The organism is Kribbella sp. NPDC002412, from assembly GCF_053592935.1.
In genome coordinates, this window is sequence record NZ_JBSFBL010000028.1 from 55,488 (window position 1) to 106,941 (window position 51,454).

At 69.7% G+C, this 51,454-nt stretch carries 48 protein-coding genes (1 of these 48 running past the window's edge); 25 read left to right on the top strand and 23 right to left on the bottom strand.

The window, feature by feature from the left end; genetic code table 11:
* Positions 1-466, top strand: the 3' portion of a protein-coding gene (locus ACWCOV_RS22630) for a TetR/AcrR family transcriptional regulator (RefSeq protein ID WP_449831271.1). The gene continues 227 nt to the left of window position 1, outside the view; 466 of the gene's 693 nt are visible here — the last part of the coding sequence; its start codon lies off the left edge, out of view; the stop codon is at positions 464-466.
* Here the strand turns inward: ACWCOV_RS22630 and aat are convergent.
* A complete protein-coding gene (aat, locus tag ACWCOV_RS22635) occupies positions 459-1,124 on the bottom strand; it encodes a leucyl/phenylalanyl-tRNA--protein transferase (RefSeq protein WP_449831272.1) in 666 nt (221 codons plus the stop codon). The genes ACWCOV_RS22630 and aat overlap by 8 nt on opposite strands.
* Positions 1,125-1,264: 140 nt before the next feature.
* Here aat and ACWCOV_RS22640 point away from each other — a divergent pair, with 140 nt between their 5' ends.
* The gene (locus tag ACWCOV_RS22640; protein WP_449831273.1) at positions 1,265-1,960 is read left to right on the top strand and encodes an EcsC family protein; all 696 of its coding nucleotides are present in this window, start codon (positions 1,265-1,267) and stop codon (positions 1,958-1,960) included.
* A gap of 77 nt (positions 1,961-2,037) precedes the next feature.
* Positions 2,038-2,874, top strand: a complete 837-nt coding sequence (locus ACWCOV_RS22645) for a helix-turn-helix transcriptional regulator (RefSeq protein ID WP_449831274.1) — start codon at positions 2,038-2,040, stop codon at positions 2,872-2,874.
* Here ACWCOV_RS22645 and ACWCOV_RS22650 read toward each other — a convergent pair.
* The 3 genes from ACWCOV_RS22650 to ACWCOV_RS22660 form a co-directional block, all read right to left on the bottom strand.
* On the bottom strand, positions 2,857-3,348 hold the full coding sequence (locus ACWCOV_RS22650; RefSeq protein ID WP_449831275.1) for a DUF1269 domain-containing protein: 492 nt from the start codon (positions 3,346-3,348) through the stop codon (positions 2,857-2,859). The two genes, ACWCOV_RS22645 and ACWCOV_RS22650, sit on opposite strands and share 18 nt — an antisense overlap.
* A complete protein-coding gene (locus ACWCOV_RS22655; RefSeq protein ID WP_449831276.1) occupies positions 3,345-4,445 on the bottom strand; it encodes a hypothetical protein in 1,101 nt (366 codons plus the stop codon). The genes ACWCOV_RS22650 and ACWCOV_RS22655 overlap by 4 nt, the downstream gene beginning before the upstream one ends.
* 125 nt (positions 4,446-4,570) lie before the next feature.
* Complete coding sequence (locus ACWCOV_RS22660; RefSeq protein ID WP_449831277.1) at positions 4,571-5,497, bottom strand: hydroxymethylglutaryl-CoA lyase; 927 nt, start codon at positions 5,495-5,497, stop codon at positions 4,571-4,573.
* A 67-nt stretch (positions 5,498-5,564) separates the two neighbouring features.
* Between ACWCOV_RS22660 and ACWCOV_RS22665 the strand changes: the two genes are divergently transcribed.
* The gene (locus tag ACWCOV_RS22665; protein WP_449831278.1) at positions 5,565-6,209 is read left to right on the top strand and encodes a GNAT family N-acetyltransferase; all 645 of its coding nucleotides are present in this window, start codon (positions 5,565-5,567) and stop codon (positions 6,207-6,209) included.
* 124 nt (positions 6,210-6,333) lie between these two features.
* Here the strand turns inward: ACWCOV_RS22665 and ACWCOV_RS22670 are convergent, their stop codons facing one another.
* From ACWCOV_RS22670 to ACWCOV_RS22680, 3 genes are all read right to left on the bottom strand, one after another.
* Positions 6,334-7,119: a metallophosphoesterase family protein gene (locus ACWCOV_RS22670; protein ID WP_449831279.1), complete on the bottom strand. Its 786-nt coding sequence runs from the start codon at positions 7,117-7,119 to the stop codon at positions 6,334-6,336.
* A 94-nt stretch (positions 7,120-7,213) separates the two neighbouring features.
* Positions 7,214-8,500, bottom strand: coding sequence for a hypothetical protein (locus ACWCOV_RS22675; protein ID WP_449831280.1), 1,287 nt, complete (start codon positions 8,498-8,500; stop codon positions 7,214-7,216).
* The gene (locus tag ACWCOV_RS22680; RefSeq protein WP_449831281.1) at positions 8,500-9,300 is read right to left on the bottom strand and encodes a hypothetical protein; all 801 of its coding nucleotides are present in this window, start codon (positions 9,298-9,300) and stop codon (positions 8,500-8,502) included. The genes ACWCOV_RS22675 and ACWCOV_RS22680 overlap by 1 nt, the downstream gene beginning before the upstream one ends.
* A 183-nt stretch (positions 9,301-9,483) precedes the next feature.
* Between ACWCOV_RS22680 and ACWCOV_RS22685 the strand changes: the two genes are divergently transcribed.
* Together ACWCOV_RS22685 and ACWCOV_RS22690 are read left to right on the top strand one after the other, a co-directional pair.
* Complete coding sequence (locus ACWCOV_RS22685; protein ID WP_449831282.1) at positions 9,484-10,035, top strand: MarR family winged helix-turn-helix transcriptional regulator; 552 nt, start codon at positions 9,484-9,486, stop codon at positions 10,033-10,035.
* Positions 10,036-10,287: 252 nt separating this feature from the next.
* The gene (locus tag ACWCOV_RS22690; RefSeq protein WP_449831283.1) at positions 10,288-11,754 is read left to right on the top strand and encodes a molybdopterin-dependent oxidoreductase; all 1,467 of its coding nucleotides are present in this window, start codon (positions 10,288-10,290) and stop codon (positions 11,752-11,754) included.
* A gap of 20 nt (positions 11,755-11,774) precedes the next feature.
* On the opposite strand, the gene ACWCOV_RS22695 is transcribed toward ACWCOV_RS22690, so the two are convergent.
* The gene (locus ACWCOV_RS22695; protein WP_449831284.1) at positions 11,775-12,377 is read right to left on the bottom strand and encodes a TetR/AcrR family transcriptional regulator; all 603 of its coding nucleotides are present in this window, start codon (positions 12,375-12,377) and stop codon (positions 11,775-11,777) included.
* A gap of 56 nt (positions 12,378-12,433) precedes the next feature.
* On the opposite strand from ACWCOV_RS22695, the gene ACWCOV_RS22700 reads away from it, so the two are divergent.
* Both ACWCOV_RS22700 and ACWCOV_RS22705 read left to right on the top strand, forming a co-directional pair.
* A complete protein-coding gene (locus ACWCOV_RS22700; protein WP_449831285.1) occupies positions 12,434-13,117 on the top strand; it encodes a hypothetical protein in 684 nt (227 codons plus the stop codon).
* Positions 13,114-15,177, top strand: a complete 2,064-nt coding sequence (locus ACWCOV_RS22705; RefSeq protein WP_449831286.1) for a YhgE/Pip family protein — start codon at positions 13,114-13,116, stop codon at positions 15,175-15,177. Before ACWCOV_RS22700 ends, ACWCOV_RS22705 begins: the two co-directional genes overlap by 4 nt.
* Here the strand turns inward: ACWCOV_RS22705 and ACWCOV_RS22710 are convergent.
* From ACWCOV_RS22710 to ACWCOV_RS22730, 5 genes are all read right to left on the bottom strand, one after another.
* Entirely contained in the window at positions 15,174-16,418 is a 1,245-nt protein-coding gene (locus ACWCOV_RS22710; RefSeq protein WP_449831287.1) for a hypothetical protein, read from the bottom strand. The two genes, ACWCOV_RS22705 and ACWCOV_RS22710, sit on opposite strands and share 4 nt — an antisense overlap.
* 103 nt (positions 16,419-16,521) lie before the next feature.
* Positions 16,522-17,211, bottom strand: a complete 690-nt coding sequence (locus tag ACWCOV_RS22715) for an N-acetylmannosamine-6-phosphate 2-epimerase (RefSeq protein WP_449831288.1) — start codon at positions 17,209-17,211, stop codon at positions 16,522-16,524.
* 115 nt (positions 17,212-17,326) lie between these two features.
* Positions 17,327-18,214, bottom strand: coding sequence for an N-acetylglucosamine kinase (locus ACWCOV_RS22720; protein WP_449831289.1), 888 nt, complete (start codon positions 18,212-18,214; stop codon positions 17,327-17,329).
* Between the two features lie 80 nt (positions 18,215-18,294).
* Entirely contained in the window at positions 18,295-19,722 is a 1,428-nt protein-coding gene (locus ACWCOV_RS22725) for a gamma-aminobutyraldehyde dehydrogenase (RefSeq protein ID WP_449831290.1), read from the bottom strand.
* 8 nt (positions 19,723-19,730) lie between these two features.
* Positions 19,731-21,356, bottom strand: coding sequence for an amidohydrolase (locus ACWCOV_RS22730; RefSeq protein ID WP_449831291.1), 1,626 nt, complete (start codon positions 21,354-21,356; stop codon positions 19,731-19,733).
* A 157-nt stretch (positions 21,357-21,513) separates the two neighbouring features.
* Here ACWCOV_RS22730 and ACWCOV_RS22735 point away from each other — a divergent pair, with 157 nt between their 5' ends.
* Positions 21,514-22,902, top strand: coding sequence for an aspartate aminotransferase family protein (locus tag ACWCOV_RS22735; protein ID WP_449831292.1), 1,389 nt, complete (start codon positions 21,514-21,516; stop codon positions 22,900-22,902).
* 34 nt (positions 22,903-22,936) lie between these two features.
* Here the strand turns inward: ACWCOV_RS22735 and ACWCOV_RS22740 are convergent, their stop codons facing one another.
* The 5 genes from ACWCOV_RS22740 to ACWCOV_RS22760 are packed head-to-tail and all read right to left on the bottom strand — an operon-like array spanning position 22,937 to position 28,323.
* Positions 22,937-24,301: an NAD(P)/FAD-dependent oxidoreductase gene (locus ACWCOV_RS22740; protein ID WP_449831293.1), complete on the bottom strand. Its 1,365-nt coding sequence runs from the start codon at positions 24,299-24,301 to the stop codon at positions 22,937-22,939.
* A complete protein-coding gene (locus tag ACWCOV_RS22745; protein ID WP_449831294.1) occupies positions 24,298-25,098 on the bottom strand; it encodes an ABC transporter permease in 801 nt (266 codons plus the stop codon). The genes ACWCOV_RS22740 and ACWCOV_RS22745 overlap by 4 nt, the downstream gene beginning before the upstream one ends.
* On the bottom strand, positions 25,095-25,997 hold the full coding sequence (locus ACWCOV_RS22750; RefSeq protein ID WP_449831295.1) for an ABC transporter permease: 903 nt from the start codon (positions 25,995-25,997) through the stop codon (positions 25,095-25,097). The genes ACWCOV_RS22745 and ACWCOV_RS22750 overlap by 4 nt, the downstream gene beginning before the upstream one ends.
* The gene (locus tag ACWCOV_RS22755; protein ID WP_449831296.1) at positions 25,994-27,127 is read right to left on the bottom strand and encodes an ABC transporter ATP-binding protein; all 1,134 of its coding nucleotides are present in this window, start codon (positions 27,125-27,127) and stop codon (positions 25,994-25,996) included. Before ACWCOV_RS22755 ends, ACWCOV_RS22750 begins: the two co-directional genes overlap by 4 nt.
* A 5-nt stretch (positions 27,128-27,132) precedes the next feature.
* Complete coding sequence (locus ACWCOV_RS22760) at positions 27,133-28,323, bottom strand: polyamine ABC transporter substrate-binding protein (protein WP_449831297.1); 1,191 nt, start codon at positions 28,321-28,323, stop codon at positions 27,133-27,135.
* Between the two features lie 145 nt (positions 28,324-28,468).
* Between ACWCOV_RS22760 and ACWCOV_RS22765 the strand changes: the two genes are divergently transcribed.
* Together ACWCOV_RS22765 and ACWCOV_RS22770 are read left to right on the top strand one after the other, a co-directional pair.
* Entirely contained in the window at positions 28,469-28,951 is a 483-nt protein-coding gene (locus ACWCOV_RS22765) for an Lrp/AsnC family transcriptional regulator (RefSeq protein ID WP_449831298.1), read from the top strand.
* A gap of 77 nt (positions 28,952-29,028) precedes the next feature.
* Positions 29,029-30,312 carry an NAD(P)/FAD-dependent oxidoreductase gene (locus tag ACWCOV_RS22770; RefSeq protein ID WP_449831299.1) on the top strand — a complete coding sequence of 428 codons (1,284 nt, stop codon included), beginning with the start codon at positions 29,029-29,031 and terminating at the stop codon, positions 30,310-30,312.
* Here ACWCOV_RS22770 and ACWCOV_RS22775 read toward each other — a convergent pair.
* Positions 30,309-30,944, bottom strand: a complete 636-nt coding sequence (locus tag ACWCOV_RS22775) for a hypothetical protein (protein ID WP_449831300.1) — start codon at positions 30,942-30,944, stop codon at positions 30,309-30,311. The two genes, ACWCOV_RS22770 and ACWCOV_RS22775, sit on opposite strands and share 4 nt — an antisense overlap.
* A gap of 77 nt (positions 30,945-31,021) precedes the next feature.
* On the bottom strand, positions 31,022-31,762 hold the full coding sequence (locus ACWCOV_RS22780; protein ID WP_449831301.1) for a GntR family transcriptional regulator: 741 nt from the start codon (positions 31,760-31,762) through the stop codon (positions 31,022-31,024).
* A gap of 129 nt (positions 31,763-31,891) precedes the next feature.
* On the opposite strand from ACWCOV_RS22780, the gene ACWCOV_RS22785 reads away from it, so the two are divergent.
* The 9 genes from ACWCOV_RS22785 (at position 31,892) to ACWCOV_RS22825 (ending at position 43,776) form a co-directional block, all read left to right on the top strand.
* Complete coding sequence (locus ACWCOV_RS22785) at positions 31,892-33,025, top strand: FAD-dependent monooxygenase (RefSeq protein ID WP_449831302.1); 1,134 nt, start codon at positions 31,892-31,894, stop codon at positions 33,023-33,025.
* A gap of 77 nt (positions 33,026-33,102) precedes the next feature.
* Positions 33,103-33,891: a TIGR03084 family metal-binding protein gene (locus tag ACWCOV_RS22790; RefSeq protein ID WP_449831303.1), complete on the top strand. Its 789-nt coding sequence runs from the start codon at positions 33,103-33,105 to the stop codon at positions 33,889-33,891.
* A complete protein-coding gene (locus ACWCOV_RS22795) occupies positions 33,888-35,600 on the top strand; it encodes an acyclic terpene utilization AtuA family protein (RefSeq protein WP_449831304.1) in 1,713 nt (570 codons plus the stop codon). The genes ACWCOV_RS22790 and ACWCOV_RS22795 overlap by 4 nt, the downstream gene beginning before the upstream one ends.
* Positions 35,597-36,715, top strand: a complete 1,119-nt coding sequence (locus ACWCOV_RS22800; RefSeq protein WP_449831305.1) for an acyl-CoA dehydrogenase family protein — start codon at positions 35,597-35,599, stop codon at positions 36,713-36,715. The genes ACWCOV_RS22795 and ACWCOV_RS22800 overlap by 4 nt, the downstream gene beginning before the upstream one ends.
* A 115-nt stretch (positions 36,716-36,830) precedes the next feature.
* Positions 36,831-38,396 (top strand): acyl-CoA carboxylase subunit beta, encoded by a 1,566-nt coding sequence (locus ACWCOV_RS22805; protein WP_449831306.1) that lies wholly within the window; start codon positions 36,831-36,833, stop codon positions 38,394-38,396.
* A gap of 5 nt (positions 38,397-38,401) precedes the next feature.
* A complete protein-coding gene (locus tag ACWCOV_RS22810) occupies positions 38,402-40,450 on the top strand; it encodes an acetyl/propionyl/methylcrotonyl-CoA carboxylase subunit alpha (protein ID WP_449831307.1) in 2,049 nt (682 codons plus the stop codon).
* Complete coding sequence (locus tag ACWCOV_RS22815; protein ID WP_449831308.1) at positions 40,447-41,604, top strand: acyl-CoA dehydrogenase family protein; 1,158 nt, start codon at positions 40,447-40,449, stop codon at positions 41,602-41,604. The genes ACWCOV_RS22810 and ACWCOV_RS22815 overlap by 4 nt, the downstream gene beginning before the upstream one ends.
* Positions 41,605-41,615: 11 nt before the next feature.
* A complete protein-coding gene (locus tag ACWCOV_RS22820) occupies positions 41,616-43,172 on the top strand; it encodes an AMP-binding protein (RefSeq protein WP_449831309.1) in 1,557 nt (518 codons plus the stop codon).
* Positions 43,165-43,776 carry a TetR/AcrR family transcriptional regulator gene (locus tag ACWCOV_RS22825; RefSeq protein WP_449831310.1) on the top strand — a complete coding sequence of 204 codons (612 nt, stop codon included), beginning with the start codon at positions 43,165-43,167 and terminating at the stop codon, positions 43,774-43,776. Before ACWCOV_RS22820 ends, ACWCOV_RS22825 begins: the two co-directional genes overlap by 8 nt.
* Here the strand turns inward: ACWCOV_RS22825 and ACWCOV_RS22830 are convergent.
* On the bottom strand, positions 43,749-44,480 hold the full coding sequence (locus tag ACWCOV_RS22830; protein ID WP_449831311.1) for an AraC family transcriptional regulator: 732 nt from the start codon (positions 44,478-44,480) through the stop codon (positions 43,749-43,751). The two genes, ACWCOV_RS22825 and ACWCOV_RS22830, sit on opposite strands and share 28 nt — an antisense overlap.
* Before the next feature lie 55 nt (positions 44,481-44,535).
* Here ACWCOV_RS22830 and ACWCOV_RS22835 point away from each other — a divergent pair, with 55 nt between their 5' ends.
* Both ACWCOV_RS22835 and ACWCOV_RS22840 read left to right on the top strand, forming a co-directional pair.
* Positions 44,536-44,718: a hypothetical protein gene (locus ACWCOV_RS22835; protein WP_449831312.1), complete on the top strand. Its 183-nt coding sequence runs from the start codon at positions 44,536-44,538 to the stop codon at positions 44,716-44,718.
* Between the two features lie 26 nt (positions 44,719-44,744).
* The gene (locus ACWCOV_RS22840; protein WP_449831318.1) at positions 44,745-45,662 is read left to right on the top strand and encodes an MFS transporter; all 918 of its coding nucleotides are present in this window, start codon (positions 44,745-44,747) and stop codon (positions 45,660-45,662) included.
* A 1-nt stretch (position 45,663) separates the two neighbouring features.
* Here the strand turns inward: ACWCOV_RS22840 and ACWCOV_RS22845 are convergent, their stop codons facing one another.
* Positions 45,664-47,898 (bottom strand): NACHT domain-containing protein, encoded by a 2,235-nt coding sequence (locus ACWCOV_RS22845; RefSeq protein WP_449831313.1) that lies wholly within the window; start codon positions 47,896-47,898, stop codon positions 45,664-45,666.
* A 128-nt stretch (positions 47,899-48,026) separates the two neighbouring features.
* Here ACWCOV_RS22845 and ACWCOV_RS22850 point away from each other — a divergent pair, with 128 nt between their 5' ends.
* Together ACWCOV_RS22850 and ACWCOV_RS22855 are read left to right on the top strand one after the other, a co-directional pair.
* Positions 48,027-49,490, top strand: coding sequence for an MDR family MFS transporter (locus ACWCOV_RS22850; protein ID WP_449831314.1), 1,464 nt, complete (start codon positions 48,027-48,029; stop codon positions 49,488-49,490).
* A 25-nt stretch (positions 49,491-49,515) separates the two neighbouring features.
* Positions 49,516-50,535 carry a GNAT family N-acetyltransferase gene (locus tag ACWCOV_RS22855; RefSeq protein WP_449831315.1) on the top strand — a complete coding sequence of 340 codons (1,020 nt, stop codon included), beginning with the start codon at positions 49,516-49,518 and terminating at the stop codon, positions 50,533-50,535.
* On the opposite strand, the gene ACWCOV_RS22860 is transcribed toward ACWCOV_RS22855, so the two are convergent.
* Complete coding sequence (locus ACWCOV_RS22860; RefSeq protein ID WP_449831316.1) at positions 50,532-50,981, bottom strand: MarR family winged helix-turn-helix transcriptional regulator; 450 nt, start codon at positions 50,979-50,981, stop codon at positions 50,532-50,534. The genes ACWCOV_RS22855 and ACWCOV_RS22860 overlap by 4 nt on opposite strands.
* Before the next feature lie 47 nt (positions 50,982-51,028).
* On the opposite strand from ACWCOV_RS22860, the gene ACWCOV_RS22865 reads away from it, so the two are divergent.
* Entirely contained in the window at positions 51,029-51,433 is a 405-nt protein-coding gene (locus tag ACWCOV_RS22865) for a MarR family winged helix-turn-helix transcriptional regulator (protein ID WP_449831317.1), read from the top strand.
* Positions 51,434-51,454: the final 21 nt, after the last annotated feature.

Consider the following 51,454-nt stretch of genomic DNA (forward strand, 5'->3'; position numbering starts at 1 on the left):
GGCCGAAGCCGCTGCTGAAGCGCCTCATGAGCGGCCGGTCGACGCGTGGCTGGCGATCTGCGCGGCGGTCCGGGACTGGGCGCGGGCCAACCCGCACGAGTACGCGCTGATCTACGGCTCACCGATCAGCGGGTACCAGGCGCCGCAGACGACGGTGCAGCCGGCCAGCCGGGTCCCGATCGTTCTGCTCGGGCTGCTGGAGCGCGCCCAGGGCGATGGGCTGCTCGTCGTACCAGAGGACGCTCCGGAGCCGGACGGCGTACTCGCGGAGCAGGTGCAGGTGCTGGTCGCGTTGGCGCCTGGGGTTCCGCCGCCGGTGCTGGTGCGGACGGTGATCGTGTGGACACAACTGTTCGGGATGATCAGCTTCGAGCTGTTCGGTCAGCTGGTCGGGTCGATGGATCCGGCGGACGCGTTCTTCGCCTCGACGACGCGGCAGATGGCAGCCTTCGTCGGCCTCAGCTGAAGGCCTTCGGAAGCGGCAGGTGTACGGCGTTCGCCACCCGGCGGACGTAGGTCTCGCGCGGGATGGAGACGGCTCCGAGCGTCGCCAGGTGGTCGGTGACCCACTGGATGTCGAACACGCGCTGGTCGGCGTAGTCGTCGTCGAGCAGCTCGATCAGCCCGGCCACGGCTGCCTTCGAGCCGTCGGTCTTGTGGTGGAACATCGACTCGCCGGCGAACAGTCCGCCGATCGCGACGCCGTACAGGCCGCCGGCCAACTCGTCGCCGTCCCAGGCCTCGACGGAGTGCACCCAGCCGAGGCGGTGCAACTCGGTGTACGACGCGATGATGCCGCGGTCGATCCAGGACCCGGGCCGGCGCGGGTCGGCGCAGGCGCGGATCACCTGGTCGAAGGCGGTGTTCACCCGGATCTCGAACTTGTTCCGCGCCCGCCGTACCGAGCGTGACGGCCGGTAACCCGCGACCTCGATCACACCGCGGTCGACCGGCGACCACCACAGCAGCGAGCCCCGGTGGTCGGGCATCGGGAACAACCCCCGCCGGTACGCCGCCAGGACGGTCCCCGGCTGCAGATCCGCCCCACCGGCGACGATGTCACTCGCCCCGGCGACCGCCACCGGCGGAAAGTCCCACACAGAAGCAGCAGGCTCGACAGGCACACCCCAATCCTGGACCACCCGCACGCCCGCCGTGGGGTCGGGGGACACCGGGGGTTTCTCCCGAGTGGCGGGGATGGCGGGGGCACGTAGAGTTGAAGCACGCCCAGGTCTCGGACGCGGGGAGGGCGGGAAGGAGCACCGTGGCCGGAGTAGCCAGGTTCGTCGCCAGCAGTCTCGCGCCCGCCGCGCAGCGATTCGCACCTCAGGCAGCGGCGGGTGTGCTGCGTCAGATCCTCGAGATCGCCATCGACGGGTACCAGCGGTTCCCGGGCGCCGAGCAGATCGCCGACGCGAAGCTGTCCCGGTCCGGTGGTGACGCGCAGTTCGCGATCGACGCGGTGATCGACCAGCACATCCGGCTGGCCGGTTTCCAGGGGTTCGTCACCAGCATCGGCGGGCTCGTCACGCTCCCGGTCGCGCTGCCCGCGAACCTGACCGGCCTGGCGATCGTGCAGGCCCGGATGGTGGCCGCGATCGCGCACCTGCGCGGGTACGACCTGGACGATCCGCGGGTTCGTACGGCGGTGATCACGTGCATGCTCGGCGAGGACGGCGTACTGGACCGGCTGAAGAAGGCGAGCCTGCCGACGTCGCCGCTGGCGATCGCGACCGCGCCGGTGTTCGACCCGGAGCTGGACCGTCAGGTCGCGGGTGAGGTGGTCGCCGAGCTGATCGCCCGGATCAGCGGCAAGCGGATGGCGCTCACCGTCACCCGCCGGATCCCGCTGCTCGGCGGCGCGGTCGGGGCCGGCGTCGACGGCTTCGCGACGTGGCGGATCGCGGAGTACGCCGACAAGAGCCTGGTCCGCCGCATCCGCCGCCCGATCGAGCCGTGATCGGGTAGCGCACCCTGGACGGCCGTCCGGAGTCACGCTGAACGGAAACCGTCGGTGGCTGCGTCGACGATGGGTGGGTGAGTGATCGTCGAGCGGAGCTCGGGGAGTTCCTCAAGGCGCGTCGCGCCCGGGTGGCCCCCGAGGATGTCGGCCTGCCCGCCGGCGGACGACGCCGTACGCCAGGACTGCGTCGCGAGGAGCTCGCCCACCTCGCGGGCGTCGGGGTCACTTGGTACACCTGGCTCGAGCAGGGCCGCCCGATCAACGTCAGCGGCCAGGTGCTCGACGCCGTCGCGTCCACTCTGCGGCTCAGCTCGATCGAGCGCGAACACCTCTACCGGCTGGCCGAGGCGACGCCGGTGCGCGCGCCCCGCGCGAGCGTGTGCGCGAACGAGGCGGTGTTCGGCGAGATCCTCAGCACGCTCGATCCGTTGCCCGCGGTGATCACGAACACCCGGTTCGACATCATCCAGCCGAACCAGGCGTTCAGCGACCTCTTCCACGACTGGCACACGCTGCCCTGCATCCACCGGAACCTGCTCTGGTGCCTCGTCACCGAGCCGCGGGCCCGGGAGCAGTTGCTCAACTACGACGCGGAAGTGCCGTATCTGGTGGCGAGGCTGCGATCGTCGTACGGCGAACATGTCGGCGACCCGGATTGGGAAACCGACCTCGAGCGACTGCGGAAGCTCAGCCCCGAATTCGCGGCGCTGTGGTCGCGGCACGAGGTGGCCGCGTGCAGCCCGCGTCCTCGTCACATCCGTCATCCAACTGCGGGCGACCTGCGCTTCACCGTGACCGAGTTCGCGGTCGCCGCCCACCCCGAGCTGATCCTCTTCGTCGAGACCCCTGCCGACTCGCAGACCCGCGAACGCCTGCCGCTGACTCGCCGCGGCCTACGAGTGGTCGGCTAGGGCAGCGATCAGGCGGCGCTCCTGCTCGTCGGACCAGGTGGTGCGGAGGACCTGTGGTGACAGGGGTTTGAGCTGGTCGATCGCCTTGTCGCCGTCGATGACGTTCCGGACGACCAGGAGGAGGGCCGCGCGGCCGGGCTCGAGGGTCTCCCTCAGGCCGCGGACGAACTGGGCGTTGAGGATGCCGGCCGACACCGTGCCGCCGACCGCGCCCGCCGCGGCGCCGACCGCGGCCGAGAGCAGCGGGACGAGCAGCATCAGACCGATCAGCCCGCCGCCGGCCGCCCCGGCGACGGCTCCGGTGGCGGTCAGCCGGAGTGGCTGGACGAGCTCGACCTCTCCATTCTCGTGGCGGCAGGCGACCGCGACGCCGCTGAGCTCGAGGGCCTCGTTCGCTTCCAGCTCGGTGATCCGCTGACGGGCCTCCTCGGCGAGGTCACGGCTTGGAAATCCCAGCACGATCAGGTCGGTCATGGTTCCAATTCCTTCGGCTGTCGAGCGGCCACCTCAGCCTGGACGCGGTAGTCGTTGATCGGGCGGTAGCGGTCGTAGAGCATCGTCAGGATGCTGAACAGGAAGACGAAGAACAGCGTGTCGACCAGCGGCAGGCCTTCGTCGTCCCGGCCCAGCAGCAGGTCGCCGACGGTGACCAGTACGACGTTCGTCGCGAACACCACCGCGAACGACATCGCCGCGGACTCCCAGGACCGGCCGCGCCGGGCCGACCACAGGCCGATCGCCGAGTTGATCACCGCGAAGATCGCGATGCTGATGAAGATCTCCAGGCTGCTCGCCTGCACGGCCGGCAGCACGTTGCCGAAGATCACGCTGATCAGGCCGATCAGGAAGATCTTCTCGACGGCGGCCCAGTCGAAGACCCTGTTGTGCGCGGCCTGGAACGCGGCCCGCTCGTGCGCCTCGTCGATCGCGGCAGGCAGCGGGTCGGCCTCGACCTTCCAGCCCCAGTCCGGTTGTGGCAACCGCGGGCGGACGACGAGCAGCAGCACCGCGACCAGCACGAGTGCGGCGACCAGCAGCAGCGGACCGAACCAGCTCGTGTCCGCGATCAGGTCGGTGACATCCAGCTGCGCGATGTGGATCCAGTACTCCTGCGGCAGCTTGACGAACACCCAGATGCCGCCGGCGACCAGCGCCCAGAACCGGAACCCGAACTTCGCCGGGTCCCACCGGGACCGGATCGCCTCGTAGGCGATGAAGAAGTACTCGAACGTGTTCGGGAACAGCAGCAGCAGGGCCCGCAGCCCGGTCAGCTCGAACGCGACCACCCCGACCTGCCGGAAGAAGAACAGGAACCGGCTGATGCCGACCGCCGCCTGGCTGGTCCAGTTCCGCAGGCTCGCCAGGTACGCCACCGACAGGTAGAAGACGTCCATCGCCTTGTCGTAGCTCTGGTAGAACGGCGGATCGAACCCGAACGACTGGAAGATCGTCTGATCGATCCCGTCGAGCACCAGGCACCCCACGATGGCCGGCAACGGATACCGAGGAATCAACAACGGCAACCCGAACCGCGCCAGCACCACCGCCCAGAACACCACTTCAACGCTCATACAACCCCCGGCCGTCCCCCCGACCGTAGCCCACACCTGCACCCCAGGTCTGTGGATAACTTCAGGTCGGTTGGCGCCTTCGCCGATAGACTCGAAGCGGAAGGACAGCAGGCGAGGGGTGGGGGTCAGCCAGCCAGGGCTTGGACGGCTCGGCTGGGGGAGGGCTTGCCTAGTTGGGTGGACATCCAGGTGCTGGTGGCGACCAGCTTTTGCAGGTCCACGCCGGTCTGGATGCCCAGGCCGTCCAGTTGCCAGAGGAGGTCCTCGGTGGCGAGGTTGCCGGTGGCGCTTTCGGCGTACGGGCAGCCGCCGAGGCCGCCGGCCGAGCTGTCGACGGTGGTGACGCCTTCCCGCAGGGCGGTGAGGGTGTTGGCGAGCGCCTGGCCGTAGGTGTCGTGGAAGTGGACGGCGAGCTTGTCCACGCCGACTCCGGCCGCGGCGAAGGCGGCGAGCAACGCGCTCACCTGGCCGGGGGTCGCGACGCCGATCGTGTCGCCGAGGGAGAGCTCGTGGCAGCCGAGGTCGATCAGGCGCGCGCCGACCTTCACCACCTGGTCGATCGGTACGTCGCCCTCCCACGGGTCGCCGTAACACATCGACACGTATCCGCGGACCGACAGTCCTTCGGCGAGCGCCCGCTGGATCGTCGGCGTGAACATCGCGAACTGCTCGTCCAGCGTCGAGTTCAGGTTCTTCGCGGCGAACGTCTCGGTGGCACTCGCGAAGATCGCGATCTCCCGGACGTTCGCGGCCAGCGCGCGGTCGAGGCCGCGTTCGTTCGGCACCAGGACGGGCGCGCGGACTGCGTCCGGGAGGTCCAGCGCCTCCAGGAGCTCGGCGGCGTCGGCGAGCTGCGGGACCCACTTCGGGTGCACGAAGCTGGTCGTCTCGACCGTGGTCAGGCCGGCGTCGACCAACCTCCGGATGAACTCGGCCTTGACCGCGACGTCGACGATCGCCGACTCGTTCTGTAGGCCGTCCCGCGGGCCGACCTCGTAGATCGTCACCCGGTCGGGCAGTCCGTCCGCTCGCACCAGTTGCGGCTTCCGCATGTGTGTCGCCTCCGTCGCGCGTTCATGGGTCGAGCCTGGGGAGGGGTCTCCTCCACAATGGCTCGTGATGACAACTCTGGCTGACATTCTGCGCGGCATCGAACGCGGCGTCTTCCCCGCCCCGGACCTCGGCGTCACCGTCGTACCGGCGCCCTCGCCGCGCGAAGCCGCCGTGGTCTCCTTCACCGGACACATCGTGGTCGCCGCCGACGTCGACCCGGCCTGGGTCGCCGAGCGGGTCTCGCCGGGCGATCTGTCGGCGCCGACCAACCCGCCGTTCCTGTCCGCACTCGAGGAAGCGACCGGCCGCCGGGTGAACGCGATCGACGGGATGCTGCTCGCGCCGGCGCTGACCGACGCCGCCGACCGCTCGGCGGCCGTCGCGGGTTTGACCGAGCTCACCGACCACGACCACCCACGCGTCGAGCGGGCCTGGCGGTATCGGGACGAGGTCCGGGTGTACGTCGATGCGTACGGCGGACTCGTGCTCACGGGCCGGGGGCTGGCAGGGCGGGTCGAGTGTGCGATCGAAGTCGCCGAAGGCGCTCGCGGGAAGGGGCACGGCCGTCGGCTGGCGCGGGCCGCTCGGGCGCTGATCCCAGCGGACGCGCACATCTGGGCCCAGGTGACCCCGGGCAACGCCGCGTCCTTCCGCACGTTCCTCGCCGCCGGCTACAAGCTCGTCGGCTCCGAAGCCCTCCTGGTCCGCTGACGCCCGATCCCAGCGGTTGTTGCTTCCAGCACCTAGTTGGTGACGAATCCGGAGTTGTTCTTCTCGCCCGATCGGACTACGCGGACAACTTCCACAGCTGTGGAAAACCTGGGGATAGTTGCCTCTAGCCCCGAACTCGACGGTGGTAGGTGTGGGGTTCGCCGGCGTAGTGGTTGCCGCGGTAGAGGCCGTGGATGATCTCGGACTCGTAGCCGTCGAGCTCGGGCATCCCCAGCTCACGGGCGATCTCGAGCTCGCCGCGGGCGTCGTACGGGACGCGGACGAACTGGATCGAGAACGGCGCCGGGTCATGGGTGTCCGGAACGCCTTCGAGGACGACGTAGACCGGTGTCGGATCGTTCAGGCTGTTGCCGACCGAGCCGATGTTGAACAGGGTGCGGCCGAGGTCGACCTCGTAGTACGGGTCGTGGGTGTCGGCGTACCCGACGACGGTCGGGATCGGACCGTCGCCGGTCGCCTCGGTGTTCTCGAACATGCCGAGGTACTCCGCTTCGTCGTGGTCGAACCGCACGCGCCGGTGCACGCTCGTCGACGACGCGTGGAACAGCCGGATCTGCCGCCCGCTGAAGAGGAAGTCGTGGCAGAACGGGAGGCCGCGCAACCACGCCCACTGGTCCTCGCGGAGCTCCTTCTTCCACCAGCGCAGGGCTTCGCTGTCGTGCTCGCGGTCCGGGTCCGGCAGGAAGTCGTCCCAGTTGCCGATGATGTTCACCTCACACACCTGCCGGCACCGGTCGACCGCCTCCTGACCGCGCGGCCCCTTCCCGACGTAGTCGCCCAGGTTGAAGATGCGCTCGATCCCCCGCCCCTCGATATCCGCCAGCACCGCCTCCAGCGCGGTCAGATTCCCGTGCACGTCCGAGATCAACGCGATCCGCTCCAACCCCATACCCGCCATGCTGTCATCCTGTCCCACCCCACCGACAACAGCTTTCCTGCCTGCTGGTTCCGGGAGTAGAGGGGTGCAGTGGATCGGGGGTTGGCTAGCGGCTGCCGGTGGGGCCGGCTGGCTCGGGGGTGCGGTGGGGGGTGGGGGTTGTGGGGGTGGAGGCGGGTGGGCGGGGGGTGCGGCGGGACATTGGGCCGGTGGGGGCGGTTGGTGTGATGGAGCCGCCTGCTGACTCGCCGGCTGAGTGGGCGGCGGCGCCTGCCAGGCCTCCTGCTGCCTTGCGGGCTCCGTTGACTGCTGCACCTGCCGCACCCAGGCCCACGCTGGCTGCTGCGCCGACCGTCCGGGCGCCAGTGGCACCAGCGCCGGCAGCCGAGGCGCCACCGGATGAGCCACCGCTCGACGACCCTCCGCCGGAGCTGCCGAAGGTTGAGCGGCCGACGTTCAGGGCGCCGGTGGCGAGGCCGCCGGGGTCAGCGACCGAGCTGCCCGATGCGGCACCCCCGCCCGCCACGGCTGCAGTGATCGGTACGGCGAGCCGCAACAGCGCCGGCAGCGCGAAGATGGCGAGCAGCAGCATCATCACGCCAGTCATCGCCTGCACGAGGCTGTTGCCGGACGGAAGCATGCTCTCCTGCTTCAGTTTGATCGCCGCCGCGTAGACGAGCGCCGCCGCCGGCTTGTAGGCGATGAACGCGAGCGCCCACGCGCAGTACTTCTTGAACCAGGCGCGGCCGGCCTCGGTGTTGGTCGCCGCGGCCGCCAGCGGGAACGTCCCGGCGAGCAGGACGAGCATCGCCGAGCGGATCAGCATCAGGACGACCTGGATGAGCGATGCGCAGACGACGGTCAGGCTGATGCTCAGGGCCAGAAAGAGCGGCAGGTCGCGGGAGAGCGAGTCCCCGACGCCGCCCTGCTGCACGAGGTCGGTGAGGGCCGTCTCCACGGACCCGCCGGACGCCTTCGTGACCACGTCGACGGCGAATTCGTCGGACCAGCTGGTCAGCAGCTGCAAGGTCGCCGTACCCGCGCCGCAGACGAGGACGAACAGCATGGTCGCCTTCAGCAGCTCCTGGAGCGGCTTGGCCCGTTGCTCCCACGCCATCCGGATCCCCGCGATCAGGATGGCGACGGTGAAGATCGCGGCCGACACCGTCAGCACCTTGTCCTGCAGGAATCCGACCGGGGCGGTATTGGTCCAGTTCTCACCGCTGCCGGTGGCGATGGTCGGGCTGTCGACCTTCAGCCAGAACGTCGCGAGCGAGTGCAGGCTGTCGAGCGCCGCCGCGTTCGCCTCCGTCCGTACTTGGTCGAGGCCGGACGAGGCGACCGACAGGAAGCCCTCTTTGACGTGGCACTCGATGTCCACCTTGTTGCACATCAGACACCGCTCCAGCGGACGAAGTTCGAGAGGTCTTGGTGCTGGGCGAAGGGGGCGCCGACGGGTTCGCCGGGTGGGGGTGGTTGGAGGCGCCAGTCGTGGTCGTGCCAGACGAGCGTGAGGGTGATGCTCATGTACGCCGACTCGACGGGGAGCGCGAGCATGATCGTGGCTCGGTCCTGGTCGGCGTCGAGGACGCGGTAGCCGGCGAGTTGGCTGGCGGTCGCATTCGTGGACGGCTTCTCGGTGCTGAGGTCGCGGATCAGTGCTCGGGTGTCGGGGCCGGGCAGCATGAGCTTGCGGACGGTGGGGATGGTTTGGCGCTGGTCGGCGAGGGCGGCGACGACGTTGTAGGCGGCGAAGACGGCGCCGGTCGGGGAGTGTGCGAAGCAGCGCCGGAAGCCGTCGGAGTCGGTCTTGGCCGGACCGGCCGCAGCCGACCGAGGTACAACGACGCGCCGGCTGACGTCCCACCCGTCGACGACCGGCGGTTTGAGGGGAATGCTCTGGTCGCCGACAGGCAGAATGCAGCCGCCGGACCCCGAGCCGGCGCCGGCGCCGGGTTCGTTGGCGGGCACCGCGGGCCGATCGGCCGAGCCCGGCTGAGCGATCGAGCTGGGGTCAGGTGGGTCCAATGTGCGTGCGACAGAGGTGGTGGACTGGACCGGATTGGCTGAGTTGGCGGCGTTCGCCGTACCGCGAGGGCCGGAGATCAACAGGAGGGCGCCGCAGAGGAGGACTGCGGCGACCACGATGCAGGCGGCGATGAAGCCGCGGCCGTACGGTGATTTCTCGTCCATCGCACTCCCCGATCCGGTGGTGAAACCTCGCGGACACAAGGCTGGCAAAGATCGGCCGATCGCCGCGGAAGTTATCCACAGGCACCTGCGTTACGCTCCGTATGCTTACGGTTGTGGGTCGATCTGTAGCCGAAGGGTCACCCCGTGTAGCGAAGTGACCTAGTCAGCTAATAGAGTCCGCGCATGACCATCGCGCCTTCGCTTTGCTCGCCCCTAGCGCTCGCCGATGCAGAACCCACTCGTGCCGCCGAACCCTGGGAAAGCGACGTGATCACCGCGTACGGCTTGCTGCGTGAAGCAGCGGCCGAGCTCGATCACCTGATGCGCCATTCCCTCAAGCGCAGTGGTCTGCAAATGGCAATGTTCGAACTGTTGCTGCGGCTCGCCCGCAGCCACGGTGAGAAGCAGCGTCTTACGTCCCTCGCCCGGGAGCTGACCGTCACCACCGGCGGCATCACCCGGCTGGTCGACCGCGCCGAGAACCTCGGTCTGGTACGTCGGGAGCCCTGTCCCGACGATGCCCGCGGTTCGTTCGCGGTCCTCACCGAGGAGGGGAAGCGGCGGCTGCGTGAAGCACTGCCGGACCACCTCCTCGAGATCGACAGCCTGTGGATGTCGCAGCTGTCCGACGAGCGGGAGGTCGTGCTCGGCAAGCTTCGCCGAGTCCGCGACAACGCTCGCCGCTGGCCGAACGGCCGGCCGAACCTGGGGCCGATCACTCCCGACCGGATCTGAAAGCAACCGACAACTGAACACACTGCATTACCCGCGACTAACGGATGGGGCGCTCGACTGGTGTCGGGCGCCCCGCCGCGTAATCGTTGAGAGGTGAACCAAGGCGACCAGGTCCCGGGGACCACCCGCAGCCGAACCACAGATCGCGGGTACGACGCTGTCGGTCAGCCGCACGGCCTCGACCCCACCCATGGCGCAGGCGGGGAAGGCAGCAGCCGAGGCGCTGGTTGGTGGCGGGGTGCCGTAGGTGGAGTGCTGGCGGCCCTGGCCGGCTTGGCGGCGGGGAGTGTGGTCGCGGGATTGCTCGGCACGCGGCTGACGCCGGTGGTGGCGATCGGGTCCGCGTTCATCGACCGGGTGCCGCCGTGGCTGAAGGACCTGGCGATCGCGTGGTTCGGGACGAACGACAAGACCGCGCTCCGAGTCGGCATCCTGACCGTCCTGCTGGTCCTCGCCGCGCTCGGCGGCGTTCTCGCCGTACGGCGCTACTGGGCCGGCGCAACCGTGACCGTCGTACTGGTCGGCCTGGCTGTCGTCGCGGCCGCGACCAGGCCGGACAGCGGGCAGACCGGATTCGTGCCGTCGGTGGTCGCCGGCGTCACCGCCCTGTTCGTCCTCAGACTGTTCTCCCGCCGACTCGAGCCACTCCTCGACGCCCCCGACGACAGCGTCAGCCGCCGTGGCTTCCTGCAGTTGTCGGCCGGCGTGGCGATCGGCTCCGCGGCGATCGGCGCCCTCGGCCGAGTCCTGGGCGGCAACCGCGCCGCCGTCGCCGAAGCCCGCGAGGGCCTCAACCTGCCGAAGCCACCCACGTTGGACGCTCCGGCCGGCGTCCAGGCCGACGGCGCGACCTCCTGGGTGACGTCGAACGCGGATTTCTACCGCATCGACACCGCCCTCTCGGTCCCGCAGATCCTGCCGGCGGACTGGAAGCTGCGCATCCACGGCATGGTCGATCGCGAACTGGAGCTGACCTTCGACGACCTGCTGAAGCGCTCGGTCGTGCACAAGTGGGTCACTCTCACGTGCGTCAGCAACGAGGTCGGCGGCGACCTGATCGGCAACGCGCTGTGGTCCGGCGTACTCCTCAAGGACCTGCTGCAGGAGGCCGGGCCGGCCAAGGACGCCGACGCGATCCAGTCGACGTCCAAGGACGGGTTCACCGCCGGTACGCCGCTCAGCACGCTGCTCGACGACCGGCAGTCGATGCTCGCGTTCGCGATGAACGGTGAGCCGCTGCCGGTCGAGCACGGGTTCCCGGTGCGGATCGTCGTACCCGGGCTGTATGGCTACGTGTCGGCGACCAAGTGGCTGACGGATATCGAGGTGACCCGCTTCGACCGGTTCGAGGCGTACTGGACGCCGCGCGGGTGGTCGGAGCTCGGGCCGATCAAGTTGTCGTCGCGGATCGACGTGCCGCGGTCGAAGGCGGAACCAGGCCAGGTGACCGTGGCCGGGGTGGCGTGGGACCAGCACGTCGGGGTGTCGGAGGTCGAGGTCCGCGTCGATGGGGGCCCTTGGCAACAAGCGACCCTGGCGGCGGACGCGTCGATCGACACCTGGCGGCAGTGGCACTGGACCTGGGACGCGCCGCGCGGCAACCACGTCCTGCAGGTACGGGCGTTCGACGCGAAGGGCAACCCCCAGATCGAGGCGTCCGCACCGCCGGCGCCGAACGGCTCGACCGGCCTGCACACGGTGGACGTGAAGGTCGGCTAGCGCGTGGATGTGAAGGTCGGTTAGCGCGTCACGGCCTCGAGGACCATCGGCAGGAACGTGTGCTCGAGCGAGCCGGCCGGGACCTCGCGAGGCTCCAGCAGGCTCTGCGACCGGGCGCCCTCGTGCAGTGCCATCACCATCCGGACGAACTGCTCCGCCGGCACGCTGAACTCCAGCCCGTTGGTCTCGGCGATCTCCTCGACCAACTGGGTCAGCCGGGACCGGAACATCTCCCGCTGCTCGTTCAGCGCCCGCGCGGCGTCCGGACTGCGCAGCGCATGCAGGGTGAACTCGGTGGAGATGAGATGCCACCGCCGCTGGTCCGGTGCGGCCTCGTCGAGCAGTCCTAGTACGGCGTCGAGCAGGGTCACCGGCTGGTTCGCGAGCTCGGGGAGCAGCGCGCTGATCTGCTCGATCAGGCGGTCCGTCGTGGCCTGGAACAGCGCGATGACCAGCTCGTCCTTGGAGCCGAAGTTGGAGTAGAACGCGCCGCGGGTGAAGCCGGCGCGGTCGCAGATGTCCTCCACCGACGCGCCGTGGAAACCCCGTTCGGCGAAGACCTCGAGGGCGCCTTCGAGCAGGCGGGCCCGGGTGTTGATGCGGCGGCGCTTGGGCGGTTCCATAGCAGTAGGATACAGTTCTGTATTGAATACACAACCGTATCGAACGGGGAATTGGGATGGAGCTCGAGGCCACCGGGATCAGCGTGCGCGGACCGCACGCGCAGATGCTCGACGCCACGTCAGTGAAGGTCGATGACCATCAACTGGTGTTGCTGGCGGGCTACCCGGGTCCTGGACACGTCGCTGCCGCGCTGGGATTGTCCGGTCGCCTCAAGCCCGACACGGGCCAGGTGCGACTCGACGGCAAGGCGGACGCCGGTCTGCTTCGGCGGCAGGTCGCTGTGGTCGACGCACCCGGCATCACCGAGCCGGACGACGCACTGCCCGTGCAGACGGTCGTGGGTGAGGAGCTGGCGATCGCCGGGCGCAAGGCTGGTCGCAAGGCCGTGATCGAGTGGCTGGACGAGCATGCGGCGGCCGAGCACGCCGACAAGCGGTTCGAGCACCTCCCGGTCGCTGCACGGACCAGACTGCTCGCCGAGCTCACGGTGGCGCGCCCTGACGTGAAGGTGGTCATCCTGACCATGCCGGACCGGCACGGCGGCGATCCCCACGACTGGTACGCCGTCGGCCGCGACCTGGCGTCCCGTGGGTACGGCGTGATCATCACCTGCGCGGACGCGTCGGCCCGGCTGCTCGCCGTACCGGCTGCTCGGCTCGGCTCGACGGACCAGCCGGAGCCGGTCCAGATCGAGGCACTCGACCCCATCGCACCACTTGCAGAGGAGACACACGCGTGACCGCGGTTCGGATGGCACTGAGTGAACTGCGGCGGTTGACCGCAGGCCGGTTGCCGAAGCTCGCAGTGGTCGCCCTGCTGCTCGTGCCGTTGCTGTACGGCGGCCTCTACCTCTACGCGAACCACGACCCCTACGGTCGCCTCGACAAGGTGCCGACCGCAGTCGTGGTGGAGGACGCGGGGACGACGCTCGCCACCGGAGAGAAGCTGGATGTCGGGCCGCAGGTGGCCGACGAACTGGTGAAGTCCAAGAGCTTCGACTGGCATCAGGTCGACCGGGCCGATGCGACTGCTGGAGTGTCCGACGGCAAGTACGAGTTCGCCCTGGTGCTGCCGAAGTCGTTCTCCGCGGATCTCGCGTCCAGCGCCGAGTTCACGCCGCGGCAGGCGAACCTCGAGCTGCTCACCAACGACGCCAACAACTACATCGCGCACACCATCGCCAACCAGGTCGTCGCCCAGGTCACCAAGACCGTGGCGTCGCAGGTGAGCGAGACAGCAGCGAGCAAGCTGCTGGCCGGCTACAGCACGATCCACACGCAGGTCAGCCAGGCAGCAAGCGGTGCGGCGCAGCTGCAGAGCGGACTGACCACCGCAGCAACGGGCGCCGCCAAGCTGCAGACCGGTGCGACCCAGCTCAACACGGCGCAGAAGCAACTCTCCGCCGGCGCGACCAAGCTGGCGACCGGCACCACGCAGGCGTCCCAGGGCGCTAACGAGCTGGCGGCCGGCGCCAACCAGCTCGACAACGGCCTGAGCACGCTGAAGCGGAAGACGGCGACGCTGCCCAAGCAGACCAAGGCGCTTGCCACCGGTGCCGACCAGGTCGCCGACGGCAACGAGCAGGTCGCCACTGCCGGGCGTCAGGTCGCGACCGCGTCCAGCACGCTGGTCAAGGACCTGAGCACTCTGGACACCGGTCTGGCCGATCGCCTCAAGGCCCGCGGGTTCACCCAGACCCAGATCAACCAGGTCCTCACGGAGACGGCCAAGCTGCGCGCGCCCGTCGTACGCGCGAACACGAAGATCCAGGCCACGTCGAAGCAGCTCAACACGCTCGCGACCGGTGCCCGCAAGGTCTCCAACGGCGCAGCCGCGCTCGCCAAGGCGACACCGGCACTGACGAGTGGGATCAGTACGGCGGCAAGCGGAGCGCACCAACTGGACACTGGAGCAGGGCAACTCAAGACGGGTCTCGCCACCCTGCAGACCGGTTCGCAGCAGCTCGCGGCCGGTGAGAAGCAGGCAGTAGTCGGGCAGGGGCAGTTGCTGACCGGCGTGAACAGCATGGCGAGCGGAGTCACCCGGCTGAAGACCGGTGCGACCCAGCTGAACACCGGACTGGCCAACGGCGTCAAGCAGATCCCCAACCCGTCCGCCGACCAGCGCAAGGCGGTCGCCGAGACTCTGGGTGCGCCGGTGACCCTGCAGAACGTCTCGCAGGCCACGGCCGACAGCTACGGCGCCGGACTGGCCCCGTTCTTCCTCAGCCTGGCCTGCTGGATCGGCGCGTACGTGCTGTTCCTGCTGGTCCGACCGCTGTCACCCCGTGCGCTGGCCGCGCTGCAGTCGCCGTTCCGGGTCGCCCTTGGCGGTTGGCTGCCGCCGGCGCTGTTCGGTGCGGTCCAAGCGGCGCTGGTGTTCACCGCGGTGACGCTCGGGCTCGGGATCGACGCGGTGCACCCGTGGCTGACGGTCGGGTTCCTGATCCTGACGTCGTTCACGTTCGTCGCGATCCTGCACGCGCTGTCCGCGTGGTTCGGCGCCGTCGGCAAGTTCCTCGGCCTGGTGCTGATGGTGATCCAGCTGGTCAGCGCGGGCGGCACGTTCCCGTGGCAGACGATCCCGGCGCCGCTGTACTTCTTCCACCACGCACTCCCGATGAGCTACGCGATCGACGGCATACGGCACCTGATGTACGGCGGGCCCGGCGCATCGCTCGGCCGCGACCTCCTGGTCCTCGCCGCCTGGTTCCTCGCCGCCCTCGCCGCCTCCACCCTGGCCGCCCGCAACCAACGCGTCTGGCCGGCCAAGAAGCTCCAGCCGGAGCTCGCGCTCTAAGCGTTGATGAAGGCCGCGGTTTCAGTGAGGAGGTAGTTGGTGGTGGGTTGGTCGAAGAAGGTGATGAGGGCTTCGTAGGCGCCGGACTCGGCGGCGGAGGGGTCGACGATGTAGCCGTAGTACCCGTCGGTGTAGCCGACGACCCGGGTGATCGGGTGGGTGCTGTCGGCCTGCAGGCAGGCGCCGTGCAGGGCGAAGAGCTCGACCGGCAGGTTGACCCAGCACACCTCGCCCATGGTCACCACGCTGATCGGCAGCTCCAGCGTCTCTGGCAACGATGCCGCAGCCATCAGCGCCTGGCCGCGTGCGCCATCCAGCCGGGTCTGCGCGATCCGCATCGACGGATGGTCGGCGCCACCGTGGACCGCGCTCTCCGCCGCCGCGACGGTGACGGCCGCTTCCTCGGCTGGCGGCACCTGCCGGACCGGGAGGTCGATCGTCGTACGGCGGATGGCCGGCGCCGACTGCGGTAGCTCCAGTCCGGGACCAGTCAGGGCCTCACGGACGCGTGCAGCAAGCAGACCGCCCAACCGTGCGACCTCCTCGGCGCTGCGACCCCGCCGCGTGAACCGTGGGCTCACATCGCCCGCCGCACCCTGCAGGTAGCCGACCACCGCGGGAGCAAGCGCGGCCCGGGCGGCTCCCGGCCAGTCGGCCGACCACTGCAGGTTCTCTGGGCCGTACGTCGTCGGGTGACAGGCGAAGTCGAGCAGCAACGCCTCCAGCGACCCCTGTAGCGAGTGCAGAGCCAGCACTCCCGCAGTGTTGTCGTGCGGGCCGTTCTTGCGATGGCGATTCGCCCCGACGCCGACCACCTCGACCGAACGCCACGACGCCGTGACCGGCCGGCGTGGGAGCGACGCGTTGGCGACTGCTGCGACCAGCGGCTCGTACAGAGCGGGCTCACGCTCGGCTGGGATGACCGGGTGAATCTCACCGGTCCAACCTGACGGCCCGGAGTGCGTGTGGGATGCGGACACCACGACGCGCGTGGCCGGGATGCCGGCAGCGGACGCGGCCGCGGCGGACAACTCGGCGACGAGATCCCTGCCGACGGCGATGGCGTCGAGACTCAGCCAGAGCACGCCGGGGTCGTCCGCCGTACTGAGCCAGATCAGGGTGGCGCGCAGTGGGTCGGCGGTTCCGGTCGCGGTGGCGGTGCGGGCGGCGTACCCGTCCAGGCGGTGGCCGGGCGGTGGCGTGACGTCCAGAGAGGTCGCGGCCAGGAGGAGTTTGCTCACTTACTTACACGCTCCAGCGGTCGTGCCGGTGAAAACTTTCCGGTCCAGTCAAGATAGCCCGCAAGGGCCGACGGAATCGAGGGGCGTCTCCAGGATCGAGCGGTCAGGGGTGAGGTCGAGTAGACCACTTCGGCGGCAAGGCGCTCGCCAGGTGGGCGGTGATGTGGGTGGGGTTGGTGATCGCGGAGCCGACGACGACGGCGTGCGCACCGGCGTCGACGACGGCGCGAATGTCTTCGGGTGTCCTGATCCTCCCCTCGGCGACCACCGGGCAATCCACCGCGGCGGCAAGTCGCCGGACCAGGTCGACGTCCGGTCCGGACGGCGTAGTGCCGCCGGTGTAGCCCGAGAGGGTGGTCGCGACCAGGTCGGCACCGGCGCGGTACGCCGCGAGGCCGGCGTCGAAGGTGTCCACATCGGCCAGGATTGGTACACCCAGCTCGGTGTGAATGCGGTCGATCTGATGGCTCAGCGACCGCCCGTCCGGCCGTGGCCGAAGGGTCGCATCCAGGGCGATCAGATCGGCGCCTGCCGCCACGACACCGGCTGCGGCCTCGAACGTCGGGGTGATGAACACACCCGACGGATCGCCGACCTTGTGGATGCCGATGATCGGCAACGTGGTGACGGCCCGGATCGCGGCGACGTGCTCGGGGCCGTTGGCGCGGATCGCGTCCGCTCCGCCCAGCTCGGCGGCGCGCGCCATCAAGGCCATCAGCTCCGCGGAGTCGAACGGGTCTCCCGGGATGGACTGGCACGACACCACCAGGCTGCCGGGCGGCAGCCTGCTCATGGGGCCTCCCGGCCTGGACTGAGGAGCGCAGTCAACACAGCGACTGGAGTGACGAGGGAAGGCCGGGAGTTCCAGCCCCATGACCCGCCGCGCCGGAGGGGCGGCATTAGCACCGTCACGAGCGGTGGGTGATGATCAGGTCGGCGTACGGACCCGGTGGACTCGTCGCCAAGCGCTCTGCGCCGTCGAGGGACGTCCCGGCGGCTGGCACGAGCTGCACTCGGTCGGGCACGGCCGCGCGAACCGGACCGAGCAGTTGCTCGCCCGCGCCGGCGAGCAGGCCGCCGACGCACGCCACCGGGACTTCACCCCGTCCCGCGAGCGTTGCGACGGCCGCGTCGATCGTCTCGGCGATGTCCCGCGCGGCCCGTACGACGAGGTCCGTCGCGACCGGGTCACCTTCGGCGGCACAACGCAGTACCTCTGGAGCGAACCGGGCGACGTCGTCCACCAGAGTGGCGGACCTGTAAAGCGTCACCGGATCCAGCGTGGTGTCCGCGAGCTTCGTGGCCGGCCCACGACCGTCCCGAGCCCGCTGTACGGCGACCAGCCCGGCGCGACCGATGGCGAAGGCGCTCCCGGCGTCGCCGAACAGGTAACCGTGGCCGTCCACCTTGTGCCAGGAGCCGTCCCGGTCGACGGCCAGGCAGACCAGTCCGGTGCCGGCAGCAACCACCACGCCGTACCCGTCGGCTAGTGCACCTGCGTGCGCGGTCACCATGTCCTGGGTCAGGCGCACCTCACTGGCGTCCAGCAACTCAGCTACCTGTGCAGCCAGTGCCTCTGCGACCTCGCGCACGGGCGGGAACCCGGTCAGTCCCAGCGCGACGACCTCCACCGGGCCGGCAAGGTCTGCAGCGGCTGCGGCGGTCCGGATTGCCTCCAGCGACCGCGGGATGCTGTCCGGACCGTGCACGTAGCCCGGCCCGGTGCCGACCTGCCCGGTGGGGAGGACCCGCAGTCTGAGGGCGGACTGCCCACCGTCGATGGCAACGCTCGTCATACCGGTCTTCCTCTTGGCCTGTTCTCGCGCCCTACTCTGGCGCGAACCGGGCGTGCAGGTAAAGGACCTCGTTTAGACCACTAGGGCTCGATGTTCGACATGACGTGCTTGATGCGGGTGTAGTCCTCGAGGCCGTACATGGAGAGATCCTTGCCGTAGCCGGAGTGCTTGAAGCCGCCGTGCGGCATCTCGGCGACGATCGGGATGTGGGTGTTGATCCAGACGCAGCCGAAGTCGAGGCGGCGGGCCATCCGCAGCGCGCGGCCGTGGTCGCGGGTGAAGACCGACGAGGCCAGGCCGTACTCGACGCCGTTCGCCCAGCGCAGTGCCTCGTCCTCGTCGGTGAACTGCTGGACGGTGACGACCGGCCCGAAGATCTCCTGCTGGATCGCCTCGTCGTCCTGCCGCAGTCCGGAGACCACGGTCGGCGCGTAGAAGTACCCGCGGTCGCCGACCGTCTGCCCGCCGGTGCGAAGCGTCGCGTGGTCGGGCAGCCGGTCGATGAAGCCGCTGACCCGGCTGAGCTGATTGGCGTTGTTCAGGGCGCCGTACGCGACGTCCGGATCGTCGGGCGGCCCGGTCTTGACGTCGCGCGCCAGGTCGGAGATGGCGTCGACGAAGTCGTCGTGGATGCGCGGTCCAGCCAGCACGCGGGTGGCAGCGGTGCAGTCCTGGCCGGCGTTGAAGTAGCCCGCGTCCGCGATCGCCTGCGCCGCCTTCTCCAGGTCGGCGTCGTCGAAGACCACGACCGGTGCCTTGCCGCCGAGCTCGAGATGCGTGCGCTTCAGCTGACGCGACGCGGCGGACGCGACCTCCATCCCGGCCCGGACCGATCCGGTGATCGCGACGAGTTGCGGGATCTCGTGGTCGACCAGGGCCCGGCCGGTGTCCCGGTCACCGCACACGACATTGAGCACGCCGGGCGGCAGGAACTCGCCGCACAGCTCAGCCAGCAGCACGGTCGACGCGGGCGTGGTGTCACTCGGCTTCAGGACGACGGTGTTGCCGGCCGCGAGCGCCGGCGCGATCTTCCAGATCGCCATCATCAGCGGGTAGTTCCAGGGCGTGACCTGTCCGACGACACCGATCGGCTCCCGCCGGATCCACGAGGTGTGGCCGGCCAGGTACTCACCGGCCGACCGGCCCTCCAGCACCCGGGCCGCACCGGCGAAGAACCGCAACTGGTCCACACACGGCGGCACCTCGTCGCTCGCGGTCAGCGCCAGCGGCTTGCCCGTGTTCCGGCTCTCCACCTGCACGAACTCGTCGGCGCGCTGCTCCATTGCGTCGGCGATCTTCAGCAGCGCCAGCTGCCGCTCGGCCGGCGTGGTGTCCCGCCAGGTCTCGAAGGCACGGGCCGCCGCGGTCATCGCCTGGTCGACGTCCTCGGGCCCGGACCGCGACGCCTGCGTGTAGACCGCGCCGGTCGCCGGCTCGATGACGTCGTACGTCGCTCCACTGAGCGCACCCACCGACTTGCCGTCCACGAAGTTCCTGAGCTCAGCCATGTCAGTCCTTATCTCGTCGATCGATCACCGAAGACGCAGACGCCTTCGACATAGGTGGCCCGCACCCGGGCCTCGGCAATCTCCGCAACCGGTCCGGCGAACGGGTCCCGGTCGAGAACGGCCAGGTCCGCGAGCGCGCCGGCCTGGATCCGTCCGGTCTCGTCCTCGTGGTTCAGCCACGCGCTCCCCGACGTGTACGCCGCCAACGCGGTCGCCAGGTCCAGGGCCTGCTCGGGCAGGAACGGGTCGGCGTCGTCAGGCGAGCTCCGGTTCACCGCGACGTGTACGGCGGCCAGCGGGTCCGGACTCGACACCGGCCAGTCGGAGCCGGCCGCGAGCCGTGCGCCCGACCGGGCCAGGTCGCCGAACGGGTATTGCCACCCGGCCCGCTCGGGCGCGAGGAACGGAATCGTGAGGTCCACCATCTGCGCATCCCGAACCGCCCACAACGCCTGCAGGTTCGCGGTGACGCCGAGCTGGGCGAACCGCGCGATGTCCTTCGGATGCACGACCTGAAGGTGAGCGATGTGGTGCCTCAGATCGCGGTCGCCGTTCCGCTGCAGTGTCGCCTCGAACGCGTCCAGCGCCTCACGGACCGCGCGGTCCCCGATCGCGTGCACGTGGACCTGGAAGCCTTCGGCGTCCAGCTTGGTGATGTTCTCTCGCAGCTCGATCGGATCCACGAACGACAGGCCGGCGTTGGCGGTGCGGCAACCACAGCCGTCGTAGTACGGCTCGAGCATTCCGGCGGTGAAGTTCTCGGCCACGCCGTCCTGCATGATCTTCACGCTGCCCGCCCGGAACCGCCGTTGGCTCAAGGCGTCGCGCCGTACCACCAGGTCTGAGATCTGCTCGGGACCGCGGTCGCGCTGCCACCAGAGGGCGCCGACCACGCGTGCTGTCAGGCGGCCGGCGGTTGCCAGCTCGGCGTACGCCGGTCCTGGGTCGCTCATGTTGGCGTAGTCGCCGACGATCGCGTCCTGCCAGCCGGTGATGCCGAGTGAGTGCAGGTACGTCTGCGCGTCGGTCAGCGCGTCGACGAGCTCCCGGTGGGTTGTGGGTGGGACGTGGCGGCCGACGAGGTCCATCGCGCCCTCGTGCAGGGTGCCGGTCGGTGCGCCATCCGGTCCGCGTTCGATCCGGCCGTCGGGCGGGTCCGGGGTCCGCGCGTCGATGCCGGCGAGTTTCAACGCGCGGGTGTTCACCCAGGCGCCGTGGTGGTCGGCGTTCACCAGGAAGGCCGGACGGTCTGGGACGACAGTGTCGAGGTCGGCCACGGCCGGCGCTCCGTTGGCGAAGTCCGGCTGGTGCCAGCCGCCGCCGAGGATCCACGGGACGTCCGGGTGACTTCCGGCGTACGTCGAGATCCGTTCGAGGTACGACGGGAGGCCGGACGCCGGCGCGAGGTCGCAGCGGGCGCGCTCCAGGCCGCCCTGGACCGGGTGGATGTGGGCGTCCACGAAGCCGGGCAGCAGCAGACCGCCTGCCAGGTCGACGACATCGGTGTCGGGGCCGATCAGCTGCGTGACGTCCGGGGCGATCGCGACGATCCGGCCGGACCGGACGCCGACCGACAGCCCGGGCCGGTGCCGGTGGCCGTCGAACACCGCGCCGTTGACGAACACCGTGTCCACCCGCCCACCTCCCAAGGATGCGGATTCCGCATCAGATCGCGTAGTGAACCGCTGACATCGACACCATATCGGCTCTGATGGCACGAAATCACTTGCCAGCATGTCTTGGGCGCGGGAGGATGGCGGGCAACGGCAAGCACCAGACGAAGGGATCGACATGCCGTCCGACACGCTCGACGACGCCGGCTTCGCCCACCTGCAACAGTCGGCGCGCGACCACCTGTGGATGCACTTCACCAGGTTGTCGAGCTACCAGCAGGCCGACGTACCGGTGATCGTCCGGGGTGACGGCGTGCACGTGTACGACGCCCGCGGCAAGCGGTACCTGGACGGGCTGGCCGGGCTGTTCGTCAGCCAGCTGGGCCACGGCCGCACCGAGCTCGCCGAAGCGGCGGCCAAGCAGGCCGCGGAGCTGGCGTTCTTCCCGCTCTGGTCGTACGCGCACCCCAAGTCGATCGAGCTGGCCGAGCGCGTCGCCGGCTACGCGCCCGGCGACCTGAACCGGGTGTTCTTCACCAGCGGCGGCGGCGAGGCGGTCGAGTCCGCCTGGAAGCTGGCCAAGCAGTACTTCAAGCTCACCGGCAAACCCGCCAAGCACAAGGTCATCAGCCGCGCGATCGCCTACCACGGCACCCCGCACGGCGCGCTGTCGATCACCGGGCTACCGGAGCTGAAGGCGCCGTTCGAGCCGTTGGTGCCGAGCACGTTCCGGGTCCCGAACACCAACATCTACCGGGCCCCGATCCACGGCGACGACCCGGCCGCGTTCGGCCGCTGGGCCGCCGACCAGATCGCGGTCGCCATCGAGAACGAAGGCGCCGACACCGTCGCCGCCGTCTTCCTCGAGCCGGTGCAGAACGCCGGCGGCTGCTTCCCGCCGCCGCCCGGCTACTTCGACCGGGTCCGCGAGATCTGCGACGAGTACGACGTCCTGCTCGTCAGCGACGAGGTGATCTGCGCCTTCGGCCGGCTCGGCCACATGTTCGGCGCCGAACGCTACGGCTACCAGCCCGACATCATCACCTGCGCGAAGGGCCTCACGTCCGGGTACGCCCCGCTCGGCGCCATGATCGCGACCGACCGGCTGGCCGAGCCGTTCCTGCACGGCGACACCACGTTCGCCCATGGCTACACCTTCGGTGGCCACCCCGTATCCGCCGCGGTCGCGCTGACCAATCTGGACATCTTCGAGCGCGAAGCCATCAACGAGCACGTCCGGGCCCGGGAGGGGGAGTTCCGGGCGACGCTCGAACAGCTGCTCGACCTGCCGTTGGTCGGCGACGTCCGCGGCGACGGGTACTTCTACGGCATCGAACTGGTCAAGGACAAAGCCACCAAGGAGACCTTCGACGACGAGGAGTCCGAACGCCTCCTCCGCGGCTTCCTCTCCAAGGCCCTCTTCGACGCCGGCCTCTACTGCCGAGCCGACGACCGCGGCGACCCCGTCATCCAACTCTCCCCACCCCTGATCTGCGACCAGTCCCACTTCACCGAAATAGAACAAATCCTCCGCACAGTCCTCACCGAAGCCGAATCCAAGCTGTAGTTCCCCGTGCGTAGCGCGCGTGGGTTGACCGCAGTTAGAAGTCGAAGCCGAGGCCTAGGCGGTCCAGGGTGCGGAGCCACAGGTTTCGGTGGCCGGCGTTGGTGTCGGCTTGGGTCATGGCGTGGCGGGTTAGGTGGATGGCGGCTGAGCGGAGGGGTTCGGGTGGGAAGGGGAGGGGGCGTTCGCGGACCATGCGGAGGTCGGTGCGGTCGGTGGATTCGGCGTATAGGAGGTCGAGCATGACGTCGGCGCCGAAGCGGGTGGCGGCTACGCCCAGGCCGGTGTAGCCGAGGGCGTAGCTGAGGCGGCCCCGGTGTGCCGTGCCGAAGAAGGCGCAGAAGCGGGTGCTGGTGTCGATGACGCCACCCCAGCGGTGGGTGAAGCGGAGGCCTTCCAGTTGAGGGAAGGTCTCGAAGAAGTGCTGGGCGAGCATGAGGTGGATGTCGTCGCGTTGTTCCAGGGCGGGGTTGATGCGGCTGCCGTAGTAGTAGAGAGGTATGTAGCCGCCCCACAGGATGCGGTCGTCGCGGGTGAGCCGGTAGTAGTGGAAGAGGTTCGACGCGTCGCCGACGCCTTGGCGCCCGCGCCAGCCGATGGCGGCGAGCTGAGCGGGCGAGAGCGGCTCGGTGACGAGCACGAGGTCGTAGACGGGCACCGTGTAGAGCCGCAGTCGCCGAAGCAACGACGGAAACGCATTGGTCGCCAGCGCGATCCGGTCCGCGCGGACCGAACCCATTGCTGTTGACAACAATCCGGACGAGAGCCGGCGCACCCGCGTGTTCTCGTAGATCCGTACGCCGAGTTCCAGGCACGCTTCACGCAGTCCCCAAGCAAGCCGGGCAGGCTCGACCAAGGCAGTATTCGCAACGTCGAGCAACCCACCGAGATAGGTCGGTGAGTTCACCTCGGCCCGTACGGCGTCCTGGTCCAGCAACACCACGCCGTCCCGCACAGCAGCTTCCGAGGCGAGTTCGTCCAGGTGGTGGGGCGCGGTGGCGACGGTGAGCTCGCCGGTACGGCGCCAGTCGCAGTCGATCCCGAGTCGCGCGATGGTGGCGCCGATCGCGTCCAGGTTCTCCCGTCCGAGTCGCTCGAGGACGGGCATCTCCTCCGGCCAGCGGGCCATGCCGTTCGCGAAGCCGTGGGTCAGGCTGGCGTCGCAGAATCCGCCGTTGCGGCCACTGGCCGCGGACCCGCAGGTGTACGCCTCGAGCAGCACGATGTCGAGGTCCGGGTAACGCTCCTTGGCCCGCAACGCGGTCCAGAGGCCGGTGTAGCCGCCACCGACCACAGCCAGGTCCGCGACCTCATCTCCATGCAGCGGCGGCAGGGCTTCCGGGGCCGCCTTGTCGTCGAGCCAGAAGACCAGCGGTTCTGCCTCGCTGAGAGGCGACGTCATCGGGTCCTTCGCCGGCGGGCGAGTTCGCCGCCGAGCACGAGGACGAGGGCGAGCAGGAACATCGCCGTACCGACGACGTTGATCTGCGGCGGGAGGTCGCGCTGCGCCGATCCCCAGACGTACATCGGGAACGTCACCGTGGTGCCGGCGTTCAGGTTGGTGATGATGAAGTCGTCGAAGGACAGCGAGAAGCTGAGCAGCGCGGCGGCCAGGATGCCGGGGAAGACCAGCGGGAACGTGATCCGCCAGAACGTCTGCCACTCGTTGGCGTAGAGGTCCATCGCGGCCTGTTCCAGCCGGGAGTCCATCCCGGTCAGCCTCGCCTTCACGGTCACCACCACGAAGGACAGGCAGAACATCACGTGCGCGATCAGGATCGTCCAGAACCCGAGCTGCCCGCCGAACCCGCTGGACACGAACAGGGCCAGCAGCGACGCGCCGAGCACGATCTCCGGCGAGGCCATCGGCAGGAAGATGAACAGGTTCGTCGCGGACCGCCCGCGGAACCGGTGCCGAACCATCGCAAAGGCCATCAAGGTCCCGAGCGCGGTGGCGATGACGGTGGCCAGCAAGCCGATCCGGAGGCCGGTGCTGACCGCTTCGCACAGTCCGAGCGGCCGGCACGGGTTCAGCCAGTTGTCCCAGGTGAAGCCGTCGAACGTGTACGACAGCTTGCTCTCCGGCGCGTTGAACGACATCAGGATCACGACGGCGATCGGCGCGAACAGGTACAGCAGCACGAGCACCGCGAGCACCATGATCAGGTGGCGCCCGACGAACCGGCCGGCTCTGGTCATACCAGCTCCTCCGTTCCGGCCCGCCGTACGTAGAAGAGCACGAGTACGACGATCGCGGCCATCAGCGTCACCGACAGCGCGGCTGCGGTCGGGTAGGCGCCGGCGGCGAACAGGCGCTGGATGTCGTTCCCGATCATCCGCTGCTTCGGCGTGCCGAGCAGCTGGGCGTTGATGTAGTCGCCCGCCGCCGGGATGAAGGTCAGCAGCGTGCCGGCGACCACGCCCGGCATCGACAGCGGCAGCGTAACCGTTCTGAAGGTCGTGAACGGACCGGCGAACAGGTCGCCACCGGCCTCGATCAGCCGGCGGTCGATCCGCTCCAGGCTGGCGTACAGCGGCAGCACCATGAACGGCAGGAAGTTGTAGGTGAGCCCGGTGACCACGGCGGCCGTTGTCGCCAGCAACCGTCCGTCCGGACCGAGGATCCGGATCGTCTGCAGGAAGTCGACCACGAACCCGTTGTCGCTGAGCAGCAGCTTCCAGGACAGCGTCCGGATCAGGAAGCTGGTGAAGAACGGCGCGATCACCAGCGCCAGCATCAGGTTCTTCCACCGGCCGGCCTTGATCGCGATCGCGTACGCCAGCGGGTAGCCGAGCAGCAGGCAGAACGCGGTGGTGAGCAGCGCGTACCAGAGCGACCGCCCGAACGGGCGCGCGTAGTCGGCCATCGCGTCGACGAAGTTCTGCCAGTGCCAGGTCATCGCGAACCCGGTCTCGATCGACCCGTTCGGGTCGTACAGGCTGGCGGCCAGCAGCGACACCAGCGGTACGGCGAAGAAGAGCAGCAACCAGAGTCCGCCCGGAAGCAGCAGCAGGTACGCCGTCAGCCGCCGGCCGGACCGCTCCGGTTTGGTGGCCGGGGTCGGCGCGGTCGCCCCCAACTGACCGACCGCGCTCACCCGGCACCACCCGGGTCGTCGATGTCCTCGACTCCCGCGAGTGCGTCCTGCCTGGCGTCCAGCACGAACGTGTGCGACGGCTGCCAGTGCAGGTCCACCTGGTCTCCGACCTCGAGCGCCTCCCGCGCACCGGTGTTCTGCTCGAAGACCGTCAGCTCCTGGTCCCACGGCAAGCGCGTCAGGTACTGCGTGCTCACACCGACGTAACTGACGTCAGTCACGACCCCTCCGCGCAACTGGTTCACGCCGTTGCTCTGCTCCGTACCTGCCGGGGCCAGGAACACCTTCTCCGGCCGGATCCCCATCCAGACCTCGCCCTCGGTGACCCGGCACCGGGGCAGCGGCACCGTCACCTTCCGGCCGTGCACGTCGAGGACCAGGTTCTGGTCGGACTTGCCGATGATCGCGGCCCGGATCAGGTTCGACTGCCCCAGGAAGTTCGCCACGAACGTGGTGGCGGGCAGGTCGTACAGCTCGGTGGGGGTGCCGAGTTGCTCGATCAGGCCGCCGTTCATCACCGCGATGGTGTCGGCCATCGTCATGGCCTCTTCCTGGTCGTGCGTGACGTGCACGAAGGTGATGCCGACCTCGGTCTGGATCCGCTTGAGCTCGAGCTGCATCTGCCGGCGCAGTTTCAGGTCGAGCGCCCCCAGCGGCTCGTCCAGCAGCAGCACCTGCGGCTGGTTGATCAGGGCCCGGGCCAGCGCGACCCGTTGCTGCTGGCCACCGGACAGCTGCGCCGGCTTTCGCTTGCCGAAGGCGCCGAGCTCGACCAGCTCGAGCATCTCCTCGACCTGCGGTTTCACGTCCTTGACGCCACGGCGGCGCAGCCCGAACGCGACGTTCTCGAAGATGCTGAGGTGCGGGAACAGGGCGTAGTTCTGGAACACCGTGTTGACCGGTCGTTTGTACGGGCGCAGTCCGGTGATGTCCTGCGCACCCAGCCGGATGCTGCCGGTGCTCGGTTCCTCCAGGCCGGCGATCATCCGCAGGGTGGTGGTCTTGCCGCAGCCGGACGGTCCGAGCAGCGCGAAGAACGCGCCGGACGGGACGGTCAGCTCGACCTGGTCGACCGCACGCTGAGCGCCGTACTGCTTGCTGATTCCGGACAGGACGAGGTCACTGGTCATTGGGCTCAGCCCCCGATCGCGAGGTTGAAGTCGGTTTCGTAGAGCTTCGCCTGGGCCGTGTCCAGCGGCATGAAGGCGAACGTCTTGGCCAGCATTTCCTGGTCGGGGAAGATCAGCGGGTCCTCGACCAGCTCCGGGTCGATCGCCTCCATCGCCTGCTGGGCGCCTTCGACCGGGCAGATGTAGTTCACCCAGGCCGCCAGCGTGGCCGCGACCTCGGGGTCGTAGTAGTAGTTCATCAACGCTTCGGCGTTCGCCTTGTGGTCCGCCCTGTTCGGCACCATCAGGTTGTCCGACCACAGGTTGAGGCCTTCTTCGGGGACGACGAACTTGATGTCGGGGTTCTCCGCCTGCATCGCGATCACGTCGCCCGACCAGGCCTCGCAGGCGGCGATGTTGCCGGCGTTGAGGTCCTGCACGTAGTCGTTGCCGGTGAAGCGGCGGATCTGGCCGGAGGCGACCTTGTCCTGGAGCAGCTCGAGCGCCTTGCTCCACTCCGCGTCGTCGAAGTTGCCGGGGTCCGCGCCGGTCAGGCGCAGCATGAAGCCCATCGTGTCGGGCATCTCGGACAGCATCGTGATCCGGCCCTTGAGGTCCTCGCGGTTGAGGAGATCCGTCATGCTGCCCACCTCGGAGGTGACCTTCGAGTTGTAGGCGATCCCGGTCAGCCCGCTCTGCCAGGGTGCGCTGTGGTCGCGGTTCGGGTCCCAGCTCGGCGCCTTGAGCTTCGGCAGCAGGTTGGCGTCGACGTTCGGGATGTTGGCGTGGTCGAGCTTCTGGATCCAGCCCAGCCCGATCATCCGGGCCGCCATCCAGTCGGTCAGCGCGAACAGGTCGCGGCCGCACGGCTCGCAGGAGCCGAGCTGGTCACGGACCTTGCCGTAGAACTCGGCGTTGTCGTTGACGTCGGCGGTGTAGGTGACCTTGATCCCGGTCTCGCCCTCGAAGGCGGCCAGCGTCGGCGGCGCGGCCTTACTGTCCTCCTCGTTCTCGTCGATGTACCCGGGCCAGTTCGAGAAGATCAGCGTCTTCTGCTCCGCGGACAGGTCGGTACTGACGCACTCCCCTTCGGCCTGCTTCGCCGGCGGGATGCCGCACCCGGCCAGCAGACCACCGCCGGCCAGCCCGAGGGCGGACAGCGTCATCCCCCGCAGCACGGTCCGGCGGCCGACCAGAGGTTGGTGACGAGGACTCATCGGACCTCCTAGAAGGCTGCCTTCGCGGGCGATACTGTCAAACCGAGCTGATCTAGACAAGGGATTCCGTAGCTGTTCGGGCATTTTGCAACGAATTCCGCTGCGCCGACTTGCTTACGCCCCGTGACACTGAGAGGATCTCGGGGTGGCAGTGCGAACGGGGAACCCGGACAAGAACCAGGCGTTGCTGGACGACACCTCGAAGGCGATCATCGAGCAGCTCCAGGTCGACGGGCGCCGGTCGTACGCCGCCATCGGCAAGGCCGTCGGGCTGTCCGAGGCCGCGGTCCGGCAGCGGGTGCAGCGGCTGACCGACGCCGGGGTGATGCAGGTCGTCGCGGTCACCGATCCGCTCGAGCTCGGCTTCGACCGGCAGGCGATGATCGGGATCAAGGCGGAGGGCTCGCTGGAGCCGATCGCGGACGAGCTCGCGGCGATGGACGAGGTCGAGTACGTCGTGATCACGGCCGGCTCGTTCGACCTGCTGGCCGAGGTGCTGTGCGAGAGCGACGAGCACCTGCTGCAGGTGCTGTCCGAGCGGATCCGACAGATCGAGGGGGTAAAGGCGACCGAGACCTTCGTCTACCTCAAGTTGGTGAAACAGACCTATTCCTGGGGTGTGCGCTGATCCTTTGGGGGGACACCGGAGAGCCCGCGGAGCACGCCGCCGGGCGGCCCGGGCTCGCGGCCGACCGGGACGCCGACGTGGCGATCGTCGGCGCCGGCTACACCGGCCTGTGGACCGCGTACTACTTGGCGAAAGCCGATCCGGCGCTGCGCATCGTCGTACTCGAGGCCGAGACGGCCGGGTTCGGGGCGTCAGGTCGCAACGGTGGCTGGTGTTCCGCGTTCTTCCCGGCCTCGTCGCGCAAGCTGGCGGCGCTGCCGGGATCGAGTCGCGAGGCCGCGATCGAGATGCACCGGGCGATGCAGGCCACGGTCAACGAGGTCGGCCTGGTCAGCCTTGCCGAGGGCATCGACTGCGACTACCACAAGGGCGGCATGGTCGCGCTGGCGCGCAGTCCGGCCCAGCTCGCCCGCGCCCACGCGATGGTTGCCGACGCCCACGAGTGGGGTCCCGGTGACCTGCGCTTCCTCGGTGCCGCGGAAGCAGTCCGCAAGGTGCACGCGACGAACGTGCTCGGGGCGGTGTTCACTCCACACTGCGCGGCGATCCATCCCGGCAAGCTGGTGCGCGGGCTGGCCGGCGTCGTCGAGCGCCTCGGCGTGACGATCCACGAGCAGACGCCGGTGACCGAGATCGGGCCGGGTCGTGCGGTCACGCCGTACGGCGTTGTGCGGGCCGACGTCGTGGTCCGGGCGACCGAGGGGTTCACGCCCTTGTTGAAAGGGCACACGCGGACGTTGCTGCCGGTCTACTCGCTGATGGTCGCGACCGAGCCGCTCGACGACGCGACCTGGGCGCGGATCGGGCTGGCGGATCGGCCCACGTTCAGCGATCTGCGACACCTGATCATCTACGGGCAGCGGACGGCCGACGGACGGATCGCTTTCGGTGGCCGCGGTGCGCCGTACCACCTCGGCTCTCGGGTCAAGCCGTCGTACGACGATGCGCCGCGGGTGTTCGCGTCGTTGCGGGCGACCGTGCGGGAGCTGTTCGGCGAGCTCGACGACGTCCGGTTCACGCACGCTTGGGGCGGGCCGCTCGGTGTCGCGCGGGACTGGTGCGCCTCGGTCGGGCTCGACCGGGGGTCTGGGCTGGCGTGGGCTGGTGGGTACGTCGGGGACGGCGTGAGTACGACGAACCTCGCCGGGCGGACGTTGACGGATCTGATCCTGCGCCGGGACACCGCGCTGACCCGGTTGCCGTGGGTCGGGCATCGATCCCGCCGGTGGGAGCCGGAACCGCTGCGGTGGCTCGGGATCAACGCGGCCCGGCGGGCGGTGACGGTCGCGGACGCCGAGGAGCAGCTGACCGGTCGCGACAGCCGGATCGCCCGCCTGCTCGCCCCACTGCTCGGGGACTAACGGACGGCGAGTTGCGCGGAGTCGGCCATCAGCGACTCGAGCGGCAGGCCGGACAGCGGGATACTCGGCCGCATCCAGTCGTTGAGGATCGGCTCCTCGGTCACGTGACCGACGAGCTCGGTGCGGCTGAGCTCGAACACGTGCGCCGGGTTGCCGGTCAGGTCGACGACGGTTCGCATCAGCCGGGCGGCCTGGTCCTCCCACAGGATGTCGCCCTGGTCGATCTGGTCCGGGCGGATCAGCAGCACGTCGACGTCGCTCTCCAGGTCACCGTCGCCGCGCGCGATCGCGCCGTACAGGCTGGCGTGCACCGGCGGGATCCGCCAGGCGCTGATCTCGTCGGCGAGCCGGCTGCTGAGGGTGCCGCGGAGGTCGGCGAGGAACTCCACCGCCGGAGCGACCAGGTGCTTGCGATTGAGGTGATAGAGCAACGAGTTGCCGACGTCGTCGACGTGCACCAGACCGGTGGCGGCCAGTCGTTGCAGGACCAGGCGGACGCCGGCGACGCTGCCGGTCCCGGCGAGCTTGTGGATCTGCCGCCCGGACAGGCCGCCTTCGCTGCGCGCGAGTACCTGCAACACGGGACCGTCCAACGACGGGATGACGGTGCTGATCGGGCTTCTGAGATCCATGGCGGCACCCACGATAGTCAGCGGCTGCCCACCGAGAGTAATCATCGTGACGGGACAACAACTCTTGCTCAGGGCAACTACAGGCCCTGGGCCGTGGATCGCAGGGTCGGCGTGGTGCGGAGCTCGGTGGTGAACGCGTAGCGGTCGCCGCGGTAGAGGGCCGAGGTGTACTCGAAGACGCGGTCGCGGCGGTCGAAGCTGATGCCGTGGACAGCGAGACACGGCTGGCTGGTCGGGATGTCGAGCCAGCCGGCGGTCTTCGCGTCGGGCATGACGGGTTCGATCCGGGACGTTCCGCTGACGTGGTCGATGCTGTACCGGGAGTCGAGCAGCTCGTAGAGCGAGCCGTCCAGGTCGGCGGCCTGCAGACCGGGGACGTACCCGGCCGGGAGCGTCGTGCGTTCGACCACCATCGGCACGTCGTCGGCGAGCCGGAGCCGGGTGAACGTGATGATCGGGTCGCCGACCGGGATCCGCAGCCGGCGCGCGGCGGCCCGCTCGGCCTTCTGGTGCCGGAACTCGATCATCGTGCTGCCCGGCCGCATCCCGCGCCGCCGGACGTCCTCGGAGAAGCCGATCATGCCCAGCCACTTCGCCACCTTCGGCCGGGTCGTGTACGTCCCGCTGCCGTGCCGGCGGACGAGCAACTCCTCGATCACCAGCTCGTCGACCGCTCGGCGCAGCGTCATCCGGGCCACGTTCCAGCGCACGGCGAGCTCCCGCTCCGGCGGCAGCGCGGCGCCCTCCGGCAGCGAGTCGATCAAGCTGAGCAGCAACGCCCGGATCTCGGCGGCCTTCCCGGGCAGCGAACCATGCATTGGTCTTGGGTAGCACCGGCACCGGGTCGTCAGACAGCTCTTCCACACCGATCGAATCCCTTGCGTCCGGCACCGAACCTGCTAGACCACTTCGACACGGCGCTCCCGCGAAGAAGTAACCTCCGAGGCGTGGGGACGCGTGAAGAAGCTTCGACCGCGGTCGTCATCGGCGCCGGGATCGGCGGCCTGGCGGCAGCGGTGGGGCTGCAGCGGATCGGCTGGTCGGTCACGGTGCTCGAGCGGGCGCCGATCATCGCCGAGGTCGGCGCCGGGCTGACGGTCTGGCCGAACGCGGAGCGGGCGCTGGACGCGCTCGGCGTCGAGATCCGGTCCCGGTCGGTCCCGACGATCTCCCGCGGCAACCTCCGGACGTCATCGGGCCGCTGGCTCCGGCACAGTCACCCGGAGGATGTCGGCGTACTCGCGATTCACCGGGCCGACCTGCACGACGTACTGCGGAAGGAGTTGCCCGACGAGGCGCTGCACACCGACGCCGAGGTGGTGTCGGTGTCGCCTGAAGGCTCCGTGGTCTGTGCGGACGGCCAGGAGTTCACCGCCGACCTGGTGATCGCGGCGGACGGAGTCAACAGCGTGACCCGCCGCAGTTTGTGGTCCGGCGATCCCGTCTTCCAGCATCGGAGCGTCTGGCGCGGAGTGACGCGTTCCGGGTCGGTATGGCCGGTGCAGGAGACGATGACGTTCGGGCGTGGGGTGCAGGCCGGCGTACTCCCGCTCCCGGATGAGCGCGTCTACTGGTTCCTGATGGTCAACGCCGCCCAGCCGAACCAGTTGTACGGCGACGATCGCGCCGAAGTACTGCGCCGGGTCCGGCACTGGCACCGCCCGATCCCGGAACTGGTCGCGGCGACTCCCGAGGACCAGGTGCTGCACAACGACATCGTCGACCTCGACCCACTGCCGACGTACGTGAAGGATCGCGTCGTCCTGCTCGGGGACGCGGCACACGCGATGTCGCCGGACCTCGGCCAAGGCGCGTGCCAGGCGATCGAGGACGCGGTCGTCCTGGCCGCCGCCCTCGCCGCCGACAAGCTGCCCGAGGCGCTGAAGCGGTACGACGAGCAGCGCCGGGCGCGGCTGAAGCCGATGAAGGAGGCCGCCCGCGCGTCCCTGAAGCGGACCTCGAGCACCGGCCTGGCCGCCCACCTCGCGGTCTCGCTCGCCGCCCGGCTGATCCCGCCCGCGGCGTGGCGGAAGGCGACCGCGCGATGGTCCGAGTGGACGCCGCCTGAGCTGCCAAAGTGAAAAACAAGCACGCTTGATTCTTTTTCCCGACCGTGCAACGCTCGGCTGCACACCATCCCTACCGCGGGGAGTGCAGCGTGCAACTGGACGAAGTGCTGGCCGACCTGTGGGCCGAGAGCGCCGAGCTGGACCGGCTGGTCGGTGGCCTGCCGGCCGAGGACTGGGCGACGCCGACTCCGGCCGAGGGCTGGACGATCGCGCACCAGATCGCCCACCTGGCCTGGACCGACGAGGCCGCGCACCTCGCCGTCACCGATCCGGACGGCTTCCAGGTCTCCCTCGAGAAGGCGGCCGCGAGCCCGGCGACGTACGTCGACGAGGGCGCCAACGAGACGGCCGCGCTGCCGCCCGACCAGCTGCTGACCTACTGGCGGGAGACGCGGGCCGACCTCGCCGAGGCGCTCAAGAAGGTCCCGGCCGGGCAGAAGGTGCCGTGGTACGGGCCGCCGATGAGTCCGACCTCGATGGCGACGGCGCGGTTGATGGAGACGTGGGCGCACGGCCAGGACGTGGTCGACGCGCTCCAGGTCACCCGCCCGCCGTCGAACCGGCTGCGGCACGTCGCCCACCTGGCGGTCCGGACCCGCGACTTCGCGTACCTCCTGAACAACCGCACCCCGCCGCCCGAACCGTTCCACGTGGAGCTCACCGGTCCGGACGGCGACACCTGGACCTGGGGTCCCGACGACGCCGGGCAGCGGGTCACCGGTCCCGCGCTCGACTTCTGCCTGCTGGCGACGCAGCGCCGGCATCGCGACGACCTCGCCGTACGCAGTGAAGGTTCCGACGCGGAGGAATGGCTCGGCATCATCCAGGCGTTCGCCGGGCTGCCGGGCAAGGGTCGTACGGCGGGGCAGTTCGGATGACCGCGCCGATCAGGATCGGGAACGCGTCCGGGTTCTACGGCGACCGGTTCAGCGCGGTCCAGGAGATGCTCACCGGCGGACCGCTCGACGTGCTGACCGGCGACTACCTGGCCGAGCTGACCATGCTGATCCTCGGCCGGGACCGGCTGAAGGACCCGTCGCTCGGGTACGCGCGGACGTTCCTCAAGCAGCTCGAGACCGGGCTCGGCGAGGCGCTCGACCGCGGCGTCAAGATCGTCAGCAACGCCGGCGGCCTCAACCCGGCCGGCCTGGCTCAGGCGATCGCCGAGCTGGCCGGGAAGCTCGGGCTGCAGCCGAGGATCGCGTACGTCGAAGGCGACGACCTGCTCGGCCGGGCGGACGAGCTCGGCCTCGGCACCCCGCTGACCGCCAACGCGTACCTCGGCGCCTGGGGGATCGCCGAAGCCCTCCAGGCCGGCGCGGACGTCGTCGTCACCGGCCGGGTCACCGACGCCTCGGTGATCGTCGGCCCGGCCGCCGCCCACCACGGCTGGAAGCGGACCCAGTACGACGAGCTCGCCGGAGCGGTCGCGGCCGGTCACGTGATCGAGTGCGGCTGCCAGGCGACCGGCGGGAACTACGCGTTCTTCGGCGAGATCCGGGACCTCGGCCGGCCCGGGTTCCCGATCGCGGAGATCCACGCCGACGGCAGCAGCGTGATCACCAAGCACGACGACACCGGCGGCGCGGTCACGATCGACACGGTCAAGGCGCAACTGCTGTACGAGATCGCCGGCGCCCGGTACGCCGGTCCGGACGTCACCACCCGCCTCGACTCGGTCGAGCTGAGCGACGACGGGCCCGACCGGGTCCGGATCAGCGGCGTCCGCGGTGAGCCGCCGCCACCGACGTACAAGGTGTCGCTGAACAGCGTCGGCGGGTTCCGCAACGAGGTCGACTTCGTGCTGACCGGGCTGCAGCTGGAGGAGAAGGCCGAGCTGGTGAAGGCCCAGCTCGAGCGGGCGCTCCCGAAGCGGCCCGCCGAACTGCGCTGGTCGCTCACCTGGACCGAGAAGCCGAACGCGGACACCGAGGAGGAGGCCAGCGTCTTCCTCCGCTGCGCGGCGAAGGACCCGGATCCGAAGGTAGTCGGCCGGGCGTTCTCCAACGCCGCGATCGAGCTGGCGCTCGCGAGCTACCCCGGGTTCCACGTCACCGCGCCGCCTGGCGACGGATCGCCGTACGGCGTCTTCCGGGCCGGGTACGTCGATATCCGGGAGGTCGAGCACGTCGCCGTACTGCCGGATGGGACGCGGAAGGTGGTCGAGCCGGCCGCGGAGACGCAGCCGCTGACACCGGTCGAGGACACCGAGCTGCCGATGCCGTTGCCGCAGCTCGCGTCGAGTGGTCGGCCGCGGACGCGGGAGGTCCCGCTCGGCCGGATCGCCGGGGCGCGGTCGGGTGACAAGGGCGGCGACGCGAACGTTGGTGTGTGGGTGCGGCAGGAGAAGGCTTGGCGATGGCTCGCGCACACGCTGACCGTCGAGCTGTTCCAGGAGCTGCTCCCAGAGACCCAGCCACTAACCGTCACCCGCTACCTCCTCCCGAACCTGTGGGCGATCAACTTCGTCGTCGAAGGCTTGCTGGGTGAGGGCGTCGCCGCACAGGCACGCTTCGATCCGCAGGCGAAGGCGGTCGGCGAGTGGCTGCGGTCCCGGTACGTCGACGTGCCGGAGGTGTTGCTGTGAACGACTTCCGGGAGTCCGTACGGCGGTTCATGGCAGCCGAGGTCCTGCCCTACCTGGATGAGTGGGAGCGGGCCGGCGAGCTGCCGCGGGAGTTGCACGAGAAGGCGGGGAAGCTCGGGCTGCTCGGGGTCGGCTTTGCGGATGCGGTCGGCGGTGGCGGCGGCTCGTTGCCGGACGCGATCGCGGTGGTCGAGGAGATGCACTACGCGGGTGGATCCGGTGGGCTGGTGGCGTCGCTGCTGACCTGTGGGATCGCGTTGCCGCATATCGTTGCTTCAGGCAACCAGGAGCAGATCGAGCGGTGGGTGCGGCCGACGCTCGAGGGCTCGTTGATCGGCGCGCTGGCGATCACCGAGCCCGACGGCGGCTCGGATGTCGCCTCGCTGCGTACGACGGCCCGGCGGGACGGTGACTCGTTCGTCGTCAACGGCGCGAAGACCTACATCACGTCGGGCTGCCGGGCGGACTTCGTCACGACCGCGGTGCGCACTGACGGGCCGGGTGCGCACGGGATCAGCCTGCTGGTGATCGAGAAGGACACTCCCGGGTTCGTGGTGTCGCGGAAGCTCGAGAAGCTGGGGTGGTTGTGCTCGGACACGGCCGAGCTCTCGTTCACGGATGTCCGTGTGCCGGCAGCCAACCTGATAGGTGCCCAGGGCACCGGGTTCGTGCAGCTTGCGGTGAACTTCGTGGCTGAGCGGCTGACGCTCGCGGTGCAGGCGTACGCCGGAGCGCAGCGGGCGCTCGACCTCACCGTCGAGTGGTGCCGCAACCGCGAGACGTTCGGGCGGCCGTTGATCTCGCGGCAGACCGTGCAACACACGCTGACGGAGATGGCCCGCCGGATCGATGTCGCCCGCGTCTACGTGCACTCGGTCGCCGAGCGGGCTGCACGCGGCGAGGACGTGATCGCCGAGACCTGCTTCGCCAAGAACACCGCTGTCGAGGCCGGGCAGTGGGTCTGCGACCAAGCCCTGCAGCTGCACGGCGGTCTCGGCTACATGCGGGAGGCCGAGGTCGAACGCCAGTACCGCGACCAGAAGATCCTCGCGATCGGCGGCGGCACCACCGAGATCCTGACCGGCCTGGCCGCGAAACGACTGGGGTACACATGACTGTGCACATCGCCACGCTGCCGCGCGGCGGGTCATGGGGCTTTGGCTCCCGGCCTTCCCTCGTCACTCCAGTCGCTTCGCTCCCTCCGCTCCTCAGTCCAGGCCGGGAGGCCCCATGACCCATCGCGAGGCGATGCTGGAGAAGCTCGTCGCGTTGGACGCCGAGCATGCGAAGGCGCTGGCGGGCGGCGGCGAGAAGTACGTCGACCGGCACCACAAACGCGGCAAACTGCTGGCCCGCGAGCGGATCGAGTTGCTGCTCGACCCGGACACGGCGTTCCTGGAACTGTCACCGCTGGCCGGCTGGGGTTCGGACTTCACGGTCGGGGCGAGCCTGGTCACCGGGATCGGCGTGGTCGAGGGGGTGGAGTGCCTGATCACCGCGAACGACCCGACCGTCAAGGGCGGCGCGAGCAACCCCTGGACGCTGAAGAAGGCGCTGCGGGCCGACGAGATCGCCCGCGCGAACCGGTTGCCGGTGATCAGCCTGGTCGAGTCCGGCGGCGCGGACCTGCCGACGCAGAAGGAGATCTTCATCCCCGGCGGCGCGATGTTCCGCAACCTGACCCGGTTGTCGGCCGAGGGCATCCCGACCATCGCGCTGGTGTTCGGCAACTCCACCGCGGGTGGCGCGTACATCCCGGGTATGAGCGACTACGTGGTGATGGTCGACGGTGGCGCGAAGGTGTTCCTGGCCGGGCCGCCGCTGGTGAAGATGGCGACCGGTGAGGACGCCGACGACGAGTCGCTCGGCGGCGCGTCGATGCACGCGCGCACGTCCGGGCTGGCCGACTACTTCGCCGTCGACGAGCAGGACGCGATCCGGCTCGGCCGCCAGATCGTGTCCCGGCTGAACTGGCGCAAACTCGGTCCGCCGCCGGCAGCGTCGTACGACGAACCGCTCTTCGACGCCGACGAGCTGCTCGGGATCGTGCCGGGTGACCTGAAGATCCCGTTCGACCCGCGGGACGTGATCGCCCGGGTGGTGGACGGGTCGGTGTTCGACGAGTTCAAGCCGCTGTACGGGTCGTCGCTGGCGACCGGGTGGGCCTCGGTGCACGGGTACCCGGTCGGGATCCTGGCGAATGCGCGCGGGGTGCTGTTCAGCGAGGAGTCGCAGAAGGCGGCGCAGTTCATCCAGCTGGCGAACCGGGCGAACACGCCGCTGATCTTCCTGCACAACACCACCGGCTACATGGTCGGGCAGGAGTACGAGCAGGGCGGGATCATCAAGCACGGCGCCCAGATGATCAACGCGGTGTCGAACTCGCGGGTCCCGCACATCTCGATCCTGATGGGTGCGTCGTACGGCGCCGGGCACTACGGGATGTGCGGCCGGGCGTTCGACCCGCGGTTCCTGTTCGCCTGGCCGTCGGCGAAGTCGGCGGTGATGGGGCCGCAGCAGCTGGCCGGCGTGCTGTCGATCGTGGCGCGGGCGGCCGCGGCGGCGAAGGGGCAGCCGTACGACGAGGACGGCGACGCCGCGATGCGCGCGTACGTCGAGGGACAGATCGAGGCGGAGTCGCTGCCGATGTTCCTGTCCGGGCGGCTGTACGACGACGGCGTGATCGACCCGCGGGACACCAGGACCGTGCTCGGGATCTGCCTGTCCGCCATCCACTCCGCCCCGGTCGAGGGCACCCGCTTCGACGGCGCCAACTTCGGCGTCTTCCGGATGTGATGCCGATGACCACCGCGCTGCTGGTCGCCAACCGTGGCGAGATCGCCCGGCGGATCTTCCGGACCGCACGCTCGCTGGGTCTCTCGACCGTCGCGGTCCACTCCACCGCCGACGCGGGCTCGCCGCATGTCGCCGAGGCCGACGCGGCGGTGCACCTGCCCGGGAACACGCCCGGAGAGACGTACCTCCGCGGTGACCTCATCATCGAGGCCGCGGTGCGGGCGGGCGCCGACGCGATCCACCCCGGCTACGGGTTCCTGTCCGAGAACGCCGGTTTCGCACAGGCGGTGATCGACGCCGGGCTGACCTGGATCGGGCCGCCGGTGGACGCGATCTCGTCGATGGGGTCGAAGATCGAGGCGAAGAAGCTGATGGCGGCGGCGGGGGTGCCGGTGCTGGCGGAGCTCACGCCTGCTGAGGTGTCGGCTGCCGACCTGCCGGTGCTGGTGAAGGCGTCGGCCGGTGGTGGCGGGCGCGGGATGCGGGTGGTGTCGCGGCTGGAGGATCTGCCTGGCGAGATCGAGGCCGCGTCGGCGGAGGCGTTGTCCGCGTTCGGGGACGGGACGGTGTTCTGCGAGCGCTACCTGACGGCCGGCCGGCACATCGAGGTGCAGGTCATGGCCGACCAGCACGGCACGATCTGGGCAGTCGGCGAACGCGAGTGCTCCATCCAGCGCCGCCACCAGAAGGTCGTCGAAGAAGCCCCGTCGCCGCTCGTCGAGCGCATCCCCTCCATGCGCCCCCACCTCTTCGACGCCGCCCGCAAGGCAGCCGCCGCGATCAACTACGTCGGCGCCGGCACGGTCGAGTTCCTCGCCGACGAGTCAGGCAACTTCTACTTCCTCGAAATGAACACCCGCCTCCAGGTGGAACACCCCGTCACGGAAGAAACCACAGGCCTGGACCTGGTCGAACTACAACTAGCCATCGCGGACGGCGCACGTCTCCCGGCGGAGCCCCCGCCGACAGTCGGCCACGCGATCGAGGTCCGGCTCTACGCAGAAGACCCAACCAACGACTGGCAACCCCAAACAGGCACGCTCCACCGCTTCGCGCTGGAGCGTGAGATGAACAGTGCGCCGGCCCCCGGCCGACCCCACTCCCTCGGCCACGACCGGCCGCTCGGTTCCACCACCCCGTCGAACGGGCATGCGGTTGAGCGGTCGGTCGACGTGACGAGTTGGGGTGCGGTGCAGGCGGGAGCATCTGCGCGGTTGCGGGTGGATTCCGGGGTTGAGGATGGGTCGGAGGTTTCGCCTTACTACGACGCGATGTTGGCGAAGGTGATTGCTTCTGGGAGTGACCGGACTGCGGTGGCTCGGCGGTTGGCGGGGGTGTTGGAGCGGGGGCGGGTTCATGGGGTGGGGACGAATCGGGATCTGCTGGTCTGGGTTCTGCGGCATCCGGCGTTTTTGGCTGGAGACACTGACACCGGCTTCTTTGAGGCGCATGGTGTGGGGGGTGGGGTGCGGCCGGAGGTTGAGTGGTTGTCGGCGTTGGCGGCGGCGCTTGCTGATGCAGCAGGGCGGAGTGGGCCGGTGCGGGTGCCGAGTGGGTGGCGGAATGTGGTTTCGCAGCCGCAGCGGAAGAGGTACCGGGTTGGGGACGAGGTGCATGAGGTTGCCTATCGGCTGACTCGGGACGGGTTGGACGTGGACGGCAACGTGGAGCTTGTCTCCAGCAGCCCGGAGCGCGTGGTGCTGGAGGTTGACGGCGTACGGCGGGCGTTCGACGTGGCGGCGTACGACGGGTTGGTCTGTGTGGACTCGCCACTGGGAAGCGTGGCGTTGGAGCCGATGGAGCGGTTCCAGGATCCGTCGCGGCAGGTGGCGGCGGGGTCGCTGGTGGCGCCGATGCCGGGGACGGTGATCCGGGTCGGCGTACAGGTGGGTGACAAGGTCGAGCAAGGGCAGCCGCTGCTGTGGCTGGAGGCGATGAAGATGGAGCACACGATCGCGAGCCCGGCGGGTGGAGTGGTGAGTGAGCTCAGGGTCGAGGCAGGTCAACAGGTCGAGGTCGGGGCGGTACTGGCCGTGGTAGGGGAGGAAGCATGAGCTTCGTCGAGTCCGAAGAGCGCCAGGCACTGCGCAAGGCAGTCGGCGAGCTGGGGAAGAAGTACGGCTACGAGTGGTTCAACCGGCAGGCGCGGAGCGGTGGGCACACCACCGAGCTGTGGCTGGAGGCTGGCAAGCTCGGGTACCTCGGCGTCAACCTCCCCGAGGAGTACGGCGGTGGAGGCGGCGGCATGGCCGACCTGTCGATCGTGCTGGAGGAGCTCGGCGCCGCGGGCTGCCCGCTGCTGATGCTGGTCGTCTCGCCCTCGATCTGCGGCACGGTGATCGGGCGGTTCGGCACCGACGAGCAGAAGCGGCACTGGCTGCCCGGTCTGGCCGACGGTACGACGATCATGGCGTTCGCGATCACCGAGCCCGACGCCGGCTCGAACTCGCACGAGATCACCACGACCGCACGCCGGACCGAGAACGGCTGGTCGCTGACCGGGCGCAAGGTCTTCATCTCCGGCCTCGACGTCGCGCAGGCCGTCCTGGTCGTCGGCCGGACCGAGGACGCCCGCACCGGCAAGCTCAAACCGGCCCTGTTCATCGTGCCGGTGGACGCGCCGGGCGTGGAGTTCACCCAGATCGAGATGGACCTGGTCAGCCCGGACAAGCAGTTCGCGCTGTATCTGGACGACGTACAACTGCCGCGCGAGGCGCTGGTCGGCTCCGAGGACGCGGCGCTGCTGCAGCTCTTCGCCGGGCTGAACCCGGAGCGGATCATGGCGTCCGCGTTCGCGATCGGCATCGCCCGGCACGCGCTCGGCAAGGCCACGGCGTACGTCAAGGACCGCCAGGTCTGGAAGACTCCGATCGGCGCACACCAGGGCATCGCGCACCCGCTCGCGCAGATCAAGATCGAGCTCGAGCTGGCCCGGCTGATGCTGCAGAAGGCCGCCGCCCTGTACGACGCCGGCGACGACCTGGCCGCGGGCGAGGCGGCGAACATGGCCAAGTACGCGGCCGGCGAGGTCGCGGTCCGCGCCACCGACCAGGCGGTCCAGTCGCTCGGCGGCAACGGCATGACCAAGGAGTACGGCGTCGCCTCGCTGGTCGCGGCCGCGCGGGCGACCCGGATCGCGCCGGTCAGCCGGGAGATGATCCTCAACTTCGTCGCCCAGCACAGCCTGGGCCTGCCCAAGTCCTACTGAGAGGATCCCCGATGATCATCACCAGCGAGTTCCCGCCTGTCGAGATCCTCGACGTCCCGATCCACGACGCCGTTCTCGGGCGAGCTCAGGAGTACGGCGACCGGACGGCCCTCGTGGACGGTGTGACCGGCAAGGAGATCAGCTACGCGCAGCTCGACGGGATGAGCCGCCGGGTGGCCGCCGGCTTCGCGGAGCTGGGCATCGAGCACGGCGACACGATCGCGCTGTACAGCCCGAACACGATCCTCTACCCGGTCGTCTTCTACGGCGCCACCCGCGCCGGCGCGACCGTGACGACGGTGAACGCGCTCTACACCGCGGACGAGCTGCACAAGCAACTGGTCGACTCCAAGGCGAAGCTGCTGGTCACCATCTCGCTGTTCCTCCCGGCGGCGACCGCCGCGATCGAGGGCACCGACGTGACCGAGATCTTCGTCTGCGACAGCGCCGAGGGCTACCGCTCGGTGATGGAGCTGGTCGCCTCGACCGGCCCCGAGCCGGAAGTCACCATCGATCCCGCCAACGACGTCGCCGTACTGCCGTACTCCAGCGGTACGACGGGCGCCGCGAAAGGCGTGATGCTGACGCACCGGAACATCTCGACCAACATCGCCCAGGCCGAGGTGATGATCAAGCTCGACGAGGACGAGCGGATCATCGCGATCCTGCCGTTCTTCCACATCTACGGGCTGACCGTGCTGATGAACCTGCCGCTCCGGCTCGGCGCGACGGTCGTCGTCCTGCCGAAGTTCGACCTGGAGCAGTTCCTGACCACGCTCGACCAGCAGAAGATCACCCGGGCGTTCGTCGCGCCGCCGGTGGTGCTGGCGCTCGCGAAGCACCCGGCTGTGGACGGGGTGGACCTGTCGGCGCTGAAGTACGTGATGTCGGCCGCGGCGCCGCTGGACGGTGAGCTGGCCGAGGCGTGTGCGAAGCGGCTCGGGTTGCACGCCGTACTGCAGGCCTACGGGATGACCGAGCTGTCGCCGGGCACGCACTCGGTGCCGCAGGACGACCAGGAGCCGCCGCCCGGCGCCGTGGGCAAGCTCTTCCCGTCCACCGAGATGCGGCTGGTCGGTGCTGACGGCAACGATGCGGACGAGGGCGAGATCTGGATCCGCGGTCCGCAGGTGATGAAGGGCTACCTGGGCCGGCCGGCCGAGACCGACGCGACCATCGACCCGGACGGCTGGTTGCACACCGGCGACATCGGGCGGATGGACGAGCGCGGGTACCTGTACGTGATCGACCGGGTGAAGGAACTGATCAAGTACCACGGGTACCAGGTGCCGCCGGCCGAGCTGGAGGCGGTGCTGCTCACCGACGACCGGATCGCGGACGCGGCGGTGATCGGGGTGCAGGCCGACGGCAACGAGGTGCCGAAGGCGTTCGTGGTTCCGATGCCGGGGGTGGAGCTGACCGAGGCGGACGTGATCGAGTACGTGTCGGCGCGGGTGGCGCCGTACAAGAAGATCCGGCAGGTGGAGTTCATCGAGGCGGTGCCGAAGGCGGCCTCGGGCAAGATCCTGCGGCGTGAGCTGAGGGCCCGCGAGGCCGCGCGTGAGTGAGGCCCTCAAGGAGCCCCAGCAGGACCGCAGCCGGGCCACCCGGCAGCGGCTGCTCGAGGCGGCCGTGGAGTCACTGGCCGAGGTCGGGTACGCCGCGACGACGGTGTCGGTCGTCGCGGCCCGGGCCGGGGTTTCGCGGGGTGCGGCGCAGCACCACTTTCCGACCCGGGCGGATCTGTTCGCGGCGGCGGTCGAGTACATGACCGAGGTGCGGCTGGCGGAGATCCGGGCACAGGCCGCGGCGCTGCCCAGTGGGCCCGGACGGACCGAGGCGATCGTGGGGATGCTGGCGGACGTCTACACCGGGCCGCTGTTCCGGGCTGCGCTGCACCTGTGGGTGGCGGCGTCGACCGAGGAGGCGCTGCGCCAGCAGATCGTCGGGCTGGAGGCGCATGTCGGGCGGCAGGCGCACCGGGCGCTGCTGGAAGTGCTCGAGGTGAGTGAACGGACTCCTGGGGTGCGGGAGACCGTGCAGGGCGTGCTGGACATGGCACGCGGGCTGGGGCTGGCTGACCTGCTTTCGGACGACGGTGCCCGGCGGCGGGGGATTGTGCGGCAGTGGAGCCGCATCCTGGATCAGGCGCTGCGTGAACCGGGGGTGTGACCGAACGCGCGTCGGAAGGTGTCGATGAACGCACTGGTCGACGCCCAGCCGCACTGGTGAGCCACTCGGGTCACGGACTCGCCACTTGCTAGCAGGCGCAGGGCGTTGTGCAGCCTGAGCTCGGTGCGCCATTGCGGAAAGGTCATGCCGAGGTCCGTCTTGCACAGACGGCTCAGCGTGCGTTCGCTCGCGCCGACCTCCCGGCCGAGCTCGGTCAGCGTCCTGTTGTCGGCCGGGTCGTCCTGCAGCAGCTTGCAGACTGCGGCAAGTCGTGGATCGCGTGGAGTGGGGAGGTAGGTGGGCCGCTGTGGTGAGCGCCGGAGCTGATCCAGCAGTACGGCGTGCAACCGGTCTCGCTCAGGTGGATCGCTTTCGAGAGTCGTGTACGTGAGGATCAGCTCTCGGAGCAGCGGGCTGACAACCAGGGCCGAGGGCGAGTGCAGGTCCAGCGGGTTCTCGGTGAGGCCGACGGTGTGGAGGTCCGTTTCGCCGTACGCGCGGTGTTGGTGGAGGGTGCCGGCCGGGACCCAGATGGCTCGGTTCGCCGGAGCGATCCAGCTGCCGGCATCGGTGGTCACCGAGAGGACGCCGCGACCGGCGTACACGATCTGGTGCTGCTCGTGCCAGTGCGGGTCGATGCCGCCACCCGCCGGGATCTCCAGGGTCCCGGTGTTGGCTGGACGGCGTTGGCGGATTTCCGGCATAGGTTGGCATTTTATCGGAAGCCGGACAGGTGGTCCGCGGCCGAGGATCGATGATGTGCGGAGACTTCCACCGATCGGGCTGATGGCGATCGGTCACGCCTGCGTGGATGTGTACCAGGGCGCCGTACCCGCGCTGGTGCCGTTCCTGGTCGCCGAGCGCGGCCTCGGGTACGTCGCGGTGTCGGGGATCACGCTGGCCGCGACGCTGCTGTCGTCGGTGGTGCAGCCGGCGTACTGACCGATCGGCGGCCGCTGGCCTGGCTGATCCCGGTCAGCATGACGACCGCGGGGCTCGGGATCGCGCTGCTCGGGGTCGATGACTCGTACTTGCTGAGCTGGCTGGCGGCAGCGCTGTCCGGGCTCGGGGTCGCGGCCTACCACCCGGAGGCGGCGCGGATGGCGCGGGCGGTGAGCGGTGGCAGCCATGTCGGGATGAGCTGGTTCTCGGTCGGCGGGAACGTCGGGTTCGCGCTGGCGCCGGTGCTGGTCACGCCGATCATGGCGGTCGGCGGACTGGCGTGGACACCCGTGCTCGTCGTACCGGCTCTGGTCGGCGCGGTGATCACCACGCTGGCCGTTCGGTCTGGCGTGTCGAGGGTGGCGGCGAGCCGGATGGACCGTCCCGGGACCGACGACTGGTCCTCGTTCCTGCGGTTGTCGGCGATCATGGTGTGCCGGTCGATCGTGTTCGTCGGGCTCGGCACCTTCATCGCGCTGTACGCCGGTGAGCGGGTCGGCGGCGGTACGACGACAGGCGGGGCGGCGTTGTTCGTGCTGTTCGCGGCCGGCGCGTTCGGCACGCTGCTCGGCGGGCGGTTCGCGACCCGGTACGGCCGGGTCCGGACGCTGCGGACGTCGTACGGCGTCGCGGTGCCGGCGATCGCGGGTCTGGTGTTCGTCCCCGGACCCTTGTTCTTCGTCTTTCTCGCGCTGACCGCGGTCGCGATGTCGATCCCGTTCTCGCTGCACGTCACGCTCGGCCAGGACTTCCTGCCCGGCCGGGTCGGCACGGCCGGCGGCATGACGCTCGGCCTGGCGGTGAGCATCGGCGGCGTCGCGACCCCGATCCTCGGCACGATCGCCGAGCACTCGTCACTGCGCCTGGCCCTGTCCACGCTGATCGCACTGGCCCTGACCAGCTGCCTGATCGGCCACTTCCTCAACGAACCTGCCCCGGAGTGATCTAGCCGCGTTGGGCGATGCGGCGGTCTACCTTGGCGGCCAGGTCGTTGGCTGAGCACTCGGCGAGGTGGTCGCGGACGAGCAGGTGGATGAAGGAGTACTCGCCGGGGCCGGTGCGGGCGAGGACGTAACGGTCGGCGGCGTAGCGGAGGAAGGCGCGGCGGCGCCACGGGAGGTAGCCGGTCCAGCGGAGGAGGAAGTCGTGCAGGAGGCGGGACAGTGGTCCGGCGAAGACGGGCGGGCGCCGGCGCCAGGCCTTGGCCGCGATCGTTCCGACCACTACGCCGGCCACCGCTTCCAATCCGGCTGACGACAGGTCGGCGCCGAGGACGGCTGCGAGCAGGATGCCGGCCAGGCCGCCGGCGATCACCCAGGGGTCCATCCGCCAGGCGGGTCCGGTGCTCGGGTGGACCAGGTGGTCGGTCGGCAGCGACTTCACCACACGGATGCCCTGGGCAACCATCAGGCCGATGGCGAGACCGGTCGCGAAGGCCTCGGGCGCGTCACCGAGGGTGAGCGCGAGCCACCCGCCGACGACGACCACGGCGAGCCGGACCGCGAGCAGCAGCCGGCGCCGGTTGTCGTGGAACACGATCAGCTCGACCGTGTACGACGCACCGATCGCCAGCGCCTCGACAGTGAGCGCCACCCAGACCGGTAGCAGCTCGACCAGGCCCATGGCGGCGACGATGAGGATGACTGTGACCGCCGTACCCGTGACGAGGGTGAGGGCCAGGAGGGATCCCCACTGCGGCCTTGGACCGGTGGGCTTCTGCCATGGGTGCGGCCGGAGGTGCACGAGAAGCAGCGCGGCTGCAGCCACGGCTAGTCCGGCGAGGACGCCGTACTGCGCGACTGTGGCGAGTGTGGCGCCGGCGGCGAGCGCTGCGAAGAAGGCGGGTAGGCAGACGGCGTGGGCGAGGTAGTCCACCTCCGGCAGCGGGAGTCCGTACCACCCGTTGGGCGTGAGCCACCTTGGTACGGCGGTCCGGTCGCCGGCACGCTCTCTGGTCCACCAGGCCAGGCACCACAGGGAGCGTACGGCGGTGCGGGAGTCGTACTGCCGACTGGCCGAGCGGTCCCGGGCCAGCACCTCGGAGATGTAGGTGTCGAACAGCTCGCGGCGCAGGTCGGCGACATCGCCCGCGACGACCTCCTCCGGGGCTCGGCCCTGGTAGGCGAGGATCATCACGTTCAGCATGAGCGGGGAGTTGACCAGTTCCCACAGCTCGTCGTCCTGCTCGATCGCCGCGCGGGCACCGGCCAGCTCTGGTCCGACGGTCGCGAAGTAGTCGAGGACCTGTTGGCGGGTGAGCGGTCTGATGTGCACAGCGCCGTACAGGCTGAGCTGGTTGGGCAGCAGCTCGTAGTCCTGGGTCCGGCAGGTCACTGCGATCTTGCCGACCAGGTAGCGGCGGCGCAGCTCCTCCAGTACGGGCGCGAGCTTGTCGCGGTGCGGCTTGGCGATCTCGTCGAGGCCGTCGAGGAGGAGGGCGAGACGGCCGCGTCTTAGCCAGCTGCGGCCGACCGCGGGCGGGATGCCGTACCTGAGGTTGAGCTCGCCGAGCAGCCAGCGGACGAAGCCGGCCAGGTACGGGCTGTCGAGTGGGTCGTCATCGGCGCCACGAGACTGGTGGGCCTGCCAGCTGGCCAGGTCGATCAGGACCGGGATCGGTTTGTTCTCGTCCGCGTGCGCCTGCGTGGAGAGCGTGCGGGCGAGCTCCAGGAGCAGCGTGGTCTTGCCGGCTCCCGGTGCGCCCAGGATGAGCATGGAGTCCTGGAGCTGGTCGAAGACGGCGGCGATGTCCTGGTCGTCGGGGACTTGCTGGGGTGTGCTGTCGAGCGGCTGGACCAGGAGGTCGTACGGGCGGACCACAGCCTCGGGGCGTTCGTCGACGGCCAGTGCGATGCGGGTGCGGGACGCCAGGGAGCCGGCTACACGTTGGGAGAGATAGCGGTCGACGCGGGCCAAGGCGTTGGGGCGGTTGCGTGGCTGGTCGGCGGAGCGGCCGGAGACGGTGGGCAGGCGTCGGCTGCGGAACTCGAACAGCGCGGTGACGATGGCGATCAGCCAGAGGATGCCGATCAGGGGCCAGGTCCAGCCCGCGTACGGGGCGAGGAAGCCGGGGGCGGTTCCGCCGGTGCCGACGTTGATCGCGACCGGCAGCAGCACCACCGTCAGCGAGACGGTGACCACGAGCACGACAGCCCGCACCACACCGTCCCGGATCCTCACCCCCCGGAGCGTAGCCGCGCCGCAGCCCACCGTGCGCACAGCCCTGCGCGCCGTCTTTCCAACGATGGTCCAGTTGGTGGTCAGGGGCTCTGTAAAGGTTTGCTCATGACGGTAGGTTGGCGTTTGTCATGACTACTGAGGGGATCGACCGGGCGGCGGGGGTCGGGCTTCGGTCGGAGCGGGGGCCGATCCTGCTCGCGGTGATGCTCAGCATCGGCCTGGTGGCGATCGACGCGACCATCCTCGCGACCGCCGTACCCTCCGTCGTCGACGACCTCGGCGGCTTCACGCAGTTCCCGTGGCTGTTCTCGATCTACCTGCTCGCCCAGGCCGTCTCGGTGCCGATCTACGGCAAGCTCGCCGACCTGCGCGGCCGGAAGCCGATCATGCTGCTCGGGGTCGGACTGTTCGTGCTCGGCTCGATCCTGTGCGGGTTCGCCTGGAGCATGCCGGCGCTGATCGCGTTCCGGCTGATCCAGGGCCTCGGCGCCGGCGCGATCCAGCCGATCGGGATGACGATCGTCGGCGACATCTACACGGTCGCCGAGCGGGCCAAGGTGCAGGGCTACATCGCCAGTGTCTGGGGCATCTCGTCGTTCGTCGGACCGACGCTGGGCGGGCTGTTCTCCGACTTCGTCTCGTGGCGCTGGATCTTCTTCGTGAACATCCCGCTCGGCCTCGCCGCGGCCTGGGTGCTGACCCGCCGCTTCGAGGAGAAGGTGGCCCGGCAGGCCCGTCACCAGATCGACTACCCGGGCGCGATCCTGCTCGCGGTCGGCGGTTCACTGCTGCTGCTCGGCCTGCTCGAGGGCGGCGTGATGTGGGACTGGGACTCCACCCCGAGTGTCGCGATCCTGGCCGTGGCCGCCGTACTGCTGGTTGTCTTCGTCCTGGTCGAGCGTCGCGCCGCGGAGCCGGTCCTGCCGTTGTGGGTGCTCGGCCAGCGCGTCCTCAACTCGGCGAACTCGGCCGCGCTGCTGATCGGCGTGCTGATGATCGGCCTCTCCACGTACGTCCCGCTCTTCGCGCAGGGAGTGCTGGGTACGTCGGCTCTCGTCGCCGGCTTCGCGCTGGCCGCGATGACGCTGGGCTGGCCGATCGCGGCCTCGCTCGCCGGCCGGATCTACCTGCGCGTGGGCTTCCGCACGACGATGCTGATGGGCTCGCTGATCGTCGTCGTCGGAGCCGCGTTGCTCCTCACGGTCGACTCCGGCAGCGCCGTACTGCACCTGGCTGCGGCCTGCTTCGTGATCGGGCTCGGTCTCGGCTTCTCCGCGTCGCCTTCGGTGGTGGCCGCGCAGTCGTCCGTCGCGTGGCAGACCCGCGGTGTGGTGACCGGCGCCAACATGTTCGCTCGCTCGGTCGGCAGCGCGGTCGGTGTCGCGGCCTTCGGTGCGGTAGCCAACGGCGTGGTCGCCAGCCGACTGGGTGACAGCCACGCCGACCTGGAGACGCTGCCGGGCGACGTGCTCGCTCCCGCCATCCACGACGTCTACTACGGAGCCGCCGCGGCCGCTGTACTCCTGGTGGTGGCCGTCGCCTTCATGCCCAACCGCATCACCGAGCAACCGCTCGGCACGATCACCGACTGAGATCCGGCCGGTCTAGGTTGGCTGTATGCGCTCTGTTGACTGTGTGGCCGGGCTGATCCAGGACGAGCAGCATCGCGTGTACGTCCAGCGGCGTACGGCGGAGCGGCGCCTGTTCCCGGGGATCTGGGATGTTGTGGGCGGGCACCTGGAGGCGGGAGAGACGCCGGAGCAGGCGCTGCGGCGTGAGGTCGAGGAGGAGACCGGCTGGAAGGTCCGGGACATCGTCTGGACCATCGCCGACTGGGAGTGGGAGTACGAAGGCCGGGTACGGCGTGAGCTCGACTACCTCGTCACCGTCGACGGAGACCTCAGCCGGCCACGACTCGAAGAGGGCAAGCACGACGCGGGCGCCTGGGTCGGGCCGGACGACCTCGAGCTGATGATGGTGAACCGGACCGACGGCGACCGCCGGCTGCGCGACATCGTGGCGTACGTGGTCCGCACCCGGTTCACCGACCGCCTCCGCCTCGAACCGCTGACCGGTCCAGGCGAGGTCCTGCCCGGACATGCCACGGACCTGGTCGCGCTGCACGCCGACCCGTGGGTCGCTCATTGGTACGCCGAGACCCTGTCCGAGGAGGACGCCGTACGGCGAGCAACCGAGGCGCAGGCCCGTTGGGAGGCCGACGGTGTGCAGAAGTGGATGGCGTACGAGCGTGACAGCGGAGCGCTCGCCGGACGGGGTGGCCTGTCCCGGATCCCGGCCGACGCCCCGGTGACCGCGGCCATCAGCGACCTGGTCGGACCGGACTGGGCGACCGGCCGGCTGGAGCTCGGGTGGGCACTCGCCGCGCCGGCGCGTGGCCGTGGGCTGGCGACCGAGATCGGGCGTGCCGGGTTGGACTTCGCCTTCCGCACGCTGCAGGCCACGAAGGTGATCGCGTTCACCGAGCGGCACAACCTGGCGTCTCGCGCGGTCATGGAACGCCTCGGCATGACCTACGCCGGTGAGATCACCGCAGAGGGCCTGCTCGAGGGCACCTCCGAGGTCCGACCGGACGCACCTTTCGCGGTGTACGTCACCGGACCCGAAGCGGACATCTAACGGTCCAGCGCGGTCACGAAGCGGCTCAGGAGGTCTGCGAACGTCTCCCGCTCGCGGTCAGTCCAGTCCGCCATCGCCTGACCGAACCGCTCGCGCCGGTACTCGTGCACCCACTCCAGCTGCCGTCGCCCGTCCTCGGTGAGCACCAGGTTCGTACGGCGGCCGTCCGCCTGGTCGGCCTCCCGCCGTACCAGGCCTGCCGAGACCGCGGCGGCGACCAGCTTGCTGGCCCGCGGCTGGTCCACACCGAGCGCGGCCGCGACCCCGCTGACGCCGATCGGGTCCGGTCCGGCCGCTTCGAGCGCGTCGAGGACCTCCTGGACCGGATCCGGTCCACCGGACTGCACGGCGATGGTACGGCGGGTCTGCCGCCGCCGGACCGCGATCATCGCCGACTCCACCACGGCCACCGGATCCGGGTTGTCCACAGTCAACTCCTTGTCCACAGCCCGAACTCTTGGCCACAGCCTGATCGAGATATATGTTCAATGACATGTATATGTCAGCTGACAACAAGCCTATCGGGTGGTGGCTCAAGGAGGTGGACCGCCTGCTGGAGGCCTCGTTCGAGCGGCTGCTCGCCGCGGACGGGCTGAACCGCCGGCAGTGGCAGGCGCTGAACGCGGCCGCCGGCCCGGAGCCGATCGCGGTCGCGCTCGCGCCGTTCCTGACCGGCGGACCGGACGAGCTGAGCGCCGCCGTCGACCCGCTGACCGCACGCGGCTGGCTGCTGGACGGGCGCCTGACGGCCGCGGGTCAGGCTGCGCTGGACGGGCTCAGGGACAAGGTCCGGGCGCAGCGCGAGCGGGTGACGGCGGGTATCACCGGCGCGGAGTACGCGGCGACGATCGGCGTACTGCAGAAACTGGCCGGCAATCTGAGGGGCTCCGTTGTGTGACCGCCCAGGCGCGGCGGTCAC

Excerpts from the sequence above, each read along its gene's own strand:
- ACWCOV_RS22725 (WP_449831290.1), bottom strand. The coding sequence starts at position 19,722 with ATGGCTGAGCTCAGGAACTTCGTGGACGGCAAGTCGGTGGGTGCGCTC.
- ACWCOV_RS22740 (WP_449831293.1), bottom strand. The coding sequence starts at position 24,301 with ATGACGTCGCCTCTCAGCGAGGCAGAACCGCTGGTCTTCTGGCTCGAC.
- ACWCOV_RS22850 (WP_449831314.1), top strand. The coding sequence starts at position 48,027 with ATGACTACTGAGGGGATCGACCGGGCGGCGGGGGTCGGGCTTCGGTCG.
- ACWCOV_RS22775 (WP_449831300.1), bottom strand. The coding sequence starts at position 30,944 with ATGGATCTCAGAAGCCCGATCAGCACCGTCATCCCGTCGTTGGACGGT.
- ACWCOV_RS22675 (WP_449831280.1), bottom strand. The coding sequence starts at position 8,500 with ATGTGCAACAAGGTGGACATCGAGTGCCACGTCAAAGAGGGCTTCCTG.
- ACWCOV_RS22685 (WP_449831282.1), top strand. The coding sequence starts at position 9,484 with ATGACCATCGCGCCTTCGCTTTGCTCGCCCCTAGCGCTCGCCGATGCA.
- ACWCOV_RS22760 (WP_449831297.1), bottom strand. The coding sequence starts at position 28,323 with ATGAGTCCTCGTCACCAACCTCTGGTCGGCCGCCGGACCGTGCTGCGG.
- ACWCOV_RS22795 (WP_449831304.1), top strand. The coding sequence starts at position 33,888 with ATGACCGCGCCGATCAGGATCGGGAACGCGTCCGGGTTCTACGGCGAC.
- ACWCOV_RS22815 (WP_449831308.1), top strand. The coding sequence starts at position 40,447 with ATGAGCTTCGTCGAGTCCGAAGAGCGCCAGGCACTGCGCAAGGCAGTC.
- ACWCOV_RS22820 (WP_449831309.1), top strand. The coding sequence starts at position 41,616 with ATGATCATCACCAGCGAGTTCCCGCCTGTCGAGATCCTCGACGTCCCG.
- ACWCOV_RS22805 (WP_449831306.1), top strand. The coding sequence starts at position 36,831 with ATGACCCATCGCGAGGCGATGCTGGAGAAGCTCGTCGCGTTGGACGCC.
- ACWCOV_RS22695 (WP_449831284.1), bottom strand. The coding sequence starts at position 12,377 with ATGGAACCGCCCAAGCGCCGCCGCATCAACACCCGGGCCCGCCTGCTC.
- ACWCOV_RS22855 (WP_449831315.1), top strand. The coding sequence starts at position 49,516 with ATGCGCTCTGTTGACTGTGTGGCCGGGCTGATCCAGGACGAGCAGCAT.
- ACWCOV_RS22745 (WP_449831294.1), bottom strand. The coding sequence starts at position 25,098 with ATGACCAGAGCCGGCCGGTTCGTCGGGCGCCACCTGATCATGGTGCTC.
- ACWCOV_RS22650 (WP_449831275.1), bottom strand. The coding sequence starts at position 3,348 with ATGACCGACCTGATCGTGCTGGGATTTCCAAGCCGTGACCTCGCCGAG.
- ACWCOV_RS22655 (WP_449831276.1), bottom strand. The coding sequence starts at position 4,445 with ATGAGCGTTGAAGTGGTGTTCTGGGCGGTGGTGCTGGCGCGGTTCGGG.
- ACWCOV_RS22810 (WP_449831307.1), top strand. The coding sequence starts at position 38,402 with ATGACCACCGCGCTGCTGGTCGCCAACCGTGGCGAGATCGCCCGGCGG.
- ACWCOV_RS22715 (WP_449831288.1), bottom strand. The coding sequence starts at position 17,211 with ATGAGCAGGCTGCCGCCCGGCAGCCTGGTGGTGTCGTGCCAGTCCATC.
- ACWCOV_RS22700 (WP_449831285.1), top strand. The coding sequence starts at position 12,434 with ATGGAGCTCGAGGCCACCGGGATCAGCGTGCGCGGACCGCACGCGCAG.
- ACWCOV_RS22665 (WP_449831278.1), top strand. The coding sequence starts at position 5,565 with ATGACAACTCTGGCTGACATTCTGCGCGGCATCGAACGCGGCGTCTTC.
- ACWCOV_RS22865 (WP_449831317.1), top strand. The coding sequence starts at position 51,029 with ATGTATATGTCAGCTGACAACAAGCCTATCGGGTGGTGGCTCAAGGAG.
- ACWCOV_RS22660 (WP_449831277.1), bottom strand. The coding sequence starts at position 5,497 with ATGCGGAAGCCGCAACTGGTGCGAGCGGACGGACTGCCCGACCGGGTG.
- ACWCOV_RS22830 (WP_449831311.1), bottom strand. The coding sequence starts at position 44,480 with ATGCCGGAAATCCGCCAACGCCGTCCAGCCAACACCGGGACCCTGGAG.
- ACWCOV_RS22780 (WP_449831301.1), bottom strand. The coding sequence starts at position 31,762 with ATGCATGGTTCGCTGCCCGGGAAGGCCGCCGAGATCCGGGCGTTGCTG.
- ACWCOV_RS22735 (WP_449831292.1), top strand. The coding sequence starts at position 21,514 with ATGCCGTCCGACACGCTCGACGACGCCGGCTTCGCCCACCTGCAACAG.
- ACWCOV_RS22720 (WP_449831289.1), bottom strand. The coding sequence starts at position 18,214 with ATGACGAGCGTTGCCATCGACGGTGGGCAGTCCGCCCTCAGACTGCGG.
- ACWCOV_RS22680 (WP_449831281.1), bottom strand. The coding sequence starts at position 9,300 with ATGGACGAGAAATCACCGTACGGCCGCGGCTTCATCGCCGCCTGCATC.
- ACWCOV_RS22755 (WP_449831296.1), bottom strand. The coding sequence starts at position 27,127 with ATGACCAGTGACCTCGTCCTGTCCGGAATCAGCAAGCAGTACGGCGCT.
- ACWCOV_RS22670 (WP_449831279.1), bottom strand. The coding sequence starts at position 7,119 with ATGGGGTTGGAGCGGATCGCGTTGATCTCGGACGTGCACGGGAATCTG.